We start from the raw sequence: 57,671 nt of genomic DNA on the forward strand, positions 1-57,671 counted from the left end.
ACGCATGCGGTGCCGTCGGGGTTCACGGGCACGGTTGTGTTGAGGCCGGCTCCGGTGAAGGTGACGGTTCCGGTGGGGGTGCCGCTGCCGGGTGCTACTGCGGTGACCGTGGCGCACACGGTGACGCTCTGGCCGCATACGGAGGGGTTGGGGTTGACGGACACGGTGGTGGTGCTGGCTGCCTGGTTGACGGTCACCGGTGCGGTGCCGGTCGATGAGGAGAAGCAGGAGTCCCCGTTGTAGACGGCGGTGACCGTGCCGCTGGCGAGGCTGGTGGTGGTGGCGCATGCGGTGCCGTCGAGGCCCACTGGCACCGTTTGGTTCAGTCCGCCGGGGCCGGTGAAGGTGACGGTTCCGGTGGGGGTGCCGCTGCCGGGTGCCACTGCGGTGACGGTGGCGCACACGGTGACGCTCTGGCCGCACGTCGAGGGGTTGGGGCTCACGGACACGGTGGTGTTGCTGGCCGCCTGGTTGACGGTCACCGGTGCGGTCCCGGTCGATTCCGTGAAGCAGGAGTCGCCGTTGTAGGTGGCCGTGACCGTGCCGCTGGTGAGGCTGCTGGTGGTCAGGCATACCGGGCCTTCGGGGTCCAGCGGCAGTGTCACGTTGAGTCCGCCGGGGCCGGTGAAGGTGACGGTTCCGGTGGGGGTGCCGTTGCTGGGTGCCAGTGCGGTGACGGTGGCGCACACGGTGACGCTCTGGCCGCATACCGAGGGGTTGGGGTTCACCGACACGGACGTGGTGCTGGCTGCCTGGTTGACGGTCACCGGTGCGGTGCCGGTCGACGAGGTGAAGCATCCGTCGCCGTTGTAGACGGCTGTGACCGTGCCGGTTTCCAGGCTGGTGGTGGTGAAGCATGCCGTGCCGTCGGGGTCCACTGGCACCGTCGTGTTCAGCCCGGCCCCGGTGAAGGTGACGCTTCCGGTGGGCGTGCCGCTGCCGGGTGCCACAGCGGTGACGGTGGCGCACACGGTCACGGACTCGCCGCACACCGAGGGGTTGGGGTTCACGGCCACGGTGGTGGTGCTGGCTGCCTGGTTGACGGTCACCAGCGCGGTGCCCGTCGATGAGGAGAGGCAGCTGTCGCCGTTGTAGACGGCCGTGACCGTGCCGGTTTCCAGGCTGGTGGTGGTGACGCATGCGGTGCCGTCGGGGTTCACTGGCACCGTTGTGTTGAGCCCGGCTCCGGTGAAGGTGACGGTTCCGGTGGGGGTGCCGCTGCCGGGTGCGACTGCGGTGACGGTGGCGCACACGGTGACGGTCTGGCCGCATACCGAGGGGTTGGGGTTCACCGACACCGACGTGGTGCTGGCCGCCTGGTTGACTGTCACATCGACGGTCCCGGTCGAGCCGGCGAAACACGTGTCCCCGCCGTAGGTGACCGTGACCATGCCGGTCTCCAGCACGGTCGTGGTGACGCATGCCTTGCCGAAGGAGTCCAGCGGCACCGTCTCGTTCAGTCCGCCGGGGCCGGTGAACGTGACGGTTCCGGTGGCGGTGCCGCTGCCAGGTGCCACTGCGACGACCGCGGCGCACACGGTCACGGACTCGCCGCACACCGAGGGGTTGGGGTCCACCCCCACGAACACCGTGCTCGACGCCTGGTTGACCGTCACGTCGAAGGTCCCGGTCGATTCCGCGAAGCAGGAGTCGCCGTTGTAGACGGCCGTGACCGTGCCGCTGGTGAGGCTGCTGGTGTTCAGGCATGCCGTGCCGTCGGGGTCCAGGGTCACGGTTTCGTTCAGTCCGCCGGGGCCGGTGAAGGTGACGGTTCCGGTGGGGGTGCCGCTGCCGGGTGCCACCGCGGTGACCGCGGCGCACACGGTCACGGTCTGGCCGCACACCGAGGGGTTGGGGTCGGCCGACACCGACACACTGCTGGCCGCCTGGTTGACCGTCACATCCAGTGAGCCGGTCGACGGCAGGAAGCAGGTGTCACCGCTGTAGGTGACGGTGACCGTGCCGGTTCCCAGCGCGGTTGCGAGGAAGCACACCGTGCCCTCGGGGCCCAGTGGCACCGTTTCGTTCAGTCCGCCGGGGCCGGTGAAGGTGACGGTTCCGGTGGGGGTGCCGCTGCCGGGCGCCAGTGCGGTGACCGCGGCGCACACGGTCACGGACTCGCCGCATACCGAGGGGTTGGGGTCCACCGACACTGACACCGTGCTCGACGCCTGGCCGACGGTCACGTCCGCGGTGCCGGTCGATGACAGGAAGCAGTCGTCTCCGGTGTAGGTGGCGGTGACCGTTCCGGTTTGCAGGCTGCTGGTGGTGACGCATGCTGTGCCGTCGGGTTCCAGTCCCACCGCTACGTTCAGTTCGCCGGGGCCGGTGAAGGTGACGGTTCCGGTGGGGGTGCCGCTGCCGGGTGCCAGTGCGGTGACGGTGGCGCACAGGGTGACGGTCTGGCCGCATACCGAGGGGTTGGGGTTCACCGACACCGACACCGCACTGTTTGCCGGGGTGACCGCCACATCCGCGGTGCCCGTCGACGGCAGGAAGCAGCCGTCGCCGTTGTAGACGGCCGTGACCGTGCCGGTTTCCAGGCTGGTGGTGGTGACGCACGCCGTGCCGTCGGGTTCCAGTGGCACCGTCGTGTTCAGCCCGGCCCCGGTGAAGGTGACGCTTCCGGTGGGCGTGCCGCTGCCGGGTCCCGCTGTGAAGACCGCGGCGCACACACTCACGGTCTGGCCGCATACCGAGGGGTTGGGGTCCACGGACACGGTGGTGGTGCTGGCCACCTGGTTGACGGTCACCGGCGCGGTGCGCGACGACCGCCGGAAGCATTCGTCGCCGCTGTAGACGGCGAAAACCGTGCCGGTTTGCAGCACGGTTGTGGTGATGCATGCCGTGCCGTCGGGGCCCAGTGGCGCCGTTTGGTTCAGTCCGCCGGGGCCGGTGAAGGTGACGGTTCCGGTGGGGGTGCCGCTGCTGGGTGCCACTGCGGTGACCGTGGTGCACAGGGTCACATCCTGGCCGCATACCGAGGGGTTGGGGTTCACCAACAGCGGCGACATCGTGCTGAGCGCCCGGTTGACCGTCACGTTGATGGTCCCGGTCGAGCCGGCGAAGCAGGCGTCCCCGCTGTAGGTGACCGTGACTGTGCCGGTTTCCAGCGTGTCTGTGATGAGGCATACCGTGCCGTCGGGGCCCAATGGCGCCGTCACGTTCAGTCCGCCGGGGCCGGTGAAGGTGACGGTTCCGGTGGGGATGCCGCTGGCTGGCCCCACCGCGGTGACATCGGCGCACACGGTCACGGTCTGGCCGCATACCGAGAACAGGGGGCTCGCCGACACCGCCACCGTGCTCGACGCCTGGTTGACCGTCACGTCCGCGGTGCCGGTCGACGACAGGAAGCAGGTGTCCCCGTTGTAGGTGACGGTGACTGCGCCGGTTTCCAGCACGGTTGTGATGACGCAGGCCTCGCCGATGGGGTCCAGTGTCACGGTCTCGTTCAGTCCGCCGGGGCCGGTGAAGGTGACGGTTCCGGTGGGGATGCCGCTGCCGGGTGACACTGCGATGACCTGGGCGCACACGGTGACGGTCTGGCCGCATACCGAGGGGTTGGGGTCCACCGACACCAGCACCGCGCTCGACGCCTGGCTGACCGTCACATCGAAGGTCCCGGTCCCGATGGCGTAGCACTCGTCGCCGCTGTAGGTGACGGTGACCGTGCCGGATTCCAACGTGGTCGTGGTGACGCAGGCCATGCCGCTCGCGTCCAGCGGCAGCGTCACGTCGAGCCCGCCGGGGCCGGTGAAGGTCACCGAGCCCGACGGGGTGCCGACGCCCGAGGAGACCGGCGTCACGGTGGCACAGAGCGTCGCGGCCTGGCCGCACACCGACGGGTTGGGGTCCGCCGAGACCGCGACCGAGACGGGCGCATGCTCGATGACGAGGAGCGTCAGGGGGGAGTTCGACCCGTCGAAGCTCGCGTCGCCGGTGTAGAAGGCGGCTGCCTGGTGGAAGCCGACGTCCAGGTTGCTGATGCTGACCTGTGCCTGCCCGCTCGCGTCCACGGGGGCGTTCAGCACCGGGCCGTCGTCGCTGACGATGAAGGACACGAACCCGGTGGGGGTTCCCGCGCCCGGCGGAACGGGGGTGACCTGGGCGGTGAAGGTCACCGTGTCGCCGCAGAAGGCGGGGTTGGGGTCGAAGGCCAGCGTGGTGGTGGTCTCCGCGAGGGTGACCTCCTGGGTGTCTGCCCCCGGGGACGGGTCGTACTCTGCGTCGCCCGAGTAGTTGGCCTCCACTGCGTGGAGACCGACCTCCAGACCGCTGGTCGTGTACTGTGCCTGGCCGCTCATGTCGAGCGACACCGTCGCGACGGACACGCTGTCGACGAGGAACTCGACGGTGCCGGTCGGGGTGGGGCCGCCGGGGGTTTCCGGCTGGACGGTGGCGGTGAAGGTGACCGCCTGGCCGAAGACGGATGGATCCGGTGCCGAGGTCACGGTGGTGATCGAACTGGCCATGGTATGGCTCCCTTTCGGATGACCCACGAAAGCAGGAGATTTCCTTCACCCGTATGGCCTAGTTCGGAACGTACGCGGAAGAACTGGTGCGGAGTTCCGGAAGGAGCCCTTGGTCCACGCGGAGTCGGGGCGCATCACCTGCTGATATCAGTAGTAGGCATTCCGAGTGGGGTGTTGGGCTAGACAGGTGAACGGAATACCACTCGTTCGGCTCAGCGCACCCGGGCGCGTGACAGGCGCATAATCCAGAATCGCGCGGCGCCGTGGTGCGCTCTTCCGAGAGGGAAAAATTTCCCTTTCCGCCGTCTTCCAGGGTGTTGCAATCTGGCGTGCCGGGGAGTATTCGCGCTCCCGGGACAGTCTGGTGGGCTCACGCGCGAAAGAAAGGATTCTCCACCGAGATGAACTGCGGGTATTCCTTCGCGGTATCCGCAATTTTCGGGGGTGTCACAGAACGCCGCAGCCACCTCGGCGCACCGGCTGTCCGGTACGTCGAGGGGCTGTCGGTGGGGGTATCACCTTTCCGGCGTCCGCCGGAGTGGGGGCGGGTGCTGGCAGGGGGCTTACGGGCGGACCGCTGTGATGGAACCGCCCCCACCTGCCCTCCTGTTGGCGGCGTCGGCCTCCTGCCGCGTGGGGTAGTCGCGCGTGACCCCGTTGGGGAGGGTCAGCCGGTAGACGAGTGTGGCCCGGCCGGCGCGTCCGCAGTTGCATGCCATGGTCTTCCTCCTTCTGTTCGGCCGCTCCGGCGGCCGGCCAAGGGGAAGGGCCGGGGGAACACCGAGGCAGGTCCGAGTCCCCGGCTCGTTCCCTTTACCTTTTATCCCCGCGCATCGCACGCTGACACTCACCACCATATAGTCATACTTATATGCGGCGGCGATATGGAAGATTCTCCCAATGTGGCTGTCAGTCAAGCCAGTTGGCGGCCAGGCCGGTGAGGTAGGAAAGGGTGAGTGCCATGGCGCCCGCCTGGAACCACGTTTCCCCGCCGACCCAGTGGGCGAGCGCGGTCACGGCGCCGGCAACCCAGATGCTGACGCACCATCCGCAGGTCATCAGGTAGGCCGGATGGGATTCTTCGCCGAAACGGTCGGCTACCCGGGAGCGAAAGCCCGCGGCGAGGGTGTCCTTGGTGATGAATCGTGTGACGCGACAGACTGTGCCGAGCGACAGGAAGAAGATCAGCGCACTCATGGAGTTCATCGTAGGGTTTCCGCTCCCCGCCCCTCTCGTGTTTCCTCGAATCCGATAGAAGGGCCGAAACGCCGGGGAATGCCGGGAACGCCGGGGTTTTTGACGGGCCGGGAAATGGGCGCCCCGCGGGGACGGCATCGCGGGGCGGCGCCGCCTGGTCACGGGTCCACCCGCGCTGCCGTTACCCGCGCCAGATCTTCTCGTACCCCGCCCGGTATCCGACCGGGTCCCAGGACGTGGCCCCGGCGCTGTTCTCGGCCGTGGCGATGTGGACCGGGGCGACGTAGCCGCTGGCCGGGCGGCCGGCGAAGGCGCGGTTGAACTCGTCGACGATCTGCCAGCCCTGCTGGGAGAGCGGCTCGGGGACGGTGGCCGACTGGAACCGGCGGCTGTTGATGCGCTGGAAGGCGGAGGGATCGCCGTCCCCCGCACCGATGTTGAAGGGCGGCCCGGCGCCCGGCTTCCCGGCGGCGCGCAGGGCCGGGGCGGCATCGGCGAAGTAGAGGTCGTTGATGGCGACGGAGTACGTCCAGTCGTCCCCGAAACGGGACAGCAGGGAAGAGACCTCCTGGGGGGTGCGCTGACTCGCGTCCGGGATCGGGATGTTCTGGTACGCCAGGAGCTTCACGCTGGCGCAGGTGGCGAGTCCGCGCTTGATCAGCTCGGCCTTGTTCCTGGCGAACGGGATCGAGTCGTCGGTGAAGAGGACCACTCCGGCGGCGCCCTCCGACCGGGCGATGACCCAGTCCGCACTGATCCGCGCCACGTCCTCCACGTTCGTGGTGACGTTGGTGAAGAGGCGGGGGTTCGTGCTGGGGCCGGGGGCGGGGACCGCGTGCCAGCCGATCAGCGGAATGCCCGCCGCCTGGGCCCGCGCCACCTGCCGCGAGGTGAGCTGTGGGTCGAAACCGCCGATGACGATCCCCGAGGGCTTGAGGGTGACGGCCTGGCTGAGGGCCGCCTGGATGCCGGCCGGGGTGCCCTCGCCGTCGATCACCCGGACGTTCCAGCCGATGGTCTTCGCCGCTTCCCGGAGGCCCTTCGCGACGCCGGCGACACCGGGGTTGGTCATGGTCTGCGCCACGTAGACGATGCTCTTGGCGGGGACCGCCGCGGGGCCGGTGGTGGGGCCGTCCCAGGACATATCGGTGTTCTGGGCGCGCTGTACGGCCGCCTTCGCCTTCGCCAGGGCGTCCGGACAGCCGGCGGCCGACGCCCCGGTGCCGTTCGACGGGCCACCCCCGCAGCCGGTGACGACGGTGACGGCTGCTGCCGCCGCCAGCAGGGCCGCGGCGGCGCGTACGGTCTTTCGGGTCCTGCGGTTCGGGTACACGGTGCTCCTGACGTGACGCTGGTGGCCGCTGCGCATTGCGTTAGGGGCTGCCCGTGCGCAGGCGGCGCCTGGACGTGTAGCCGGCCAGGCCGACCGCGACGAGCAGAGTGGCGCCGTTGAACAGCGGTGTCGCCCAGAACTGGGCGCCGAGCTGGCCGATGCCGGCCAGGCCCACGGCCAAGACGGCCACGGCCACCAGGGTGCCCAGGGCGTTGGCGCGGCCCGGTCTGACGGTGGTGGAGCCGAGCAGGGCCCCGACGAAGGCGGGCAGCAGGTAGTCCAGGCCCACGCTCGGGTTGCCGGTCTGCTGCTGTGCGGCGAGCAGGACCCCGGCGAAGCCGACGACCAGGCCCGATCCGGCGAAGGCGTAGACGATGTACCGGTGGGTGGGGATGCCGATGATGTCGGCGGTCCGGGGGCTGGAGCCGATCACGTACAGGTGGCGGCCGAGCGGCAGCCGTTCCAGCACCAGCCAGAGGGCGAGGGCGACAGCGAGGACGTAGAAGGCGGGCAGCGGCAGGCCTAGGAACCGGGAGTCGTACAGGCCGGTGAAGGCGGCCGGAAGGCCGTCCGGACCGGGGACGATCCTGCTTCCGTCGGTGATCCAGCCGGAGACGGCGTACATCATGCTGCCGGTGCCGAGGGTGGCGATGAAGGAGTCGATCCGGGCGAACTCGACGAGGACACCGTTCAGGGCGCCCGCCACCGCCCCTCCCACGACGACCACGAGGCAGGCCCACGGCCAGGGCCAGCCCCCGTTGACGATGAGCTGCATCACCAGGACGTGGGCCAGGCCGAGACCGTAACCGAGGGACAGGTCGAACTTGCGGGTGACGATGGGGATCGTGGCGCCGAGCGCGAGCAGGGCGGGGATCGACTGGTTGAAGAGGATCGAGGAGACGTTGTCCCGGGTGGGGAAGGTGTCCGGCAGGGCGACGGAGAAGACCAGGAAGAGCAGGACGGTGAGGGCCGTCAGGCCGTAGGTGCCGAGGAAGTGTCCGCGCAGGTGACTTAGCAGGTGACCCGGCCGGGATCGCGGCGAGGAGGAGGGGGGCATCAGCTCGTCGGGGGTCCGGTGATCGCGGGCATGGCAGAGGCGGTGCGGGTGAGCTCCGTGACCGTCAGGGCCGGAGGCGCCAGCTCGGCCGCCACCGCCCCGCGGACGAACACCAGCGCGCGGTCACAGATGTCGGCGACCTCCTCGAAATCGGTGGAGATGAGCAGGACGGCCAGGCCGGCGGCCACCGCCTCGTCGAGCAGGTCGTGGATGGCGGCCTTGGCGCCGACGTCCACACTGGCGGTCGGCTCCTCCAGGATCAGCAGGCGCAGCGGCAGCGGGAACCAGCGGCCGACCACCACCTTCTGCTGGTTGCCGCCGGATAGCGTGGCCATCGGGACCTCGCTGTTGCGGGGGTGTACGTGGAACCGCTCGATCAGGGCGGTGGCCTCGGCGCGTTCGCGCCGGGGACCGATCGGGCGCCAGGCCGGCACACCGGCCGCCCGGAGGTTGGCCAGGAAGTTCTCCCGCACCGTCAGATCGGCTGCGCTGCCCTCCTCCTGGCGGTTGCCGGCCACGAATCCGACACCGGAGGCGACGGCTGCGGCCACCGTGCGCGGGTGGTACGGGCGGCCGTCCAGCAGGGCCCGCCCGCCGAGCAGGGGCTGCGCGCCGGCAAGGGCGCGGCCCAGGTGCCGGTGGCCGGCGCCGGTCAGCCCCACCATGCCGAGGATCTCGCCGGTGCGCAGGTCCAGGCTGACCGGTCCGGTGCCGCTGGTGGTCACGCCGTCCAGGCTCAGGACGGGCGCGCCGGCGCCGGCGGTTGCCGCGCGGGGCACGGCGCGGCGGACGCCGGGGTGGGCCGGTTCGGGGCCGACGATGTCGCGTACCAGACGGGCAGGGCTGTACGGGGCGAGCGGACCCCGGCTGACGAGGCGGCCGTCGCGCAGGACCGCGAAGCGGTCGGCGACCTGGTACACCTCGTCGAGCCGGTGGCTGACGTAGAGGATGCCGTGCCCGCGGTCGCGCAGGGTGTGCAGGACGTCGAAGAGCCGGGCGCAGTCCGCCGCGGGGAGGGCGGCGGTGGGCTCGTCGAGGACGAAGAGCTCGGCCCGGCGGGCCAGGGCGCGGGCGATGGCGACCAGGGAGCGCTCGGCGGGGACGAGGTCGGCGACGCGGGTGTCGGCGTCCAGGTGTCCCGCGACGGTCCGCAGGGCCTCGGCGCACTGCTCCCGGGTCTGCCGCCAGGAGATCAGTCCGCGGCGGCGGGGATAGCCGGTGCCCAGGGCGATGTTCTCGGCGACCGTCATCCACCCGACGAGGCCGAGGTCCTGGTGGATGAAGGACATGCGCCGGGCGGCGGCGTGGGAGCCGAGCGGGTGCCCGGCCACCGACACCTCGCCCGCGTCGGCGTGGTGGACCCCGGCGAGCACCTTGATGAGGGTGGACTTCCCGGCACCGTTGGGGCCGAGCAGGGCGAGGACGCTGCCACCGGGAACGTCCAGGTCGACGGAGTCCAGCGCGACGGTGCCGCCGAACCGCTTGCCGAGACCGCGGATGCGGACCAGTGGTTCGCCACCGGGGCGGGAGGGCATGCTGGGGATGCTACTGGGCGTCACCATGATATGTCCGACATGTCAGCGCCCGCTGTGGCTCCAATGGGCGAGTCTGCCGCTGCCGGGTCACGCTGCGTCCAGGGCGCACTCGGCCCAGATCACCTTGCCGGTGCTGGTGTAGCGGGTGCCCCAGGCCTGCGAGAGCTGTGCGACGAGGAAGAGGCCGCGTCCGCCCTCGTCCGTCGTGGCCGCCCGCCGCAGGTGCGGGGCGGTGCTGCTGCCGTCGGAGACCTCGCAGATCAGGGTGCGGTCGCGGATGAGGCGTACCTGGATGGGCTCGCCGCCGTAGCGGACCGCGTTGGTGACCAGTTCGCTGAGCATCAGTTCGGCGGCGAACGCGAGCTCGTCCAGACCCCACTCGGCCAGGCGGCGGGTGGCGGCGGCGCGGATGTCGCCGACGAGGGCCGGATCGGCGGGCAGGTCCCAGCTGGCGATCCGGTCGGCGGGCAGGGCGCGGGTGCGGGCGACGAGGAGGGCGATGTCGTCGGCGGGGTGGGCGGGTGCCACGGCGTCGAGGACCGCTTCGCAGGTGTCCTCGGGAGTCCGGTCCGCGTCGGCCAGGACCTGGCGGAGCCGGTCGAGGGCGAGGTCGATGTCGCGGTGGCGGTCGTCGATGAGCCCGTCGGTGTAGAGGACCAGCCGGCTTCCTTCGGGCAGCTCGATTTCGGCCACCTCGAAGGGCAGGCCGCCCAGGCCGAGCGGGGGTCCGGCGGGCAGGTCCGGGAAGGTCACGGTGTGGTCGGGGTGGACGACCGCGGGCGGGGGGTGGCCGGCCCGGGCCATGGTGCACAGCCGCGAGGTGGGGTCGTAGATGGCGTACAGGCAGGTGGCGCCGACGATTCCGGTGCTGCCGGCGATGGCGTTCTCGTCGCCCTCCTCCCGGTCCAGGCGTACCAGGAGGTTGTCCAGGTGGGTGAGGAGTTCGTCGGGGGCGAGTTCCAGTTCGGCGAAGTTGCGGGCGGCGGTGCGCAGCCGGCCCATGGTGGCGGCGGCGTGCAGACCGTGTCCGACGACATCGCCCACGAGGAGGGCGACGCGGGTTCCGGCGAGCGGGATGACGTCGAACCAGTCGCCGCCCACTCCGGATTCGGCGGGCAGGTAGCGGTGGGCGACCTCGACGGCGTCCTGCTCGGGGAGGCCGCGCGGCAGCAGGCTGCGCTGGAGGGCAAGGGCCAGGGTGTGTTCGTGGGTGTAGCGGCGGGCGTTGTCGATGCAGAGGGCGGCGCGGGCGGCGAGCTCCTGGGCCAGCGAGCGGTCGTCGTCGCCGAAGGGGGCGGGATCCTCCGAGCGGTAGAAGGCGACGATGCCCAGCAGGACGCCGCGGGCGAGCAGGGGGACGGTGATCAGGGAGTGCACCCCCTGGGCGAAGATCCGCTCGGCGTGCCCGGGGTCCTGGGCGATCCAGCCGGCCGCGGACCTCAGCTCGGGTTCCAGGATCGCCTGCCCGTCGGCCAGGCACCGCATGTGCGGGGTGCCGGGACTGAGGTCCACCCGCCCGGCCGGGTAGAAGGGGCAGTCCTCGCGGATCCCGTGGACCACCGTGCGGTGCAGCTCGGCCGTGGGGTCGACGGACTCCTCGCCGCGCAGCACGGCCTCGGGCAGGTCGATGGTGACGTAGTCGGCCAGCCGCGGGACCGCCATCTCGGCGAGCTCCCGGGCGGTCCGGGCGACGTCCAGGGTGGTGCCGATACGGGTGCTCGCCTCGGCCAGCAGCTCCAGGCGGCGCCGCGCGGCGACGGCGAACTTCCCCACTTCCGGCTCGCCCACCAGCACCAGCCCCCGGGGGGCGGGGGGTGCCTCGGGAGGGTGGTCCGGGCCGTGCGGCCGGTGGCCGGCATGGGGCGTCGTGAGGGGGAGGTGGTGCTGCGACGGGTCGCCGGGCAGGACGGCCTCGACGACCACCCCCGCCACCCCGGAACGACTCGTGACCGGATGGCTCAGGAGCGTGACCTCCCGGCCGTGCGGCAGGGACACCTCGACGGCGGCGGGCAGGGCCGCGCCGATCAGTTCGGTGGCCTTCTCCTTGAGGATCAGCTGCTCGCGCTGGTCCAGCGGGAACCCGGCCGACTCGGCCAGGTCGACCAGCTGCCCGTTTCCCTCGCTGCTCCCGGTCCGGGCGCGGAGCCGCGCATCGAGGTACGTCCACAGCAGGTCGCGCTCGCGCTCCGAGTTCTGCTCCATCAGCCGCCGCTCGATGGTCGCGGCTGCCCGGCGGACCAGGACGGGCAGTGCCGGGTCCTCGTAGCTGCGCGGATAGCCGAAGCAGAGGACCCCCTCGATGTGTCCGCTGAGCTGGTTGCGGATGGGGATCGCCGAGCAGGCGTTCGACTGGGAGCGTTCGGCGAAGTGCTCGGCGCCGAAGACCTGGCAGAGCTGCCGGTCGGCCAGGGCGAGACCGATGCCGTTGGTTCCGGCGACCCGCTCGGCGAAGACGAACCCGGGGACGGTCTGGATCGGGGGCAGGGTCCGGGCCAGGGAGGGTTCGCCGAAGCGGCGCTGCAGCACCGTGCCGTTCCCGTCGGCGAGCGAGACGTTCATCTTGCTGCCCGCGAACCGGGACTGGAGCCGGTCGAGCACCGGTTCGGCCGCGCGGACGAGGCGGCTGTCCGGATCGAAGTCGTCGGTGTAGGGGAGCTCGGTCTGGTCCGGTGAGAGCCCCAGCAGCCGGCTGCGCTGCCACGAGGCCAGGATCGGATCCCGCACGCCGCCTTCGACCGACTCGCCCAACAGGAAGCGCTCACGGGAGCGTGCGGGGCCGGCCTGTTCTCCCGTGACCCCCATCTGCATCACTTCCCGATACCGGTGTACGCCTTTCGAGCGGAGCATTTTTGAGTATATTCCTCCCGGTTTACTCGCGGTTCGTCTCAGAGGATCGCGACCGGATTGACGGGCGAGCCCGTCCCGCCGGGCACGTTCAGCGGAGTCACGACGATCATGAACTCGTAACGCTCCGCCTCGGCGCAGGCAGCGGAGAGTGCCTCCAGCTCCAGGTTGTCCAGCAGGGGCACCCCCATGGCGGTGATCGCCAAGGCGTGCACGGGGGAGTGCAGGCCCTCGACCGGCGAGGGGCGTACGTCGCTGTCCCCGTCCCCGCCGAGCAGCGCGAGACCCCGCTCGGCCAGCAGCGGCACGGCGTCCACATGGAAGCCCGCGCTCGCCGTGCCGGGGTCCCACGGGCCCAGCTCCCGGCGCCGGCGGAAGCGCCCGGTGCGCAGCAGTACGGCGCAGCCCTCGTCCACCGTCACCGCGAGCGCCCGCTCCGCGGCGATCACGTCCGCCGCGTGCACCGCGCACCCCGGCTCCAGCCAGTCCACACCGAGGACGGCGGGCAGGTCGAGGAGGACGCCCTTGGCGACCAGGGGGCCCAGCGCCTGCACCGACCCGAAGCGGGCGCCGCCGGCGTCGACGGCTTCCCGGGCCGCCCGGCCCTCGTAGAGCTGCCCCCGGTAGGCGATGTGGGACAGCGCATCGAGATGGCTCACGGCCTTGCCGTGGTAGTCGACGGCGATGAAGTCCTTGTGGGCGGCCGGTTCCGGGGGCTCCACATCGCCGAGGTCGGACATGTAGTGCAGGGCGGGCCGGTCGTTGTCCGGCCCGGGCCGCGTGTTCCAGGGCAGGCCGAGGGCCACCGTCGTGCCGGTCCGGACCAGCGCGGCAGCCCGCTGGACGTGGTCCGGTGTGACCCGGTTCCAGGCTCCGCGGTCGGCCGCGGCCCAGCGGCCCCACGTACGTACCCTCTCGAAGAGGGCGTCGAATTCCCGACGGGAGACTGCGGGCCCGTTGGCCGGCCCGTTCGCCGCCCCGCCGGCCGTGCCGTTGTCCATGGGGAGGCGACTGCCCGCCGGCCGCGGAGCGCACGCCTGCGGGGGACGACGAGTGGGCGCAACGAGGCGCAAAGGGGCAGGCTGGACCCATGCGGTCGCTCTTCCGCCCGTCCCCCCGACCTGGAGAGGGCGGCCCTCGCCGGGTCCTCTACGCCCTCGCGGAGTGTCTGCCCTTCGCGATCGCACTGCTGGTGGTCGTCATCGAACTCACCCCGGCGCATTTTCTGTACACGGGCCCGCTCCTCACCGCGACCCCGGCCCTGGCCGCCGTGACCCTGGGGCCCGTCGGCACGCTCGCGGCAGCGGGGCTGGCCGTGGGCGTGAGCGTGACCACCGCCACCTACAACCAGGCGTGGGGCACCCAGCAGGTCTACGGCAACTTCCTGGCCCTGTTCCTGGTGTCGACGGCGAGCTTTATGACCAGCAGAGCCGTGCGCACCCGCCGGGAGAACGAGCTGAGGCAGGTCCGCCGGATCGCCGTGGCCGCGCAGGAGGTCCTGCTGCGGCCCGTGCCGGCCCGGCTGGGGCCCGTGCGTGCCGCCAGCATGTATCTGGCGGCCGAGACGGGGGCGCAGATCGGAGGCGATCTGTACGAGGCCGTGCAGACCCGGTACGGGGTCCGGATGATCGTCGGGGACGTCCGGGGGAAGGGGCTGCCCGCCGTCCGGGCGGTCGCCGTCATCCTGGGCGCCTTCCGGGAGGCCGTGCACTACGAGGACGACCTGGTGGAGGTCATCAACCACTGCGGGGAGGCCCTGCGGCGCGATGCCGCCGTGCCCGGGGCCTTCGACGCGGAAGCGCTCATGGAGGGTTTCGTCACCGCGCTGGTGGCCCAGGTGCCGGACGGCCGCGTGGTCGAGGTGGTCAACCGGGGCCATCCGCCCCCACTGCTGCTGCACCACGGCAAGGTCCGTGCCCTGACGCCCAGCTCCCCGGTGCCGCCCCTCGGCATGGACGAGCTCCTCAACGGCCCGCCCGGCACGACCGACAGCTATCCGTTCGTCCCTGGAGACCGGCTCCTGCTGATCACCGACGGCGTGATCGAGGCCCGCAACCGGAACAACGACTTCTTCGCGCTGCCCGAGGCCATGGAGGCGATGCACGACAGCACCCCGAGGGAGTTCCTGGACCGGATGCACCGGGAACTGCTCGACCACACCCACGGCCGGCTGGCCGACGACGTGGCGATGCTCCTCGTCGACCGGGTCGATGCCGGGCCCCCGCCGTGGCCGAATTCGGACGATCATGGGGGCGGCGGCTCCTAGAGTCGTACACATGACTGACACACACGGGCAAAGCGGTGAACCGACCGGTGGCCGCGGGCAGTTGAGGCGCGGTCTGCTCAAGGCGGCGGTGGCCGGGGCCGGGGCCGTCGCCGCGGTGGGGGCCGGGGCCTCCGTGGCGCAGGCGGACGGGCAGCGGCGCGGCGCCACCCCCACCTTCGTACTCGTGCACGGCTCGGGCAGCAATTCCTACGCCTGGTCGCCGCTGGTCGGGGAACTGGGCCTGCGGGGGTACCGCGCGGTCGCGGTCGATCTGCCCGGGCACGGGGCCGGCGCCTACCTCCCGCACTCCTATCAGGCACCACAGGATCTCGAACGCCTGCGCACCGAGCCCTCGCCCATCGCGGGGGTGACACTCGGGGACTGCGCCGAGCACGTGGCCGAGGTCGTGCGGCGCGCGCACCGCAACGGCCCGGTCGTGCTGGTCGGCCAGAGCCTGGGCGGGGCCACGGTCAACGCGGTCGCCAACCTGGTGCCGGAGCTGCTCGCGCACCTGGTGTACGTCTCCGCCTTCTGCCCCACCCGGCACCCCTCGGTGATGCAGCTGATGACGACCCCCGAGGCCGCCACCAGCATCCTGTTCACCCTCCCTGCCGTCCGGACGGCACCGGAGCTCGGAGTGAGCCGGGTCAACTGGCGCTCCGGCGATCCCGCCTTCTTCGCGGCGGCCAAGGATGCGCTGGCCGCCGACCGGCCGGACGCCGAGGTGTGGGCGCTGCTGAACATCCTGGAGCCCGACGAGTCCGCGGCGATCTCGATGGCCGATGCCCGCGGGCTGCCGGAGCGCTGGGGCCGGGTGCCGCGCACCTACGTGCGGTTCTCCGCGGACCGGGCGATTCCGCCGGCCCTGCAGGACCTGATGATCCGTGCGGCGGACGAGACGACCCCGCACAACCGTTTCCGCGTACGGTCGCTCCAGGCGCCGCACATCGGTCCGCGCGATCCCGCCGTGCTGGCGGACGAGCTCGGGCGCGTCGCCCGTCTGTGCCGCTGATGTGACGTGCAGAAGCCCGGTGCCGGTGGTCCCGGCACCGGGCTTCTTGCCCTCGGCTTCGGTCAGAACCGGACCGCCTGCTCTCCCGTGGCGGCGGTCGGTACCCGTACCTGTAGCCGGTCAGTCACCTGACTTGACGGAGGCCAAGGGGCGCGATGCTGCGGCGGCGGGCGCGGTGGCCTGCCGGGCCGCACGCGGTGTGCTGAACCGGCGCATCAGGGGCTGTTCCAGCCAGACGAACATGGCGTGGGACAGCGCCAGCGACACCGCGAACACGCCCAGGACGGCTGCTGCCCCGACGATGGGCGCCGGCTGGTACTCGGCGATGACCCATCGGTAGAAGTAGGCCACGACCAGGCCGTGCACCATGTAGAAGGCGAACGAGATGTCGCCGAGCCAGGTCATCACCCGTCCGCGGAACGGTGAGGCGGAGCCCTTCACGTCGGCGGACGCCGCGGCGGCGATCAGCGGCATGAGCCAGATGGCGGCCACGCCCGCAACGCCGAACAGGTAGGGAAGCTGCAGGTTGACCGCGTAGCCGGCGGCGGCGATCAGGAAGGCGGGCAGCAGGCCGATGCGGGGCCAGGCGCCGGCCATGACCAGCCGGGCGACCACCATGCCGAGGACGAACTCCAGGGCCCGGACCGGCGGGAAGAGGTAGACGAACCACATCTGCTCGTACGAGAGGGAACCGTCGGCGAAATAGGGCAGGGCGACCCCGCCGATCGCGGCCTCGCTCACCGCGGGCACGGCCAGGATCAGGGCGACGAGCACCCCGCCGACGGCCCACAGGCGGCGCACCGGCACCCGGTTGATCACGCGGAACAGCAGCGGGAAGCTCAGGTAGAAGAACAACTCGCAGGAGAGCGACCAGCTGACCTGGTTCATCGACCTGGAGATCTCGAGGTCGGGGGTCCAGGACTGCACGAGGAAGAGGTTGGCGACTATCCCCTTGGCCGTGAACACGTCGGCCGCGAACAGCATCAGGACGGCGGCGAGGGCCATGGTGGCCAGGTGGTTGGGGTAGATCTTCACCAGCCGGCGCCGCCAGGTACTGGTCGCCCGGTCATCGGCACGCGCCGACCAGGTCAGCACGAAGCCGCTCAGGACGAAGAAGAAACTCACCCCGTAGAAGCCGGAACGAGCGAATACGTCCTGGAGCGTTTTACCGGCCGAGCCGCTGATGTAGGTGTTCTGGTATGTCACATGGAGCGCGAAAACCATGAGAGCGGCGATGAAACGTAAGCCGGTCAATGATGGCAGGCGGGATTGCATGACGGGCATCCTCCGTTTTGTGCGGGATTGACTTTGCGAAGCTATCCGGGAATTCGCCGGATTCGTAGCTTCCGCAAGATATTGCGCAAAGTCCGTGAAAGTCCGCGGAGGATTCGGGGGGCCGGGGCGGCGCCTCGGGCCGGCCGGGTGAGGCGCCGCCCCGCGCTCACCGGCGGGTGAGCAGCGGCAGGGTCCTGGCGCCCGTCATGTGGTCGGCCTGCATGAAGGTCGGCGGCGTCGCGGGGTCCGTGCGCAGCACCGGGAACCGGTCGAGGAGGATGTCCAGGACGATCCGGCCCTCCATCCGGGCCAGCGGCGCCCCGAGGCAGTGGTGGATACCGCGGCCGAAGCCGAGGTGCGAGTGGGATGCGCGCGACGGGTCGAACACCTCGGGGCGCTCGAACTGCCGCGGGTCGCGGTTGGCCGCCGAGAGCCAGACGTAGATCATCTGACCCGACGGGATCCGCCGGCCCCCGAGCTCCACCTCGGTGGTGGTGGCGCGCAGGGCGAGCGAGAACGGGGTGAGGAACCGCAGCGTTTCCTCGAGGACGCCCGGAATCCGCGAGCGGTCGGCGCGCACCAGCGCGTCCTCCTCGGGGTGGGCGTCGAGGAGGAGCGCGGCATTGCCGATCAGCAGCGTGGTGGTGATGTGCCCGGCGACCAGCAGGATGTAGGCGAAGTTCACCACCTCGCGCTCGCTGAGCCGCTCTCCGTCGACCCGGGCCTCGACGAGTTTCGTCAGCAGGTCCTCGCGCGGGTGCTTGCGGCGTTCGATCACGTGCCCGCGCAGGTATTCGCGGAGCTTCGCGATGCTGTCCATCTGCTCCTTGTAGGCGCGCTCCTGCTCCTCGCTGGACACGGCCTTCAGGAGCTCGATGGAGGTCTCCATCATCCGCTCCGCCCAGCCCCGGAAGAGGTCCCGGTCGGAGGCCGGCACGCCGAGCAGCTCGGCGATGACAATGACGGGCAGCGGGTAGGCGAGGTCGCCGACCAGCTCGATCCGGTCCTGTCCCTGCACCTTGTCGAGCAGCTCATGGGTGAGCTTGGCGATCTTCGGTTCGAGGTCGGCGACCACTTTCGGGGTGAAGGCGCTGCTGACCAGATTGCGCAGCTTCCGGTGGTCCGGCGGGTCCATCTGGAGGATGTTCCCCTCCATTATCTCCGGGTCGACTTCGACGGCCAGGAGCTCCGCGGTTCCGGACGAGAATGTCTTCGGGTTTGCGAGGATCTTCTGTACCTCGTCGAATCCGTAGACGTTCCATGTCGAGGTCTGCTCGTCGAACACGACGGGATTCTCGGGCTGCTTGCCGCGAAGCCAGAAGTGGTGGGGATGGATGCTCCACTGGTCGAAGAGGGTGGTCATCGGGAATTTCCTTTCGTACGAGCAGCGCAAGATTGATCGAAGTCGTACGAGACGGTAACTCCCGCGCACGTCTGGCAGTAAGGGCTAAAGGCCGCGTACGTGTCCCGTCGGCAGGACGGGCGGTCTGCGAGGACACGTAAGACTTTCGTCATGTCGATGCCCCTGGTAATGGGGGTGCCCAGCGGCTTGAATCAAGTGGCACGGAAGAACGGCCCGGACGAACGGCCCGGACGAGAGGATCTTGTGGTGGCACGGAGTGGAAGGCGGCGCTGGGCGCTGCCGTTGACCGGCGCGCTGATCGTGGGGGCGCTGCTGCTGGGTGCCGGTCTGTACTGGTTCGAGCCCTGGAAGCTGTGGCAGGACGAAACGGTCAAGGAGACCCTTCCTGTTTCAGCGCCCGCTGCGGGTGCGCCTGCCGCGGGTGCGCCTGCCGATCCGCAGACGGTCGCCCAGGGCAACTTGATCAGCCACGAGCACTCCACCACGGGCACGGCGAAGGTCGTCCGGCTGCCCGACGGCTCGCGCACCCTGCGGCTGGAGAACCTCGTCACCAGCAACGGCCCGGATCTGCGGGTCTGGCTGACCGATGCCCCGGTGAAGGAGGGCGTGGCCGGCTGGCGCGTGTTCGACGACGGCAAGTACGTCAGCCTGGGCAAGCTCAAGGGAAACAAGGGCGACCAGAACTACGCGATCCCGGCGGACCTGAAGCTGGACGACTACACCAGCGTCACCATCTGGTGCGACCGCTTCGACGTCTCCTTCGGTGCCGCGGAGCTCGGCCGGGCCTGAGGCCCGGTGCTCAGAGGCCCGGTGTCCAGCGGCCCGGTGACCGCCTGAGGGGCAGGCGGTTCAGGTGAGGTGGCGCAGCAGGACCACGCCGTTGCCGAAGGTGTGGGTGCCGGCCGTGCGCAGCAGGGTGCGGGTGTCCGCGGCCGGGAAGAGCCGCTTGCCGGCACCGAGCAGCACCGGATGGACGTAGAGCCGGTACTCGTCGATCAGGCCGTGCCGCATGAAGGAGGCCGCCAGATCGGCGCCGCCGAGGGCCAGGTCGCCGCCGGGGGCCGCCTTGAGCGCCTCGATCTCCGCCGGGTCCACCCGGCGGACCACCGTGGTGTTCCAGGCGGTGTGCTCGGCCGGTTCCAGGGTCCGGGAGAACACGTACTTCGGCATGTCCCGCCAGATCGCCGCGAACTCCGCGGTCGGGCCGCTCGCGGCCGGGTCCTCGTCGGCGGTCGGCCAGTACGCCGCCATCAGCTCGTGGGTGACCCGGCCGGTGAGGAAGGCCCCCATCGGGGCCAGCTGTTCGTTGAAGTGGGTGTGCAGTTCGTCGTCGACCAGGTGCCAGTCGAGCTCACGGCCGGGTCCCTCGATGAAACCGTCGAGGGACACCGACACCGGCAGGATGATCCGTCCCATGGTGGACGAGCATAGGCGCGGACGGGCCGACGGTCGGGGACCCGGCGCCCGCGGCCCGTCGGCCGGCCCGGCGCGCCCGGCGAGCCTGGCCCGAGCCGGGTCAGCTCGTGCCGAACCAGCTCTCGGCCAGAGCGTCGAGGGTGGGTTCGGCCGGGGTGGGCAGCTCCCTCAGGTACCACGGCAGGTTGCTGTACACGTGGAGCAGGGTGTGGGCGAGGAGCTCACGCGGCTCGAACGTACGGCCGTACGCCTTGGTGAAGCGGCCGAGCAGGCCGGTGTCCCCGCGGGTGACGAACAGGCCGACCGCGACGAAGTCGTAGGCCGGGTCTCCGATCATCGCCGGTTCGAAGTCGAAGAGGCCGGTGAGGCGGGACGCGTCCGGAGCCACCATCAGGTGTTGGCTCATGAACTCGGTGTGCAGCAGGGCGGGCCGCGCCGGGGCCGCCAGCGGGACGCCGGCCAGGAAGTCCGGTATCTGTTCCAGCCAGCCGGGCGGCAGTCCGCGCCCGCGCTGCTGCTCCACCGCGCCGGCGCGCTGACGGGCGAGGAACGCCTCCCAGTCGCCGGGCCCCAGCAGGCCGGCCAGCGGGCTCGGGTCCAGGGCGTGCAGTGCGGCCAGGGCCTCGCCCGCCTCGGTGACCAGGCGCTCCCGGGCGTCCTGCGGGAGGCGCGGCCAGGCGGCTGCGAGCCCCTCGCCGGGGAGCCGGGACATCAGGACGTACTGCCAGCCGGCCTCGTACGGCCCGAAGCTCCGCACCTGCGGGGTCGGGACCGGCAGCCGGTCCTGGAGGAAGGTCAGCACCCGGCCCTCGGTGATGCCGTCCTCGGCGGCGGCGCCGGGGAAGAGCTTCAGTACGTGCTCTTCCCCGACCGCGTAGACGGGCTGCGAGCCTTCGGTGAAGCGGACGAGCGGGGCGCCGGCGAGCCCGAGCCGTCCGCAGAGGTGCTCGACGCCCGGGCGCATCACGTTCTCGTCGGGGACGATCTCGTCCCACTCTTCGTCGGTTTCCACGGAAGGCAGCATGGACGGCACCGTAGCCAGGCCCTGAGCAGGGCCGCAACGCCATTACGCGCGGGCGGGGTTCACCCGGTCCGGCCGTGGTCCGGCGGCTAGGAGCCGACGTACTCCCGGAGGTGGCGGGCCGTCAGGGTGTCGGACGTTGCCACCAGGGTGGCCGGGGTGCCCTCGAAGACCACCCGGCCGCCGTCGTGGCCGCCGCCCGGGCCGATGTCGATCAGCCAGTCCGCATGGGCCATCACCGCCTGGTGGTGCTCGATGACGATCACCGAGTTGCCGCCCTCGACGAGCCGGTCCAGCAGGGCCAGCAGCTTGTCCACATCGGCCAGGTGCAGGCCGGTGGTCGGCTCGTCCAGGATGTAGGTCGAGGCCTTCTCGGCCATGTTGATCGCCAGCTTGAGGCGCTGCCGTTCGCCTCCCGAGAGGGTGTTGAGGGGCTGGCCCAGGCGCAGGTAGGGCAGGCCGACGTCGAGCAGCCGGCCCAGGATCGTCCGCGCCTGGCCGGTCGGGAAGAAGGCGTGCGCCTCCTCCACCGGCATGTCGAGCACCTCGCTGATGTTCTTGCCGCGGAGTCCGTACGCCAGGACCTCCGGGGTGAACCGCTTGCCCTCGCACTCCTCGCACACCGAGGCCACCCCGGCCATCATCGCCAGGTCCGTGTACACCAGGCCGAGGCCGTTGCAGTTCGGGCAGGCCCCCTCCGAATTGGCGCTGAACAGGGCCGCCTTGACCCCGTTGGCCTTCGCGAAGGCGGTCCGGACCGGGTTCAGCAGACCGGTGTACGTCGCCGGGTTCGACCGGCGCGAGCCGCGGATGGGGGACTGGTCGGCCACCACCACCCCGTCCCGGCCGGCCAGGTACCCGTGGATCAGTGAGCTCTTGCCCGAGCCCGCCACGCCGGTGACCACGGCCAGCACCCCGAGTGGCACGTCCACGCTGACGTCCTTGAGGTTGTGCAGGTCCGCACCCTTGATGGAGAGGGTTCCGCGCGGCTGCCGGACCTGCTCGCGCAGCCGGGCCCGGTGCCCGAGGTGACGGCCGGTCAGGGTGTCCGAGGCGCGCAGCCCGGCCACGTCCCCGCTGTAGCAGAGGTGCCCGCCGGCGGTGCCCGCGCCCGGACCCAGGTCCACCACGTGGTCGGCGATCGCTATGACCTCCGGCTTGTGCTCGACGACCAGCACCGTGTTGCCCTTGTCGCGCAGCCGCAGCAGCAGGTCGTTCATCCGCCGGATGTCGTGCGGGTGCAGACCGGTGGTGGGTTCGTCGAAGACGTAGGTGACATCGGTGAGCGAGGAGCCGAGGTGGCGGACCATCTTGACCCGCTGGGCCTCGCCGCCGGAGAGGGTGCCCGCCGGCCGGTCCAGGCTGAGGTAGCCCAGGCCGATCTCCACCAGGGAATCGAGCAGGCCGCGGAGGTTCGCCAGCAGCGGGGCGACCCCGGGGTCCTCGATCTTTGCGACGAATGCGGCGAGGTCGCTGATCTGCATCGCCGAGCACTCGGCGATGTTCAGCCCGTGGATGCGGGAGGAGAGTGCGGCCGGGCCGAGCCGGGTGCCGCCGCAGTCCGGGCAGTCGGCGAAGACCACCGCCCGGTCCACGAAGGCCCGGATGTGGGACTGCATGGACTCGCGGTCCTTGGACAGGTACGTCCGCTGGATCTTGGTGATCAGCCCCTCGTAGGTCTGGTTGCCGGACCCCACCTTCACCTTCAGTGCGGGCTTGTGCAGGAAGTCCGCCCACTCCTGCTCGCTGAAGTCCTTCAGCTTCCGGTCCGGGTCGTAGAAGCCGGAGTTGGCCATGATCTGCCAGTACCAGGAGTCCACGGCGAACCCGGGAACGGTGATCGCGCCCTCGTTCAGCGAGAGTTCGCGGTCCACCAGCTGGTCCACATCGATGTCGGACACCCGGCCGATGCCCTCGCAGCGCGGGCACATGCCGTCCGGGGTGTTGAAGCTGAAGGCCGTGGAGGTGCCGATGTGCGGGGTGCCGAGGCGGCTGAAGACGATCCGCAGCATGGTGGAGGCGTCGGTGGCGGTGCCCACGGTGGAACGGGAGTTGGCGCCCATCCGCTCCTGGTCCACAACGATCGCGGCGCTCAGATTGTGCAGGGCGTCCACGTCGGGCCGGCCCTGGCTCGGCATGAAGGACTGGATGAACGCGGTGTAGGTCTCGTTGATCATCCGCTGTGATTCGGCGGCGATGGTGCCGAAGACCAGCGAGGACTTGCCGGATCCGGAGACGCCGGTGAAGACCGTCAGCCGGCGCTTGGGGATGTCGACCGAGACGTCCACGAGGTTGTTCTCGCGGGCGCCTCGGACCTGGATGACCTGATGTCCGTCGGCGGCGGCGGTCGGCGATGTGGTGGTGATCTGCACGGAACTCCTCACGGCGGGGGTGTTTCGGGCTTACTCTCTACACTGTACTGTATACGGTGTAGAGAGTAAGTCGGAGAGAGCCTGAGAGAGGGAGAGGGAGAGCTCATGAGCAAGGACCGGAGTGGTACGGAAGACCCCGCCCGCACGCTGGAGCTGCTGTGGCGCGAGCCCGCGCAGGAGCCGGCCGGACGGCGCGGACCGCGGCAGGGGCTCAGCGTGGACACGGTGGTCGACGCAGCCGTCGAACTGGCCGACCGGGAGGGGCTGTCCGCCCTGACCATGCGTTCCCTGGCCACCGCCCTGGGCGTCACCCCGATGTCCCTGTACACCTATGTCCCGGGCAAGGCCGAGCTGCTCGACCTCATGCTCGACCAGGTCTGGGGGCGGATGGAGTGCCGGCCGGTCCCCGCGGACGCCGACTGGCGGACCCGGCTGACGGCCGTCGCCGACGACAACCGCGACCTGCTGTTCCGGCACCCCTGGGTCGCCGACCTCGCCGCCACCCGCCCGCCCATGGGCCCCGGCGTGATCGGGAAGTACGAGCGTGAGCTCGCCGCCTTCGAGGGCATCGGCCTGCCCGACGTGGAGATGGACGCCGGGCTCACCCACCTCCTCGCCTTCGTGCACGCGACCGTCCGGGCCGCCCTCGACGCGGCCGAGCACAACCGGCGGCAGAGCGACGACGAGTGGTGGGACACCACCGCGCCCCTGCTGGAACGGGTCATGGACAACGACGCCTACCCGCTGGCCTTCCGGGTCGGCAGCAACGTCGGCGCCTACAGCCCGGAAACCGCCTGGGCCTTCGGCCTCCGCTGCGTCCTGGACGGCATCGCGGCCCGCCTGCCCCGCAACTAGGCTCCGCCGTCACAGGTCACCCCTCGCAGCCGCCGGACGGGGGCTGCGAGGGGTGACGGGCCCTACCCGCTACAGGTACACATCGGAGACCTCGAACGTCTGCACGGTACGGGCGTTGAAGTAGGACCAGAACCGGTTGCCGCGCACCAGGGTGTCCGTGTGGTGCTGGTAGCGCTCGCCGCCGGTGTCCGTGCCGGTGGCCCAGCGGTCGACGACGGCGCCTTCCTGACCGGGCTTGGTGAACCGGGACAGGTCGAAGTCGATCCACTGTCCGTCGCCGTGGTTCACGGCGACGATGACGAGCTTGTGGTTGACGCTGTCGTAGGCCGCGACGGCGTCGGGATGGCCGGCGTCGATGATCCGCATGCCGGGGCGGATGTGGCGCATGTAGTGGGCCAGGACGAAGTACTTCGGGTTGACGGCGCCGATCACCCCGTTGGTGAGGGTGATCGCCCCGTAGTTCTCCCAGTCGAGGATCTGCCAGATGACCCAGGCCGTCGGGTGGAGCCGGCGCAGATCGAGATTGAGGTTCCCGGCGAGGCGCAGGCCGCTGGTGTCCCCGTCGCCGTACTCGGACATCCAGATGTTCTTGCCGTCCGCGGCCACGGCGTTGTACAGCGCGGCGCGGTCACCGTTCTCTTCGTATCCGTGGACGTTCACCCGGCCCACGGCCGCGCGGGTGGCGGCGTTGAAGTCGGAGTTGTTCTTCCAGTGGTACACGGCGCTGCCCACGCCCCAGTCGTCAAGACCGGCCACCGTCATCCGCTGCAGGCCCCGGGCGTCCAGCTGGGAGCGGGTCTGCCGGATGATCTCGGCCAGCTGGGCCCGGTCGTAGTGGCAGCCCTCCTGTCCGCCGATGAAGCCCGCCGGATATCCGCCCCACCGGGCCCCCGGCTCGTTGACCGGCTGGACGGAGGTGAAGTCGATGCCCCAGTGATCGTGGGCGTACCGCGCCACCGTCGCCAGATAGGCCGCGTGGCGGCCGAAGTTCCCGGACTGCAGGTTGCAGGTCAGCGGGTCCGCCGCCCCGCGCGGATCGTCGTTCTTCAGCATCCACCACATCGGCGAATTGCTGAAGAGTTCGAATGTGTCGGCGCCCCGGTCCCTGGCCAGCCACATCATGTCGCGCTGGTTCGCGTCGGCGTTCCAGTTCCAGCTCGCCGACCGGGGGTCGGCCGAGTACCAGTCGAGCTGGTAGCCCTCGATCTGCTTGAAGCCGTCCAGTGTCGGCGAGGGCTGCATCGTCCTGCCATTGATGCTGTTCGTCCCCGAGGCGCCGGCGTTGTAGCGGACCACGTTCATCCCCAGGCCGGGCAGTTCCTGCCCGCGGAACCGGACGGTCTTCCGGCTGAACAGCACATCGGCCAGATCCTCCTGGGGGCCCAGCTGATTGGCCCACCAGGCCAACGACGTGCCCCACCCCTCCCAAGTCCCCCAGCTGACCGACGGATTCACCGTGGTGGAGAAGTCCGCCCGGGCGGGCTGGGCGGCGGAGACCACAGCCATCGCCCCCACCGGCAGACCCGCCAGCCCGCGTAGGACCGTACGACGTTCCATGAGACCCCCCAAACAAGTCCGCGCGCCCCGGATCTCGATGCGCACGCACTTCATCGTGCACTATCAAGATCACTTGGTCAGCGGTATCCGGTGGTGTCCGCCGGACGGCCCGGGTCCTGCACCTCCACCAGGTACCGCCAGGCATCCGGCCGGCTGCCGTCCAGATCGGTGAAGCCGTACTCCCGGGCCAGCTGCCCGCTGGACAGCGACCGGCCGTTCCAGCGGGCCACATCCGGGTCGGCGGCCAGCGCCGCCACCGCCCGCCCCACGTACGACGGGGTCTCCGAGATCGCGAAGTGCGGGACGCGGTCCGTCGCGTCCCGCCAGTTCGCCTCCGTCACCCCGAAGTTCTCCAGCATCATCTCCGAACGCAGCCAGCCCGGAGTCAGCGCCACCGCCGTCGCCCCGCGCGGGCCCAGCTCGTGCCCCAGCGCGAACGCCATCCGCAGCACCGAGGACTTGGCGATGTCGTAGAAGAACGACACCCGGTACGTGGACCGGTTGTACTCCTCGGTCCCGTCCGTCATCTCCACCACCAGCCCGCCCGGCGTGCGCAGCAGCAGCGGCACCGCGAAATGACTGGTGATCGCATGGGTCTCGACCGCGAGCCGCAGCAGCCGCAGCCCGTTGTCCAGATCGTGCTCCCAGACCGTGCTCTCCCACTCGAAGAGCAGCTCACCGCCCCAGATGTCGTTCACCAGCACGTCCAGCCGGCCCTGCTCGGCGTCGATCCGGCCCACCAGCGCCTCGACCTGCTCCGGCACCAGGTGGTCGCACACCACCGGGATGCCCAGCCCGCCCGCCTCCGTCACCAGTGCCGCGCTCTGCTCCACCGTCTCCGGCCGGTCGTACTCCGAGCGCTTGCCCCGGGTGCTGCGCCCGGTGACGTACACCGTCGCGCCCGCCGCGCCCAGCTGCACGGCGATCCCGCGGCCCGCCCCGCGGGTGCCGCCGGCGACCAGGGCGACCTTGCCTTCCAGAGCTTTGGACATACGCCGAGCCTAGGGTGTGTCGGCCTGATCGGGCGTGACCTCGGCCGTCGGTTCCGGGAGGGTCAGGAAGCGGTCGGCTTTGAGGGCGAGCTGCCGGGCGAAGTAGGCCGGGGCGTCATCGGGCCGCATCCGGGTCAGGGACACCATCGCGGTGATGATGGTGTCTGCCACCTCGTCGTGCACGTCCTCCCAGCTGTGCGAGGTGCCCTTGCGGGGGTTGGTGCCGCGCACTCCGATGACGGCCTGCGCCGCCTCGCCGAACTCCTCCCCGATCTTCAGTACCTGCAGGGTCCACTGCTCCTCGGGTGCCACCCCCCGCCCGGTGTCCCGGACCTCGAAGGTCTCGGCCAGGGCAGAGATCGTCTTCCAGACATCGGCGTCGTGCATGGGTCTCCGATCGACTCCGGTCAACTCCGGTGCGTGATCCGGAGCTTACCGGCCGAGGCGAGCAGGCTGAGCGTGATCAGGACGGCGGCCAGCCCCGCTGCGGCGACCGCCAGCGCCGAGTGCGGGCCCCACAGGGTCCAGGCGGCGCCGAACAGCAGGGACCCGGCGAAGCGGGCCAGTGCCTGGACGGTCTGCAGACAGGCCAGGCCGGTGCTGCGCAGCTCCTCGGGCAGCAGCGGACCGGCCGCGGCCATCAGCACCCCGTCGGTTGCGGCGTAGAACACCCCGAGCAGGGCCGGCACCCCCACGGCGACGGCCGGACCGGCCGGCACCGGGCCGAGCAGCAGCAGGCAGGCGAGCAGCAGCAGGGCGTGGCCGCCGAGGAACACCCGCTGCCGGCCGATCCGGTCGGCGAGCCGGCCGGCCGGCAGCGCACACAGCAGGAAGGCCGCCGCCGTGCCCACCGGCAGCAGCGGGAACCAGGCGGCCGGCAGCTCCAGCCGCCGCTGCACCAGCAGGAAGAGGAAGGCGTCGCTGACCGTGACCAGCCCCAGCAGGGCGGCGGCCAGGCACAGCCGGCGCAGACCCGGCAGGGCGGCCAGGGTCCGCAGCGGCGGGAGCGGGGAGCTGCGCACGGCCGCGGGCGCAGGGGCCTCCCGTACGAACAGCCCGAGCAGGACCACGCCGAGCACCGCGAAGCAGAAGCTGACCGTGAACACGGCGTCATAGCCGTCCACCGCCACCCACAGCACCCCGAACGCGGCCAACGGGCCCAGCAGCGCACCGGCCGTGTCCATCGCCCGGTGCACACCGAAGGCCCGGCCCTGCTCCTCGGGCGGCGCGGACAGCGAGATCAGCGCATCGCGCGGGGCGGTGCGCAGCCCCTTGCCGGTGCGGTCGGCGGCCAGCACCGCCGCCACCGACCAGGGCGTGGCGACGGCCAGCAGGCCGGCCTTGCAGGCGGCGGACAGCCCGTAGCCCACCCCGGCGACCAGTTTGCGGCGCCGGGTGCGGTCCGCGACCCGCCCGCCGGCCAGCCGGAACAGCGCGGTGGCGCCCTGGTGAAGCCCGTCCAGGGCGCCGAACGCGAGCGGAGACATGCCGAGGCCTGCCATCAGGTACAGCGGCAGCACCGCGGTGACCATCTCCGCGGAGATGTCCGTGACCAGGCTGACCAGGCCGAGCGCGAGGACGGTACCGGGGACCGCGCGGCGCCCGGTGGCGGTCGCGGGGATGTCCTTGGCGGCGTCCGCCGCCCGGCTGGCAGACAGGTACACGGCTCTCCCTAGAACCAGTTGATGGTGAGCGGGAAGGTGGCGTTCGCGGTGGCACCGGCCGAGTCGGTCGCGGTGACGGCGATCTGGATGGTGCCGCTGCCCCATGGCTTGCCGCTGATCCGGCCAGAGTTGGCGTCCATCGTCAGGCCCCAGGGCAGACCGGTGGCCGCATACCGGATCGGCGCCTTGCCACCGGTCGCGGTGACCTGGATCGTGCAGGACTGGTTGAACTTGCAGGTCTGCGGCCCCGGGTCGGTGACCTTCAGATCACCGGGGGTCGGGGTGGGGGTGGGCGTCGGGGTCGGGGTCGGGTCGGGGCCGCCCGTGCCGAACACCTCCGCGATCGGCTGGACGTTCGCGGCGTTCCCCGCGTGCGTGGTGCCGAACAGGTCCTCGAAGGTGCGCAGCAGGTTGTAGTGGTTGAAGGCGGTGCTGTACTTGCCCGTCTTCACGTGCGCGCCGTAGAACACGGTCGCGATCTGGTTGGAGCCGAGGAAGTTGTCCTCGTCCCAGGTCAGCACCAGCAGGCTGTTGTTGGCCTTCGCCCACTGCGCGTATGCGTCGATGTTGTTCTTCGTCCAGGTGTCGCCCGTGGACACCGGGCAGGAGTGCATGTCGTTGCACTGGTCCGGCACGATGAACGAGAAGTCCGGCAGCGCCGCGAAGTTGCCCTGCGGGAACTGCGTCCAGGTCTTCCCGGTGTTCAGCGGCACGTTCTTGAAGGCAAACCAGGGGTTGTGCTTCTGTGCATACTGGCCGTTGGTGCAGGCCGTCGAACCCTCGCTCGGCAGACCCTGGTTGTACGTGGCGAAGGTCTTGCCCGCCGCGATCAGCTCCTGGCCGAGGTTGGCCGCGGTCATCGACTGCGGGGTGTAGCAGCCGTCGCCCGTGATGCCCTGGGTGGAGCCCGAGAACAGGTTGAAGTAGTTCGGCTGACTGGGGTGGGTGAGGGCCTTCATGGCGGTCAGGCTGGCGCCGTTGTTGGCCAGCTGGTTGATGTACGGGGCGTTGGCGCTGCCGATGATCTCGCCGTACTGCTTGTTCTCGTAGACGACGACCACCACGTGGTCGTACGCCGGGAGGGCCGCCGCGGCGGCGGGTGCCGCATGTGAACCGCTGTCGGCCGCTTGGGAGTTGGCGACCGTGAACGCACCCAGCAGGCCGAAGGCGCCCACCGCGGCGATCAGTGCGGACCAGCGGGCCCGCTTCGGTGTTCTTGAGGACATGACAGAGGTACTCCTCGTGGTGAAGGGTGGTTGTGGGTTGTTCTGGGTTCTTCTGGGTGGTACGGGGTTATTCCGCGCGCCGGGCCGCACCGGCCACGGCGATGTTCAGGAACCGCGGCACCGGCCGGCCGCGGTCGCGGAAATCCGCCGCGACCCCGGCCCGAACCGCCGGCACCCGGTCCTGCGGGAGCAGCACCAGTGCACTGCGCCCGGGCCGTTCCCCGGGAGGCCAGGCGCTCAGCGCCCCGGCCCGCCGGGCACACTCCAGGGCCCGCCCCAGCTCCCCGGCCCACTCCGAGGGCTCCCCGCGTACGGCCATCAGCACCAGCCGTGCGCCGGAGGCGGGCGGGTCGAACGCGACGGACCGGGCCGGCCCGGCGGGGTCGAGCAGCAGCGCCCGGCCGGGGCGGGCGAACAGCACGGCCCGGCGCAGCGCACGGTCCCCGCCGGGGAGGGCCGCGTCGATCAGCCGGGCCAGCTCCTCGCGGGCCTCGTCGGCGTGGGCTCCGTCCGCGTAGGCCCCGTGGACGTCGGCCACGGCCAGCGCGATCGCGCAGTCCGCCGGCTCCTCGGTGGCCAGCCCGGCGGCCGGGGTGAGTGAGCCCTGCACGTGCAGGTCCGTGCCGCCGGTCCCGTACCCCGCCCGCGCCAGCGCCCGCAGCAGCCGGTACGGACGGGCGGCCCAGTCCGGGACCGCGTCCGGCAGCCCCGAGCCCCCGCCGCCCGCCGGTTCGAGAGGCAGATCGCAGCTGTGCGCGGGATGGCTCAGCGAGCTCAGGCGTACCAGGCCGTCCGTCCGGGGCGCCGCCGCGGCGGCCACCGGCCAGCCGGCCGCCGCCACCAGCCCGGGCCCCAGGTGGAAGGCGTGTGGGGCGCTCCACACCGCCGCGGGCGGCCGGCCGTGCGCCGCCTCCAGGGCGTAGGCGGCCAGCCGGAACAACGGGTCGGCGGTGGCCCGGCGGGCGAGGTCCTGTGCGTCCCCGGCCACCGCGCTCACCCCTCGTCCTTGCGGGCCAGCATCCGGTAGGCGTTCCCGCCGTCGGTGAGCCGGGCGACCACCGAGCGGAGGGTGTCGAGCCCGGCCGCGGCCACGAAGCAGGGGAGGGACGCGGCCCGCACCGCATGCCGCAGCGCACGGCGCCCCGGCGTGGTGCCGGCGGCCCACGGGCTGTGCGGATCGGGGGCCAGCCGGGTCACGGTCAGGGCGACCGCGCCGAAGAAGTCGTTGCCCTGGTGCGCCGGGCCGTGTTCCTCGGCCAGCACCGTGAACCCGCGGTCGGCGAGCGCCTCGCGCAGGTTGGCGGCCGGCATCAGGTGCTGGTGCTGCGGCTGGAACCAGGGCAGCCAGGCCGGTCCGAGGAGCCGGGCCATCCGAGATTCCGGATCGGGCAGTTCGATCACCAGATGGCCGCCGGGGGCGAGCACCGTCGCCGCCGTGTCGAGTTCGGTCAGCGGGTCGCGGGTGTGCTCCAGGTAGTGGAACATGCTGACCACCTCGTACTGGCCGGCCAGTTTCGCCGCGAACTCCGGGAACTGGCCCTGGTATCCGGTGTCGGCCCAGCCGCGCAGCTCCGCCGCCCGCACGCCCTCGCCCATGTCCAGCCCGTCGAACCGGGTGTCCGGCCACACGGCACGCGCGGCATTGCAGAAGTGCCCGTGTCCGGTGCCGACGTCGAGCCAGGACGCGGGTCCGGCGGGCGGGGCGTAGGGCCGGACCATCTCGGCCCGGAGCCGGTACGACTCGCCGAGCCGGCCGAAGACCGTGCCCGCGCCCTCGCCGCCGCGCCCGTCGTAGAAGTCCCGGTAGTAGAAATCCAGACCCTCCGGGGTCAGCCGGGGGTTCTGGAAGACGTGGCCGCAGTCGCCGCACCGTTCGAGGACGAACAGGCCGGGCTTGCCCTGGAGCAGGTCCGGCACCCGGACGCGGACGGCGAGCTGCTCGGAGCCGCACCAGGGGCAGTCGCAGCGGCGGGCCTCGAGGAACCGGTCGGTGCCGGCGGCCAGTTCGGCCCGGTATGCGGCGGCAGGGTCCGGGGCGGGGGCCGTGCCGCCGTTCGGGCGTGGGTCGGCGGTGGTGGTGTCGGTCGAGGTGGCGGTACGGAGGGCCGTGCGGAGGGAGTGCCAGGGCCGGCCCGCGGTGGCCCGGCCCAGATCGGCCGGCCGCAGCGGCCCGCGCCGCCCGCCGAGCACGGCGTAGGGCTGGAGCCAGTACAGGAGCGCGGCCGGCGCACCCCAGCGGCCCTGCCGTACGCATCCGGCCGCGAGCGCGGCCAGTCCGGCGAGTTGCGCACCGGCCAGCGGCCCCGGCGGCAGCCCCTGGGCGCGGAGCTCGCCGGCCCGGTCCGTCGGCCGGCCGGCCGGGCCGGAGCGCAGCCCGGGGGCGACGGCCAGTCCGGTGGCGGCCGGGGCGAACTCCTTCAACCGCCGGACCAGAGCCAGCAGTTCGGACCGGGTCCGCGGTGCCGTTGCCGCCCAGTCGCCCGAGCCGGCGCGGTCCAGGACGGCCTCGGCGACCAGCACGGCGTACCCGGCGCCCCGGCCCTCCGCCAGCCGGTCCTGCGGATAGCCGGCGGGGTCCACCAGGCGCAGCAGCCCGAGGGCCTGCTCGGCGGGGAGGTCCGCCGGGATCAGGTCGAGCACCTGGAGGCCCTGCCGGTCGGCGTACGCGCAGGCGGCCAGGAAGGTGGCCGCGTCGGCCTCCACCCCCGGCGCGGTGATCAGGTACCAGCCGGCGGGTCGCGGCAGCAGGGTGGCGCCGGTGGCGGCGGGCAGCACCGGCAGGGCGCGCAGCCGCCGCCGGGCCCGTACGGTTCCGGCGCCGAGCGCGGTGATCAGCGCCAGCGACACCCACGGAACGGAACCGGTAGGCCCGGTCGGCGTGGTCGGCCTGGTCGGGCGGAAGGGCGGCGTCATATCAGCTTCTCCACATGGTCGGCCGCAGCGGCGGCACCGCCCGCGGCGGCGAAGGAGGCCTGGATGCGCCGGGCGGCCCGGCGCGGGCCGGGCTCGTCCAGCACGGAGGTGAGCGCGTCCCGCAGCTCCTCGGCACGGGTCCGGCCGAACCGCACCCGGACCCCCGCCCCCGCGTCGACGACCTGCTGGGCCACGATCGGCTGGTCGTCCCGGATGGGTGCGAGGACCAGCGGCAGCCCGTGGGCGAGGGTCTCGCACACCGTGTTGTGGCCGGCGTGGCTGACGACCGCGTCGAGGTGCGGCAGCAGCTCCAGCTGCGGCACGGTCTCCCGGAGCAGTACGCCGTCCGGCAGCGGGCCGCCGGCCAGGCTGTGGACCAGGGCGGCGGGCGCGGCCAGGATCAGCTGGATTCCGGATCCGGCCAGCCGCTCGGCCGCGCCGAGCACGGCGGCGTAGAATCGGCCGCCGGCCTCCCGGTTGAGCGTGCCCAGGGAGACCAGCACCCGGCGGCGGTCCGGATCGAGCTGCCGCCAGGGGAAGCCGGGGGAGGGCGGACGCGAGCCGAAGGCGGGGCCGACGAAGGCGTAGTGGTCGGGGAACTGCCGCTCCCGGCCGACCAGTTCGGGCGTGGAGAACACCAGCACCAGTCGCTCCGAGAACCGCGGGTCCCAGCCGGCGTCCCCGTCCCCGCTCCCGTCGTTGAACTCGGCGAGCAGCCCGGCGATCCGATCCGCCACCCACTCCCCGACCTTGGGGAACCCCTCGAAAGGCCCGGTCAGTTCCGCCGAGGTGCTCGCGGAGGTCGCCCACGGGACCCCGAGCCGGCGCGCCACGACCGGCCCGGCCAGCGCCTGCTGGTCGGCGACCAGCACGTCCGGGCGGAACGCGCGCACGGCCTCGGTGACCCCCGGCACCATGGTCCGGGCCAGCGGCACCAGCGCCTCCTCCCAGAGGAACTGCACCGCCCGCACCCCGCGCAGGTCCCGCCACCGCTCGTGCAGGGAGAGGTACGAGCCGCCGGCCAGGTCGCCGGCCGGTAGGATCCGGGCGTGGCCGGGCAGCAGCTCCGACAGCACCCCCGCCGGACCGGTCCAGGCCACCTCGTGGCCCCGGGCGGCGAGTTCGGAGCCTACGGCCACGGTCGGGTTGACGTGCCCGGCCAGCGGCGGGACGACGAAGAGGACCTTCACGGCACCAGAGCCCCCGTCCGGCGGCCGTCGTCGGCCGCCACCTCGTCGAGATGGGCGAGCACGGCCTTGCGCAGGGCGCCGCTGCTCTCCTTCAGTACGTCGTGCCCGAGCCCGGGCAGGACCTCCACCGCGCAGCGGTCCGCGTGCCGCTCCAACTCCAGTGCTCCCGGTACCAGTTCGGAGTGTTCCCCGCACACGATCAGCACCGGGCAGCGCAGCCGCCGGTAATCGGCCGCGGTGAAGGTCCGGCCGGCCGCGATGTCGTCGATGAGCGTGGTGCGGTTGAGGAGCTCATCGGCGACGGCGGTCAGATTGGCGGCCTTGCGCAACCGCAGCGAGCGCAACTCGCCCGGGACCGCGCTGTCTTCGAGGCTGAGAGCGGCGGCCGACAGGGTGTCGACCATGTTCTCCACCCAGGCCCCGCTGAGCGGGGGTTCGAGCAGGGTGAGACCGGCGACGAGGTCCGGCCGGGTGAGCGCGGCGTGCACGGCGAGGGTGCCGCCGTAGCTGTTGCCGACCAGGTGCACCGGCCGGTGTGCCAGACCGAGTGCGGTGAGGAGGGCGAGGAGGTCCCGGACGGCGGTCGCGCTGTCGTACCCGGCGGCGGGCCGCTCGGTGCGGCCGTGTCCGCGCAGGTCGTAGAGGACCACCTCGTGGCCGGACCGGGCGACCGGGACGGCGAGCGGGCAGTAGAAGGAGGACAGGTTGTCGACGACCAGCCCGTGCAGGAAGACCACCACGGGCCGGCCGGAGCCGGCGTCCTCGGGGGCGGGCAGCCGCTGTACGTGGAAGCGGAGCCCGTTGGCGGATACCTCGGCCATGGCGGGCTCAGCCGGCCGCGGCGGGGGAGGGGGTGGGGAGATCCGTGTGCCGTGCGCGGGACAGCGCGGCATGGGTGACCCGGCCGATGTGCTCGACCAGTTCCCCGACCGACATGGCCAGAATCGCCTCCATGTCCTTCTCGGCGAGGAAGCCCATCAGGTCGACCTGCTGTCCGTAGCGTTGGTGGAGCAGCTCGGCGAGGGCCACGAACTCGATGCTTTCCAGCGCCAGGTCCTCGTTGAAGGTGGTCTTCATGGTGACCTCCTCGGCCAGCAGGAACTCGTCGCCGACGATCTCCACGAGCATGGCGGTGATCTCGGCGAGGATCTCGGCGGTGTGCGGGGGAGTGGAACGGTCAGATTCCATGGCTGGTCTCCGTGACGGGTAAGCGGTCGATGGGGGAAGGGGCCGGTGCTGGGGCCGGGGCCGGGACGCGGGCCTCCGTCCAGGCGACGATGTGCTCGGTGGCCGGCTGCCCGGGCAGCGGGTACAGGACCGAGGTCCGTACGAGGTGCTGCCGCCCGCCGGGGGAGACCACCAGCAGGCTGTCCGGGGCCGGGACGTCCACGACGGTCCAGTCGCGCGGCCGGCCGCCGATCCCGGAACCCTCCGCTTTCGCGGCGGCCTCCTTCGCGCACCACAGGGCGGTGAGGGCCGCCGCCGGCCCGGTGCCGGACAGCACGGCGACCCGCTCGGCCAGCCGCAGCTCGCCCGGGCCGAGGGCCACCCGGACCAGGGCCGCCGGGTCGGCGGTGACGGCTTCCACGTCGATGCCCACGGCGTGGGTGCGGTGCGCGAGGGCCACGGCGACCCGGTCCTTGTGCGCCAGCGACAGCCGGACCCCGTGGACCAGCGGTCCCTGCGGGACGGGCCGGCCCTCCGGATCGTTCCCGACGGGCACCTCGGCCGGGAACACCGGTCCCGCCCCGCCCTCCCACAGCAGCTGCCGCAGCGCGTCCTTGGCGGCGATCCGGCCGAGCAGCCAGGCGGGCCGGGCGCGGGGCGACAGCCGCTCGTACGCCGTGCGCTCGGCGGCGCCCAGGTAGCGACGCATCACCAGCTCCTGCGAGGCGGGATCGGTCCACCGGCGGCGTGCCGCGCACCAGCCGCCGGGCTGCGGCTCGCCGATGCCGCACACCTCCGGGGTGAACTTCATCGGCCAGACCCGCTCGTCGGCGGCGAACCGCCGGTACGTCCAGCCGTCGATCCGGGCCCAGACGGCTCCGCCGTTGCCGATGTCGGTGAGCTCGACATCGCCGCGCACGGTGAGATCGCGGACCTCCCGGATCCGGGCGGTGGCGTGGACGAGGCTGCCGGGGGCCGGCGGCGGGGCGTGGAACCGGATCCGGTCGACGGAGGCCGGGAAGACCAACCGGTCCACGGGCAGCCGGAGTTGCATCCAGTGCCCGAAGAGCTGGCCGGCGGCGTCGAGCAGCGCGCCGGGGGCGGGGAGGGCGCGCAGTACCCCGCGGATGCCGTCCGCGCCGACCGCCGACACCTCGTGCACGCCGGCGAAGCCCGGACCGTGGAACATCCACCGGTCCCGGTACAGCGCCTCGGCGGAGACGGGGGCGGGGCCGGGGTCGCGCAGGCCGGTGCGGTCGGGCGGCGGCGGTGCGTCGTGCCGCTCCGCGAACAGCACCACCACGACGGCGCAGTCCCCGAGCGCGACCCGCACCCGCCCGGGGCCGTCGGGGCGCGCGGTCACCTCGATCTCGGTGGCGGGTTCCACGGCGAGCCAGCGCAGGGCGCGGACGTCGTCGAAGCCGACGAGGGTGCCGCCGGGGTGCAGCCGGCGGGCGGCATCGGCGGCCAGCTCCAGCATGGTGGTCATGGGCACGACCGGAAACCGATCCGAGTCCTCGGGCCAGTCCTCGGGCTGCTGATACACGCAGTGATCGCGTACGTAGGGCAACTCCCGGAGGGACAACCGCAGCCGGCTCCGGTCGGTCCATGCGGCGTGGCCGCCCGGACCGGGGCCGGAGCCGGGCTCGGCCCGGCGCGAGCCGCCCGGACCGGCCAGCTGCCCGGAGCCGGTGTCGGCAGGGCCCGCGGCGCCGGCCGACGGCCCGGCCGGCCCGGCCGGGCCGGCGGCGTCGGCCGGGCGGCCGGGTCCGAGTCCGGGGATAGCCCGGCGTGGGAGGCCTACCGGGCGTGGGTCGCCCGGACCGGCCGGACGCTGAGAGCCGGGGTCCGCCGGGGCCGCGGCGCCGGCCGACGGCTCGGCCGAGCCTGCCGGGCCGCCGGGGCTGGGGTGCGCTGGGCCTGTGGTGCCGGCTGGCGGCTCGGAGCCGAGGTCCACCGTGGACAGCACCACCGGAGCGCGGGTTGCGCATGGCACCCCCGCCTTGCCCGGCAGGGCCGGCCTAGCCGGCGTGCCCGCACTCTCCGGCCACCCGGCCCTGACCGGCGTGCGCGTCGCGCCGCTGGGCGCACGTGGCGTGTCAGGCGCGCCTGCCTTGCCTGGTACCCCCGCGGCGCCGGGCATGCCCGGCGCGCCCGGTACGGCCGCCGGGCCCGCCGGGCCCGCAGCGCCCGGTGTGCCCGCTTGGCCCGGAACCCCCGCGTGGCCCGGCACGCGCGTTGCGCTCGCTGTACCCGGCACGTCCGGCGCGCCCGCAGCGCCCGGCCCCGCGGACCCTACGGACGGCCGCGGGCCGGGCTGGGCGTCGCCCAGTCGGACCAGGGGCGAGCCGAGGTCCAACGGCACTGGCACACCGGCCCGCCGCCGGGCCTGCTCGGCCGGGGCCGGGGCCGGGCCGGGGGCGGTGGCCCGGGGCCCGGGGGCCGGCGGAGCGGGGGTGAGGAGGGGCCAGTGGGGGGAGAGGCCCTCTGTCCAGAGGGCTGCCGCCGTGCGGCGCAGGGATGCCAGGCCGGAGTGCCGTGGGCCGGACGTGGCTACCGCGACGTGCTCGCGGCCACGTAGGGTGTCCTCCACGAAACCCGGCAGGCTGCCCGGGCCCGCCGCCACGAAGGCCCGTACGCCCGCCTCCTCGTACAGCCGCAGCGTCAGCCCCCGGAAGTCCACCGGCTCCAGCAGGTGCCGTACCACCAGCGCCCGCACCTCCTCCGGCGCGGCCGGATACGCCGCCCCCGTGGTCGCAGACCACACCGGCACCGAGGGCGGCAACCGCAACGGCAACCGCCCGAACGCGCCCCGCACCTGCCCCAGATACGGCTCCCACATCGGCGTGTGGAACCCGGACCGGAACGGCATCTCCTGCCCCAGCACCCCCTCGCCGCGCAGCCGCTCCAGCACCTGCCGCACCTGCTCCGGCGCGCCGCACACCACCGACTGGTGCGGACAGTTGTCGTGGCTGAGCACCACCCCGTCCAGCCCGTGCAGCGCCGCCTCCGCCTGCCGGGACCCGCAGCCGAGAGCCGCGTACACCAGGTCGGGAACCTCCAGCGAATCGGGGCGCAGCGAGCCGAGGAAGCGGTCGACGGCCTCCTCCGGGTACATGCCGGCGACCACCATGGCCGCCCATTCGCCCAGGCTGTGGCCGGCCAGCAGATCCGCCTCGATGCCGATGAGGCCGAGGACCCGTGCCGAGAACCGGCCGACCGCGATCGCGTCCAGGGCCCGTTCCACCAGCTCGCCGCCACCCGTGAGCCGGGGCCGCGGCAGCCCGAAGCGGTCCGCCACATCGTCCAGCGCGGGAGCGAACTCCGGTTCCAGGCCCGGGAACAGCACGGCCACCCGGCCGCCGCCGCCCCGCGGACCCAGCAGGGGTTCCGCCGTGAACCACACCTCGCCGCGGCCCCGCCAGGGCCGGCCGCGCGCCACCGCCTTCGCGGCCAGCGCCAGCCGCTGCGGGGTCGGCCCGATCACCGCCAGCCGGCACGGCCCCCCGCCGGACGGGTCCACCCCCGCCCCGAGGCCCTCGCCCGCGCTGCGCGCCGCCAGCCGTTCGGCCAGCTCCTGCGGAGTGTCCGCGGCCAGCAGCAGTACGTCGTCCCGCGCGCCCGGCCCCGGCGCCGCCGCCCGCGCCCCGCCCAGCGGCAGGAAGCGCCGCACGGGCGCGGCGGTGACCGCCCGGGCCCCCGGCGCCTCCTCCAATACCGCGTGCGCGTTGATCCCGCCGAAGCCGAACGCATTGACCCCGGCCCGGCGGGGCGCCGCGCCCCGCCCCCGCTCCCACGGCTCGGTCGACGTCACCAGCCGCATCCGGGTCAGCGCCAACTCCTCGTGCGGCTCCTCCACATGCAGGGTCGGCAGCAGCACCCCCGTATGCACGGCCAGCGCCGCCTTGATCAGCCCGGCCATGCCGGAGGCCTGCATGGTGTGCCCGAGCATGGACTTCACGGAGCCCAGCCCCACCCGCGGCCCGCCGGCCTGGCCGGGGTCGCCGAACACCCGGGCCAGCGTTTCCAGTTCGGCCGCGTCCCCGACCGGGGTCCCCGTACCGTGCGCCTCCAGCAGGCCCAGCGCGTCCGGTGCCCCCGGATCCAGCCCGGCCACCCGCCAGGCCCGCTCCAGCGCCCGGACCTGGCCGTCCACCAGCGGGCTCATCAGGCTGGCCGCCCGGCCGTCGCCGGCCACGCCGGTGCCCCGGACGACCGCGTAAATCCGGTCGCCGTCCCGCTCCGCGTCCGCGAGCCGTTTGAGCAGCACCACCCCCGTGCCCTCGGACAGCAGCGTGCCGTCCGCGCGCCGGTCGAACGGCCGGATCCGCTCGCTCGGGCTGAGGGCCCGCAGCTGGGTGAACACGCTCCACAGCGTGGCGATGTGGCAGTGGTGCACGGCGCCGGCCACCACCACGTCGCACTGCCGGCCGGCCAGCAGCCCCACCGCCTGATCCACCGCGAGCAGCGAGGACGCGCAGGCCGCGTCCAGGGTGTAGGCGGGTCCGCGGAAATCCAGCCGGTTGGCAGTACGGGCCGCGGTGAAACTCGGCACCAGACCGATCGAGGCGTCCGGCCGCTCCGGCCCCAGCGCCGTCTGGAAGGCCGCCCGGATGCCGGCGATCCGGTCCTCGCCCAGCTCGGGTGCCACCTCCCGCAGGGTCTGCGCCAACTGGTGGGCGGTTCGCACCCGTTGGTCCAGTCGGGCGGTGGCCACCCCCATAAAGCCGCCGCGTCCCAGCACCACACCGATCCGGGAGCGGTCGGCGGGCAGCCGCTCCTCGCCGCCGGCGTCCGCGACGGCTTCCGCCGTCGCGTGCAGGGCGAGCATCTGGTCGGGCTCGGCGCCCTCCACCGCGGTCGGCATGATCCCGAACCGGGTCGGCTCGAAGGCGGTCAGCCCGTCGACGAAACCGCCGCGCCGACAGTAGAACCGGTCGCTGCGGGCCGGACCAGCCGCGCCCTGCGGGTCGTAGTACACCTCCGGATCCCAGCGCCCGGGCGGCACTTCACCGATCGCGTCGGTGCCGGCGAGGAGATTGCGCCGGTAGGCGGCCAGGTCGGCGGCGCCCGGGAAGACGGCGCCCATGCCGATGATCGCGGCGTCCGTGGGCCGGGGACCCCGGCGCAGCTCAGCCACGGCCGTCCCCCTCCGCCCCGGCCCCGTCGGCTGCCTCCGCCATCAGGACCACCTGTACGTCCCGGCCGCCGGCCAGCTCGGCGAGGAACGCGGCCACTCCGGCCGCCGGCTCGATCAGCGGGATGCCGCGCCGGGCGTAGGCGCGCTCCAGTTCCGGCGTGACCATTCCGCCGGCCTCCGCCGCCCACGGCCCCCAGTCCACGGCCAGCACCCGGCCGGGGAAGGACTCGGACCAGGCGTGGGCGAGGGTGTCCAGCGCGTCGTTGGCGGCTGCGTAGTCGGTCTGGCCGCGGTTGCCGTAGACGCCGGCCACACTGCCGAAGAGGGCGAGGAAGCCGGGCGCCGGCGCGGTGCCGTGTTCGGCCGCCGCCGTCGCCAGATGGCGGGCGCCGGCCACCTTGGCGGCGAACACCTCGGCGAACGCGGCCGGTTCCTTGTCCCGGAGCAGGGCGTCCCGCAGGGTTCCGGCGCCGTGCACGATCCCGTCGAGCCGGCCGTGCCGCTCGCGTACGTCGGCCACGACCGCCCGTACCGCCGCCTCGTCGGTCACGTCCGCGCAGTGGTAGCGCACGGAGGCGGCCGGTCCGGCCAGCGCGGCCAGGGTCGCCCGTACCTCGCGGTCGGCGAGGATGCGGGAGGCAGCCGCCTCGATCTCGGCCGGCGCGCGCAGGCCGTCGGCGATCAGGGCCGCTCGCAGCGTGACCCGGTCGGTCGCGTGCGGGAACCGGTCCGGCGCGGGGGAGGGGTGCGGCGTACGGCCGATCAGCTCGACGTGGCAACCGGTGCTGTGGGCCAGCGCGAGCGCGGTCCGGGCGGTGATCCCGCGGGCCCCTCCGGTCAGCAGGACCACCGCGTCGGGGGTGAGCGGCGGTGGGGCGGACGGCTGCTGCTGCGCGAGCGGGGCGGTGACACCGTGCAGCCCGAGGCGCTGCCCGTCGGCGGGGTAGCCCACCGACACCGGGCCGTCGGCCGCGCAGAGTTCGGCCAGCAGCCGGGCGGCGATCCGCTCCGGCTGGTCCTTCGGGTCGACGTCGACGGCCCGGACGAGTGCGGCCGGGTACTCGAGCGCGGCGCTGCGGGCGAAGCCGTGGAGTCCGGCGCCGGGGGTGGGGTCGGGGCCGTCACCGGGCCCCGGGGTGGGGGTCCGGTGTCCGAAGGCGCCGCCGGATCCGGTGACGAGCAGGAGCCGGCCGGTGCCGGAGGTGAGTGCGTGCCGGAGGGCGGGGAACCGGTCGGGGAGCACCGGGTGCGGGCCGGGGCGCAGGGCGGTCAGGTCCACGAGGCCATCGAGGCCGTCGGCTGTGTCGGTGGCCCGCGGCGGGTCCTCCTGACCGTCGCCGCCGGCCGTCGACACCTCGGCGCCATGCGCGCGCAGCAGCCCGGCGAGCGCGGGCGCCACTCCGCACCCGTCCTCGACGATGCCGAACCGACGGCCGTGCAGCACCGTTGCCGGGTCTGCGCCCTCCGCGGGCCCGAGCGGGACGAGCTCGACCCGCAGCCGGGTGAGCGGCGGCGGGCCGGTCACCGCTGCCGGGTTGTCCTCGGCGGCTGCTGCTGCTGCGCCGCCGCCGGGTGCCCGGGCGGTGATCCAGTCGACGATGCCGCGCAGGGTCTTGATCCGGGCGAGCTCCTCCACGGCGGTCTCGCCGGAGGCGTCCTCGCCGCGGGGCAGTCCGATGCGGTCGGCCAGTGCGCCGATGATCTCGACGCGCTTGATGGAGTCGATGGAGAGGTCGGCCTCCAGGTCGAGGCCGGGCTCCAGCATGTCGAGCGGGTACCCGGTCCGGGCGTGCACGATGTCGAGCACGACGTCCATGACCGCCCCGGGGTCCATGAGCGGAGCGCCCGACTCCGCCTCGCCGGCCGGGCCCCCGGGGGCGAACTGATCGCCCCCGCCCGAGCCCGCCCCCGGCGGCACGCCGCCCGACTCCCCGGCCCTTGCGGGCCCGGCTCGTAGCCCGGCCCAAACGTCGCCGTCCGGCTGTGCCCCGGCCGCGGGGGCGACCCGGCCGACCCCGTCCGAGCCCGCTTCCGGCCGCACGCCGCCCGACTCCCCGGCCCCTGCGGGCCCGGCCCGGAGCCCGGCCCAGTCGTCGCCGGCCGGGTGCGTCCCCGGCTGCGTCCCGGCCCCTGGCTCTGCGGCCCCGGCCCGGAGCCCGGCCCAGACGTCACCGTCCGGCTGCGCCCCGGCCGCGGGGGCGAGGTGGCCGACCCCGTCCGAGTGTGGTCCCGGCCGCACGCCGCCCGACTCCCCGGCCCTTGCGGGCTCGGCCCAGATGTCACCGTCCGGCTGCGCCCCGGCCGCGGGGACGAGGTGGCCGACCCCATCCGAGTGCACCCCTGGCTCCGCCGTGGCGGCATGCCAGAGCCCGTCCTGGGCCGGCCCGGTCAGCCGGCCGTCAAGCGGCCCGGGCTGTTGCCCGGCAGCCACACCGAGCAGCCCGAGCAGCACGTCCCGCTGCGCGGCCACCAACTCCCGCGCCCCGCGCAGGAACTCGAGCGCGATCTCCTCCCGCCGCCCGGCGCCGTACGGGTCCGGACCGGCCTGCGGACCCGTTCCGGCGGAACTCCTGGCCGGGCCCCCACTGCCGTTCAGCTGCGCCGAAGGCGCGACCCCGCCCGGCTGCCGGGCCCAGGCGGGGCCGGGCGCGGGCGCCGGGGTTCCGTTCGGCGGGCCGGCGTACGGATACGCGCCGCCCGAGCCCGGCGCGCCGTATGGCGCCCCGGCCCAGGCGGGGCCGGGTTGTCCCGGTGCGGGTGCGGTGGCTCCGTTGGCGGGGGCGGCGTACGGGGGCGCCCCCGCCGGCCCGGCACCGCCCGCCTGCCCGGCGGGCGCGCCCGCGCCTTGCGCGTTGTAGGGGGCTGCGCCCGGGTATCCGGCCCGGCCGGAGCCGGGTTGTCCCGGTGCGGGCACCGTGGCCCCGTTGGCCGGGGCGGCGTACGGGTACGGCCCCGCCGGCGCGGCCCCGCCCGCCTGTGCGCCGGGCGCCCCCGCGCCTTGCACGTTGTAGGGGGCTGCGCCTGGGTGCCCGGCCCAGGCGGGGCCGGGTTGTCCCGGTGTGGGCGGCGTGGCCCCGTTGGCCGAGCCGGCGTACGGGTGCGGCCCCGCCGCCCCGGCCCCGCCCGCCTGCCCGGCGGGCGCACCCGCGCCCAAAGCGTCGGGCGGCTGCGCCGATGCCGCGCTCGCGCCGGCGGTGGCGTACTGCCCGGCCGCGCCGGGGCTCGGGCTCGCCGTGACGCGGGTGGCCGGGCGGAGGCCGCCTGGGACTGGGGTGCCTGCGGAGGTGCGGGTCAGGTGGCCGTTCACCAGCCAGCCCGGGCGGCGCGGCGCCCGCTCCGGCAGCGGCACGGCCCGTCCGCGGAACAGCACGTCCGAAGCCACCGGCACTCCCGCCGCCGCGAGTTCCGCGAGGGCGCTCAGCAGCCGGACCAGGCCGTGCTCGCCCGGCACGTCCAGCGGGACCACCGTGTGCGGCCGGTCGCCCAGGATCTTCCCCACGAGCCCGCTCAGCACCCGCCCCGGCCCCGCCTCCACGAACGTCCGCACCCCGTCCGCGTACATCGCCTCGATCTGTTCCACGAACCGCACCGGCTCCGCCACCTGGGACGCCAGCAGCCGCCGGACCCCGGCCGGATCGGCCGGGTACCGGCCCGCCGTCGTGTTCGACCAGACCGGAACGGCGGCGTCGGCAACCGCGGTCCCGGCCAGCTCCTCGGCGAGGGCCGTCGCCGCCCCCGCCACCACCGCGCTGTGGAACGCGCAGGCCACCGGCAGGGGTTCCGCGGACCGGCCCGCCGCCCGCAGCTCCGCCACCGCCGCGGCCACCGCCTCCGTCGGCCCCGACAGCACGCTCTGCCGCGGCGCATTGTGGTTCGCCACCCCGCACCCGGCCCGCTCGGCGAGCGCCCGCAGTTCCTCCGGCGCCGCCGCCACCGCGGCCATCGCGCCCGGATCCGCCCCCGCCGCCGCGAGGATCGCCTCCGCCCGCCGCGCGCTGAGCCGCAGCAGGCTCTCCGTGTCGTAGACCCCGGCCGCCCACAGCGCGGTCAGCTCGCCGTACGAATGCCCGGCCGTGCAGTCCGGCCGTACGCCCAGCGCCCCCAGCAGCAGGTGCGCGGCGGCTCCCGCCAGCCCCAGGGCCGGCTGGGCCACCCGGGTGTCGGTGACCGCCGTCCGCCGGGCCGCCCGGTCCTCCGGCGTGAACGCGGCCGGCGGGAACATCGCCGCACCGACCGCCGCCGGAGCCCGGTCCAGCAGCTCCCGCCGCAGCCAGGGGAAGGCCAGGAACAACTCCCGCAACATGCCCGGCCGTTGACTGCCCTGCCCCGGGAAGAGGAACGCGACCCGGCCCGGATCGGCGGACTCCGCCCGTACGTGGACCCCGTCGCCCGCGGTGAACGCCCGGGCCCGCTCCAGCCGGGCCGCCAGCTCGTCGAGCCCGGACGCCACCAGCGCCACCTGCACCGGGCGTCCCGGCTGCTCCGCACCGGCGGCCAGCGCGGCCTCCCCGGCCAGGTCCCGCAGCGCCCACGGCCGCCCGGCCGCGTCGTTCTCCTCGAGCCGGGCCGCCAGCCGGGCCATCGCCCGGCCCGCCGCCCGCCGGTCCTCGCCGCGGAAGCAGAACAGTTCGGCCGGCCAGGCCTCCTGCCCGTGCCGCGGCTCCGGCTCGGCCGCCCCTCCGTAACCCGCCAGCACCGCATGGTAGTTGGTGCCGCCGAAGCCGAAGGCGCTCACTCCGGCGAACCGCCGTTCCACCGGCACCGGCCACGGCCGGGCCTCGGTGTCGAAGCAGAACGGGCTGGTGTCCGCCCGCCACGCCGGGTTCGGCCGCTCCAGGTGCACGGTCGGCGGCCGGACCCCCGCATGCACCGCCCGCGCGGCCTTGATCAGCCCGGCCAGCCCCGCCGCGCACTTGGTGTGCCCGATCTGCGATTTCACCGAGCCCAACGTGCAGGACCCGGCTGCCGCCCCCGACTCGGTGAACAGCTCGGTCAGCACGGCCAGTTCGGTGCTGTCGCCGACCACCGTGCCGGTCCCGTGCGCCTCCACCAGACCCACCTCGCCCGGGCTCACCCCGGCCCGCCGGTAGGCCCGCTCGAGCGCCCGCCGCTGGCCCTCCGGCCGCGGCGCGGTCAGGCCCAGCGAACGCCCGTCGCTCGACGCGCCCACCGCCTTGACCACCGCGTACACCCGGTCGCCGTCCCGCTCCGCATCGGCCAGCCGCTTCAGCACCAGCGCCCCCACCCCCTCGCCGAGCGCGATCCCGTCCGCGCTCGCGTCGAAGGGCCGGCAGCGCCCGGTCGGCGAGAGCGCCCGTACCGAGGCGAACATCAGGTAGTCGTTGATCCCGTTGTGTACGTCGGCACCTCCGCACAGCACCATGTCGGTGTCACCGTCGCGCAGTTGCCGGCACGCCAGGTCGAGGGCGGCCAGCGAGGAGGCGCAGGCGGCGTCCACGGTGCAGTTCGCTCCGCCGAGGTCCAGCCGGTTGGCGACCCGGCCGGCGATCACATTGGCGAGGATGCCGGGGAAGGAGTCCTCGGTGAGCCGCGGCAGCTGCTCCTCCAGCCCGGGCGGCAGTTCGCCGAGGTAGGCGGGGTGCAGGGCGCGCAGCCCGTACGCCCCCGCCAGCTCGGTGCCGGCCTCCGCGCCGAACACCACCGAGGTCCGGGAGCGGTCGAACTCGCGCCCCTTGCCGTACCCGGCGTCGGACAGGGCCCGCGCGGAGATCTCCAGTGCCAGCAGCTGGACGGGCTCGATGCCGGCGAGCGAGGCCGGGGGAATGCCGTGGGCGAGCGCGTCGAACGGCAGCGGGGCCAGGAAGCCGCCCCAGCGGGACGGGGTCCGCTCGCCGGCGCGGGCCGGGTCCGGGTCGTAGTACACGGCCGGATCCCAGCGCTCGACCGGCACCTCGGTCACCGCGTCCGTCCCGGCGAGCACGGCCGACCAGTACGCGGCCAGGTCGGGCGCCCCCGGGTACGCACAGGCCATGCCAACAATCGCGACATCCAGCGGCCCGCCCGCCCCCGCACCATCGCCGACGCAGCCGACCCCCAGCCCAGCCCCGAGCCTGGCCCCCAGCCCGGCCGGACCGGCCGCCGACCCGTCCGTGCCGGCCGACAGACCGGCCGTGCCGGCCGTCAAGCGGTCCGGACCGTCGGCCGAGCTGTCCGTGCCGGTTGCCGAGCTGCCCGTACCGGCAGCCAGACGGCCCGTGCCGACCGTCAAGCCGTTCGGACCGCTGGCCGAGCCGCCCGAGCTGCCGGCCGAGCCGTCCGTTCGGCCGGCCGGGGTGCCCGTGCCGGCCGCCGAGGCGCCCGCGCCGGCTGCCAATCCGCCCGTACCCGCAGCCAGCCCGCCCGGTCCCCCCGCCAGTTCCGCGGCCCGCCGCTCCAGCAGTTCCGTGGCACCCTCGGTGACCTCCGTGTGCAGCGCGGCCACGGTGGTCGGTTTCGTGCGCAGCGCCGCCGCCTGGCCCAGCATGAACAGGCCCTCCGCCCGCTGGACTTCCTCCGGCACCGGCACCGGCCGGCCGTCGGTGCCGCCGTGTCGCAGGCCCTTGCTGGCGATCCGTAGCCGCCCCAGGTTCAGCCGCTCCAGTTCCTCCCACACCTCGCGCGGCTCGGCACCGCCCTCCTCGAGCCGGCGCCGGGTGGCCTCGAAGGTCTCCGCGTACGGGGTCGCCGCGCAGCGCGTGGCATGGCCCGGCGCGGTGTGCAGCAGCACGGTGTCCGTGCAGTCCAGGGCCGCCTGCCGGAAGCCCGGCAGCACCGCCCCGGCGGCCACCGCCTCCTCGGTGAACAGGTACGCCGTGCCCATCAGGACCCCGACCCGGGCGCCCGCCTCGGCCAGCGGGCCGGCGGCTGCGGCGGCCATCGCCGCCGAGCGCGCGTCGTGGATCCCGCCCGCGAACAGCACGTCCAGCGCCGCCGGATCAGCATCAGCGCAGCCGAGCAGGCGCTCGATCTGCTCCTCCCACAGCGGGAAGGAGGCCCGCGGCCCCACATGGCCGCCGCACTCCAGCCCCTCGAAGACGAACCGCCGGGCCCCGTCGGCGAGATAGCGCTCCAGCAGCCCGGGCGATGGCACGTGCAGATGGGTCCGGATGCCGGCCGCCTCCAGCGGAGCCGCCTGCGCCGGGGTGCCGCCCGCGATGATCGCGTACGGGGGCCGGGCGTCGGCCACCGCGGCCAGCTGCTCGCGCCGCAGCTCGGCCGGCGCGAACCCGAGCAGCCCCACCCCCCAGGGGCGGCCGGCCAGCCGCTCGGCGGTCTCGGCCAGCAGCCGCCGTACGTCCGGGCCCTCCATCACCGCCAGCGCCAGGTATGGCACCCCGCCGCCGTCGGCCACGGCCGCCGCGAACCCGGCCTGATCGCTGACCCGGGTCATCGGCCCCTGCGCGACGGGCAGCTGACCTCCGGTCAGGGGCGGGCGCAGCGGTGCGCTCCGTACCGCCGCCGCCAGATGCTGCGCCGCGGCCTCGCGGACGGCGCGGAGCACCCCGCCGGTGGTGCGGTACCGGGCGGCCAGCCGGGCCGCAGCCGCCCCGTCCTGCCCCACCGGCAGCAGCTGCTCCCGCAGCCCCCGGGCACCCAGTAGCGCCGTCACCGGCCCGTCCGGCCCGCCGAGGCCGGGCCGGGTGTACACCCGGTGGCCGTCCAGCAGCCGGGTCTCGCTGCCGTCCATGGCCCGCAGGGCGGCGGCCACCTCGGCCGGCAGCCCGGGCTCCACCTCGGCGGTCAGGGCGAGTTGTACGTCGAGCAGTACGCCGGCGGCTCCGCCCGCGAGGGCCGCGGCTGCCGTGTGCGGGCCGATCCCGCCCAGGGCGAACACCGGGACGGTGACCACGGGGTCCGCGAGCAGCTGCTGGAGCAGGACGAAGGTGGTGGCCCCGCCGACCCGGCCGCCCGCCTCGTGCCCCTTGGCGACCACGGCGTCCGCCCCGGCGGCGACCGCCTCGGCGGCTTCCCCGGGACTGGTGGTCTCGGCCCAGACCCGGCGCAGCCCGCCCGCCGACCACGCCCCGGCCCGGGCGAACAGGTCCGGGTCGGCCAGCAGCACGGTGTCCACGGCCGCCGGCAGCTCCGCCGGGCCGACCGGGCAGCCGGCCGGAACCCGGACCCCGTACCTCCCGGCCGGCAGGCAGCGGGCCAGATCGGCCAGGGCACGGTGCGCGGCGGCCGGGTCCCGGCCGAGGTCGAGGAGCCCCAGGGAACCGGCGCGTTCGGCGGTGATCACCAGCCCCGGTCCTGGCTCGGTGAAGGGGCTCAGCGCGATGACTCGGTCGCGCGCCGGTGTCGTGGGGGCGGCTGCGGCGGACTGGGCGGGCTGAGGGATCACGAATGCTCCTCTGCTGTGTCACATGTGGCAGTGCCACGTCGCATGTCATGGGCTGTTCGGGGGGCCATGGACGTGGACGCCGCCGCGGGGACGCGGTACGCGGTGTGCGGTGCGGTACACGGTGCGCGGTACGCGGTGCGCAATGCAGTACGCGGTGCGGTATGCGGGAAGCGGCATCGAGGCGCGGGTGCGAGCGGGGCCCGTGCCAGGTACCGGAGTTGAGCAGCGGTCAAGTTCCCTGATACCGCGATGCATCGTGCGGGGGCCGCCCTGCACTGTCAACGGGCATGCGGAGGCAGTGGCTTCGCTCCGCTGCCGCCGCCGACGGCCCGGCCGGACCCGCCGCGCCACCCCGCCCGCGCCCCCTGACCTGCACGGATGCCGGTGGAGCGGTGATGCCCCGGCGCGCGCCCCGGCGTACCCGGCAAGCGGCGCTCATGCCGGAGCGGCATATCTTGTCGCCGACATTGCATCACGCGTGCACCGGAAGCGGTCAGTTGTTCACCTGCTGACCCTTACACCTGCAAGGTCCCGCCGTTACCTTCCGGGCATGACCCCCACACTCGCGCAGCTTCGTTATCTCGTCGCCGTCGCGGACTGCCGTTCCATCACCGGCGCGGCAGCCTCGGTCTTCGTTGCCCAGTCCGCCCTGTCCAGGGCCGTCCAGGCCATGGAGCGTGACCTGGGTGTGGACCTGCTCGCCCGCCGCGGCAGAGGGGTGGAACTCACCCCCGAGGGAACCCGCGTGGTCCGGCTGGCCCGGACCGTGCTGAACGCGGTGGAGGCCATCGACGACATCGGGACAGCCCACGGGAGCACCGCACGCACCACCCTCAACCTGGTCACCACCCCCACCCTGGCGCTGGACCTGGCCGCCGACCTGGTCCCGGCCTACACCGCCCGCCACCCCGGCGTGGACGTCCACCTGCAGCAATACGACGGACGGGAGGCCCTGGTCCAGTCGGTCACCGATGGTCGGGCAGAGCTTGCACTTGTCGACCTGCCGGTGGACAAGGAACTCTCCACCCACTACATCCAGGAGCGGGAAGTCGTCCTGATTTCCCCCCTCGGCTGCGGGCTGCCCGATCCGATGCCGCTGCGCGCCCTCGACGGCCTCCCGATGGTGCTCCCCACCCCGGGGACCGGGCGGCGCACCGAGATGGAGGCCATGTTCAGCTGCCTCGGCGTGCGGCCGGTGCCCAGTCTGGAGGTGGACGAGCGGCTGGCCTGGGTGACCGGGGTGACGGACGGCCGCGGTTCCCTGATCTGGTACCGGGACGTGGTGTTACGGGCCTTCGGCGACCGGGCGGAGGTCCGCTCCTTCACCCCGCCGCTGCTGCGCCCGGTGGGCCTCGCGCACGCCCGGCGCCCGCTCAGCCGGGCGGCCCGGGCCTTCATCGCCCACGCCCGGCACAACGCGCCGGTCCGGGAGCCCGCGCGCTGAGCCATGCCACCCCGGCGCAACGCGCCGGTCCGAGAGTCACGCGCTGAGCCATGCCACCCCGGCATCGAACGATGCTCAAGCGGCGGGGAACGGCTCTGGCACTCACCCTGGCGTCTCGTCACATTGGCTGCATGTCCCGACTCCTCACGCCCCCGCGGGCCGCCGTCCTCGCCACGGCGGCCTTCGCGTTGATCCTGTGGCCGCTGCCGGCGGTCGCCTGGATGAACACCGGCCCCACCGGCCCCACCGGTGCGCCGGCCTCCCCGGCCCCGGCGGCGGCACTCGCCCCCGAGAAGAAGTGCACCCTGCCACCCAGCATGACCGAGATCAGCGGTCTCGCCATGAGCCGCAAGCACCCCAACGTCTTCTACGCCGTGAACGACAGCGGCAACACCAACCAGGTCTTCGCCGTGGACTGTTCCGCGCCGACCGGCACCCTCAAGGCCACCTACACCCTCGCCGGCACCACCAACAGCGACTGGGAGGGGCTGGCCCTCGGCAAGGACACGGCCGGTCGCGCGGTGATCCTGGTGGGCGACATCGGGGACAACTTCAGTGCCCGCGCCGAGATCCAGGTCCACAGCTTCCCCGAGCCCGACCAGCTCGCCAGCGCCACCGTGACCCCGGTCTCGTACCGCTTCACCTACGCGGACAGCCGGCACGACGCGGAATCCCTGCTCGCCGACCCGGTCACCGGACAGTTGTACGTGGCGAGCAAACTGATCGGCGCGGCCGGCCAGTTGTACAAGGCCCCGCTTCCCCCGCAGCCCGGCCAGGTCAACACCCTCACCCCGGTCCGCCCGGGCCCGGTCTTCGCCACCGACGGCGCGTTCTCGCCCTCCGGCGCCTCCTACGTCATCCGCAGCGGCGGCCCGGTCGGCGCCAACACGGCCTCCGTGTACGACACCTCGGGCGCCAAGCTCGCGGACGTGCCACTGCCCGCCCAGCCGCAGGGCGAGATCGTCACATACGCCGACTGCACCACCCTGCTGGCCGGTTCGGAGAACGACACCCAGATCTGGCGCATCCCCCTCCCACCGGAGGCCACCCCGGGCTGTGGCACCACCCCGACCCCCACCCCCACCCCGACACCAGGGGACCTGAAGCTGACCCACCCCGGCCCCCAGACCTGCATCTTCAACCAGACCTGCACCATCCGCCTCACCGCCACCGGCGGCAAACCCCCGGTCCGCTACGCCGCCACCGGCCTCCCCTGGGGCCTGAGCATCGACGCCGCCACCGGCCGCATCACCGGCAAGCCCTGGGGCAGTGGCACCCTCCAGATCACCGCCACGGCCACCGACAGCACCGGAGCCGCCGCCACCGTCACCTTCCCCCTCACCCTCAACTGGTTCTGACCCGGATGTGCGGATACGGACTTGTCCAATTCGCCGCCCACCCTGCACTGTTGGCCGAATGACGGATGAATCAGTGCCGCACCGGATCGACCCGGCGGGCGGCTGCCCCCACGCCCTCAACGCGGAGCTGCTGGCCCGCGGCGCAGTGGCGGAGGTGGTCCTGCCGGGCGGAGTACCGGGCGCCGTGGTCCTCGGGCACGAAGCACTCAGGGAGTTCCTCGCCCACCCCGATGTAGCCAAGGACGCCCGGCACTTCACCGGACTCCAGGACGGCACCGTCCCCGCGCAGTGGCCGCTGCGGGTCTTCGCCAACGCCCAGGGCATGCACACCGCGGACGGCGCGGACCACCGGCGGCTCCGCGCCCTGGCAGGCAACGCCTTCACCGCCCGCCAGGTGGAGCAGCTCCGCCCGCGTATCGAATCCCTGACGGCCGAGCTCCTCGACGACCTCGCCGAAGCCGCCGCCACCGGCGACGGCACGGCGGACCTCCGCCGCCATTTCGCCCTCCCGCTCCCGATGAGCGTGATCTGCGAACTCCTCGGCGTGGACCCCGAACACCGCGGGCGGCTCCACGAACTGTCCAACAAGGTCATCATCGCCACCGACACCACCCCGGCCGAGGCCATGGCCGCGGTCCGCGAGCTCGTCGAACTGATGGGCACGATCGCCGCGGCCCGCACCGCCGACCCCGGCGACGACCTCACCAGCGCGCTGATCGCCGCCCGGGAGAGCGACGGCGACCGCCTCAGCGAGGCCGAGCTGATCGGGACCATGCGCCTGATGCTGGTGGCCGGCCACGAGACCACCCTCAACCTGATCACCAATGCGGTCCGCGCCCTGTGCACCCACCCCGACCAGCTGGCCCTGGTCCGGTCCGGCAAGGCGAGCTGGAACGACGTGGTCGACGAGACCCTCCGCTGGGACGGCCCGGTCAGCTGGTTCCCGTTCCGCTACCCCACCCGCGACCTCGACCTGGCCGGCACCGTCATCCCGCAGGGCACCCCGGTCCTGGCCGGCTACACCGCGGCCGGCCGCGACCCCGAGGCCTACGGCCCGGACGCCGCCCGCTTCGACCTGACCCGCCCCACCACGGCCCGCAACCTCTCCTTCGGCCACGGCGCCCACTACTGCCTCGGCGCCCCCCTGGCCCGCCTGGAGGCCACCATCGCCCTGGAACACCTCTTCGCCCGCTTCCCGGACCTCACCCTCGCCACCCCGGAACCCACCCTCCCCCACCAGCCCAGCTTCATCGGCAACAGCGTCGAATCCCTCCCGGTCCGCCTGCGCTAGGCCCCGCCCCGCTCCGCCACGCGGACCGTCACCGTGTGCCAGCCCGTCGCCCCATCCGGGACCGTGCCGGCCCGCTCGCCGGTCTGCGGGGCGCCGGTGCCGTCCGTGGCGCGGGCCTCCAGGGTGTGGCTGCCCGGTTCCGCGTCCCACTCCCACACCCACTGCCGCCAGGTGTCGACGCCGTCCGGGGCCGCCAGCCGGGCCTGCTGCCAGGGGCCGCCGTCCACCCGTACCTCCACCCGGTCGATGCCCCGGTGCTGGGCCCAGGCCACCCCGGCCACCGCCACCCGCCCCGCCGCCGGTTTCGCGAAGGGGCGGGGGGTGTCGATCCGCGACTGGGTCTTTACGGGGGCCTGCTCTGCCCAGCCCCGCCTAATCCAGTACGCGTCGTACTCCGCGAAGGTGGTCAGCCGCAGCTCGCGCAGCCACTTGCAGGCGGACACGTACCCGTACAGCCCCGGGACCACCATCCGCACCGGGAAGCCGTGGTCGAAGGGGAGCGGCTCGCCGTTCATGCCGATGGCGAGCAGGGCGTCCCGGCCGTCCATCACGGCCTCGACCGGGGTGCCCAGGGTCATCCCGTCGACCGAGCGCGCCACCAGCTGATCGGCCGGCCCGCCCCGGGACGGCGGGCGCACCCCGGCCTCACGCAGCAGATCGGCCAGCGGTACGCCGAGCCAGCGCGCGTTCCCCACGTACGGGCCGCCGACCTCGTTGGACACGCAGGCCAGGGTGATGTCCCGTTCGACCAGCGGGCGGGCGAGGAGGTCGGCGAAGGTCAGGGTCAGCGGGCGGGTCACGCCGGTGCCGTGGATCCGCAGGGACCAGGTGTCCGCGTCGACCCGGGGCACCACCAGTGCCGTGTCCACCCGGTAGAAGTCCCTGTTCGGGGTCAGGAACGGGGACAGGCCGGGTACGCGGAGCTCGACGCCGGCAGGTAGCGGCGGGGCCGGGGAGGCCGGCGGTGGCAGCCGCACCCCGGCCCGGGACGCGGTGGCCCCGGCCGAGCCGAAGGCTCCCAGCCGTCGCCCGGCCAGCCCGGCCCCGGCGGACACCGCAAGGGCTGCCGTGAGCAGCCGGCCGAAGCCGCGCCGGTCCAGGGCCCACGCCCCGCCGGCACCGGGCTGCCACCAGGCGGGCCGGGGCCGGCTCAGGGCCGTGGCCAGCAGCAGGAGCACCCCGGCCGCGGCCACCCCGCCGGCCAGGGAGGGCAGCGCATCCCGGGCACCCGCCTCGGGGCGGCTCAGTGCCGTCGCCGCTCCCAGAACCCCGAAGGCGCCGGCCACGGCCACCCCGGCCGCGCGCCGCCGGACGGCCAGCATCCCGGCCGCGGCGGCCACACAGGCCAGCAGGACCACGACCCCGGCCAGCAGCACCACCTTGTCGGCGGTGCCGAACTGTCGGATCGCCCAGTCCTTCACGAAGGCCGGCGTACGGTCCACCACGGCACCGCCCACCGCGGTGACGGGGCTCGACTCCGGCCGGACGGCCGCGGCGGCCAGTTCCGCGGTGCACAGCCCGGCGAACCCGGCCGCCAGCCCGGCGACCGCACCCAGCCACAGCTTCGGCTCGGCTGTCGGCTCCGCCGGCGTCTCCGCTTCGGTGTCCACGCCTGATTCTACGGCCGGTGGTCAGACCAGCGTCCGGGCGATGTCCCGGGCCAGGGTGTACGGGTCCCCGGCCGGTTCGGTGGCGTGCCGGGTGGTCTGCCGCGCCCAGGACTCCTCGTACGCGTGCCAGTCGATCTCCCGCGGCGTTGTCCCTTCGGTCAGCGCCTCCTCCAGCGAGGCGAAGTACACCGCCCAGCGGGGGGCGTACAGCTCCGCGATCAGGCCCGCCCATTCACGGTTGGCATAGTCGTGCAGGAAGCCGCCCTCGCTCGTGCTGTGCCGGCCCCACACGCTCAGGAGCGCGCGGGCGTCGTACTCGTACCGGTCCTGCTCGGCCTTGTCGGCGCCCCAGGACCGGGCCGCCGTCAGCCAGCCGCCCAGCAGGAAGCTCGGATCGGATCCGGTGAGCGCGTTCAACTGACGCTCCCGCTCCGCCCATTCGGCCGTGAGGGTACGGAACCGGGCCAGGTCCTCCTCCTCGTACGCCGTCTTGATCTGCGGCAGCAGCACCCGCGAGTGGTTGGCGAGGGCCTGCCGTGCCGTGTCCACCAGGTCGAAGCGGTACGCACTGGAATCCCGCAACTCCGGTGCCACCGCCAGCAGATGGTCCAGAGCCCGGCGGACATGGGCGGCCGGGTAGCGCATCGCCTTGGGGCTCCAGTGGGCCGCGCCCACCGCCGTCAGGCTCGGCCGGGCGGTGAACAGGCTGTCCTGGGACTCCGACCACAACCCCGAGGAAGTGCTGTACGGGCCGAGTCGCAGCTCCTCCCAGGCCGCTGCGGCCTGCGCATCCGGCCGACCGTACCGGCGGGCCGCGAAGTCCGCGAACCACCGCTTCTGGTCCACCGGCCCCGGCTCCCACGCCAGATCGGTGAACAGGTCGAAAGCCGCCGGATTGGTCCCGGTCGCCTCCGGCATGTACGCCGTCCCGCGCAGCGCGCTGTCCGCCTTCCCCCGCCAGGCCTCGAACCGGTCGATCCACACCGAGGTGTTGGCGCCGATGGTGGTGTGCCCGCCGAAGTTGTAGATGGTGCCGATGGCGTACGGTACGCCGCCCCAACGGGCCTCCCGGTCCAGCCGGTTGTACCGGTCGGACAGCCCGTCCAGGATCAGCAGCTTCGAGGTGTCCACCCCGGCCAGCAGCTCCGAGGTCGGATCGTCCTGCCAGCCCAGCACGGCCCACAGGGCCCCCGGATGCGCCGCGTGGAGCGCCGCCTGTACCGCTCCCGCGGCGGCCCGCACGTCCACCGTCCCGGTCTGCCCGCCCTCGTGCAGCGGGCTCATCCGGTACATGGCCGAGTCCCCGAACGCGGCCCGCTGCTCGGCGTAGTAGGCGGCGGCGAGCCGGGCGAACACCGGTTCCGTCGGGTCCAGCCAGTCGGGCCGCTCGAAGCCGGCCCAGTCGCCCTGCGGGATCACCGAAGCCGAGCCGTTGCGGGCGGAGAAGCCCGGCGGGACGGTGCCGAAGAAGCCGGGCAGGACCGGGGTCATGCCCAGACCGCGGACCTGGTCGGCGATCTGCCGGCCGAGCGCGACCCGCGCGGTCAGCAGCTGCTCGCTGACCGGGCCGCCGAACCCGGTCAGGTTCTGCAACAGCCACCAGCTCTGGTGCGCGGGCCCGGGGATCCACTCGAGGAGCTCCCCGGCCGTGTAGCCGAAGCCTTGCAGCGCCCGGTAGTACGGGTATTCGGCCCCTGCTTGGACCAGCACCTCGTTGACGCCGTGCAAGGCCAGCAGGTCGATCTGCCGCTGGTGCTGCGCGAAGGAGCGGTACGCGCCCGAGTAGCCGTCGTCGGTGTCGTTGAGCGCGTACCGGTGCGGTACGAGTGCGCTGCGGGTCACCGGCTCCGGTACCGCCGGCAGCACCTCGGGGAGCTCGCCGAGGCTGTCGCCGGGCCAGCCGATGTCGGCGCCGGCCACGTGCTGGAGGTACCAGCCGACGCCGGTGAGCTGGGTGGCCGGGGTGTTGCCATGGATGGTGATCCGGCCGGCTGTGCCGGACACCGTGAAGGTGTCCTGGCCGGCCGGGCCTGCGGCGCCGGGCTCCAGGGTGAACTGGCCGGCCTGGCGGGGGAGCAGCCGCTTGAGCGCGGCTTGCGCGGGGGTGTCGGCGAATGCGGGTGCGGCGGGCGTGGGTACGGGTGCGGCGGCTGCGCCTAGGCACAGCGCTGCCAGTGCGGCCAGCGCTGCGGGGAGGACACGCTGCGCGGCCGGTGCGCGCCGTCGTGCCGTGTGCCCACCCTCCCCCAAGCTCTCGGCTTCGCTCGAGCAGGGGGGACCCCCATCGCCCTGCGGCACGCCTGCCCACACGGCCGGGATCGTCGTTCGCCTGCGCATCAGACGGGCAGTGCCCAGGCCTGGTTGACTGCGTGGTCGCCGCAGGGCCGCAGGGTCAGGCGGGGCAGGGTGGCGTCCGGGAGGGCCGGGGTGGGCGGGGCGTCCAGGCAGAGGCCGGCGCCGTCCTCGACCATGGCGCCGTCGCGGCGGTGCGTCCAGCGCTGTCCGGCCCCGTTCCCGGTGCAGTCCGCCAGGGCCACCGCGCCGTCCGGGCCGGCCGTCAGGCAGTGCCCCATGAGCCGGACCGTCCGGTCGTGGCCGAGCACCCACCGCTGGTCGGGGCCGCCGGTGCAGGCGGACATCACCACCGCGCCCACCCCGGTGGTGTTCTCCCCGTCCGCGCACTTCATGCCCTCACCGGTGATCTGCCCGGTGGGCGCCGCTTCGGCGCAGCCGCGCGGGTTCAGCCGCCAGACGGCCGTGCCGTGCGCGGGGACCCGCGCGGTCAGCGTCCTGGAGGCCTCCGCCGTGTCACCGGTCCACAGGTCGGTGGCGTCCACCGTGCAGGAGTACAGGCCGATGCCGGTGAGCGGCACCGACACCTCCCGGGCGGTGCCGGACCGGTTGAGCACGGCGACGGCGCGGTCGCCGTCCGCGAGCGGCCGGGCGAGCACGTCGAACGTGCCGTCGGTGGAGACCACCGCGCCCTGGCGGCCCATCGGGTCCTGGTCGAGGGCGATCAGGCGGTCGTTCTTGAGGGCGGCCAGGCCCGCCTCGCCGATCTTCCCGACCTCGGAGGACAGGATGAACGGGGCCGCCATCATCGCCCACAGGGCGACCTGGCTGCGGCTCTCCTCGTCGGTGAGCCCGGGCGCGCCCGCGATCAGGAAGTCCGGGTCGTTCCAGTTGCCGGGGCTCGCGTAGCGGCCGAGCCACCGGTTGTAGCCGTAGTTGCCGAGCACCGAGGACCAGCGCGAGGTGGCGGGCGCGGCCGGGTTGTAGACCTTGATGTCCCGGCCCTCCCGCCACAGCTGCCCGGTCTCGCCGACCCAGCCGATCACCTTGTGCCAGTCCGGGCCGCCCCATTCGCCCTGCTGGAAGTAGGCGGGTGCGGAGGCCGAGAGGACCATGTCGCGCCCGCTCGCGCGCAGGGCCCGGGCGACCGAGTTGTAGGCGTCGCGGTAGGCCTGTTCCTTGGTCTTCCCGGGCGGCACCCACATGTTGCAGCCGTCCATCTTGACGTAGTCCACCTTCCAGGAGGCGAACAGCCGTGCGTCCTGGTCGAAGTGGTCGGCGCCGCCGCCGTCGGGGATGCCGCTGCCGGGGTAGCGCTCGCACGTGAGGAACCCGGCGTCCTCGTAGATCCCGAACTTAAGCCCCCGCTCGTGCAGGTACTCGCCGAGCCAGGCCATCCCGCGGGGGAACTTCACCGGGTCGACCACCAGGTTGCCCTCCGCGTCCCGGCTCTTGGTCATCCAGCAGT

General features: G+C 73.4%; 35 protein-coding genes (1 of these 35 running past the window's edge). 7 read left to right on the plus strand and 28 right to left on the minus strand.

Annotated features, from left to right (window positions below):
• From ABT123_RS32250 to ABT123_RS32285, 8 genes are all read right to left on the minus strand, one after another.
• A partial coding sequence (locus ABT123_RS32250) for a beta strand repeat-containing protein (RefSeq protein WP_351321191.1) occupies window positions 1-4,472 on the minus strand: 4,472 nt, incomplete at its 3' end.
• Window positions 4,473-5,035: 563 nt separating this feature from the next.
• Window positions 5,036-5,191: a DUF7196 family protein gene (locus tag ABT123_RS32255; protein ID WP_351321193.1), complete on the minus strand. Its 156-nt coding sequence runs from the start codon at window positions 5,189-5,191 to the stop codon at window positions 5,036-5,038.
• Between the two features lie 190 nt (window positions 5,192-5,381).
• Window positions 5,382-5,669 carry a hypothetical protein gene (locus ABT123_RS32260; protein ID WP_351321195.1) on the minus strand — a complete coding sequence of 96 codons (288 nt, stop codon included), beginning with the start codon at window positions 5,667-5,669 and terminating at the stop codon, window positions 5,382-5,384.
• A gap of 181 nt (window positions 5,670-5,850) precedes the next feature.
• Window positions 5,851-7,002: a substrate-binding domain-containing protein gene (locus ABT123_RS32265; protein ID WP_502971115.1), complete on the minus strand. Its 1,152-nt coding sequence runs from the start codon at window positions 7,000-7,002 to the stop codon at window positions 5,851-5,853.
• 40 nt (window positions 7,003-7,042) lie between these two features.
• On the minus strand, window positions 7,043-8,059 hold the full coding sequence (locus tag ABT123_RS32270) for an ABC transporter permease (RefSeq protein WP_351321197.1): 1,017 nt from the start codon (window positions 8,057-8,059) through the stop codon (window positions 7,043-7,045).
• Entirely contained in the window at window positions 8,059-9,594 is a 1,536-nt protein-coding gene (locus ABT123_RS32275) for a sugar ABC transporter ATP-binding protein (RefSeq protein WP_351321199.1), read from the minus strand. Before ABT123_RS32275 ends, ABT123_RS32270 begins: the two co-directional genes overlap by 1 nt.
• Before the next feature lie 87 nt (window positions 9,595-9,681).
• Window positions 9,682-12,396, minus strand: a complete 2,715-nt coding sequence (locus ABT123_RS32280) for a SpoIIE family protein phosphatase (protein WP_351321201.1) — start codon at window positions 12,394-12,396, stop codon at window positions 9,682-9,684.
• A gap of 83 nt (window positions 12,397-12,479) precedes the next feature.
• Window positions 12,480-13,439 carry a cyclase family protein gene (locus ABT123_RS32285; protein ID WP_351321203.1) on the minus strand — a complete coding sequence of 320 codons (960 nt, stop codon included), beginning with the start codon at window positions 13,437-13,439 and terminating at the stop codon, window positions 12,480-12,482.
• A gap of 89 nt (window positions 13,440-13,528) precedes the next feature.
• Here ABT123_RS32285 and ABT123_RS32290 point away from each other — a divergent pair, with 89 nt between their 5' ends.
• Together ABT123_RS32290 and ABT123_RS32295 are read left to right on the plus strand one after the other, a co-directional pair.
• Window positions 13,529-14,704 carry a PP2C family protein-serine/threonine phosphatase gene (locus ABT123_RS32290; protein ID WP_351321205.1) on the plus strand — a complete coding sequence of 392 codons (1,176 nt, stop codon included), beginning with the start codon at window positions 13,529-13,531 and terminating at the stop codon, window positions 14,702-14,704.
• A gap of 10 nt (window positions 14,705-14,714) precedes the next feature.
• On the plus strand, window positions 14,715-15,716 hold the full coding sequence (locus tag ABT123_RS32295) for an alpha/beta fold hydrolase (protein ID WP_351321207.1): 1,002 nt from the start codon (window positions 14,715-14,717) through the stop codon (window positions 15,714-15,716).
• A 120-nt stretch (window positions 15,717-15,836) separates the two neighbouring features.
• Here the strand turns inward: ABT123_RS32295 and ABT123_RS32300 are convergent, their stop codons facing one another.
• Both ABT123_RS32300 and ABT123_RS32305 read right to left on the minus strand, forming a co-directional pair.
• On the minus strand, window positions 15,837-17,000 hold the full coding sequence (locus tag ABT123_RS32300; protein ID WP_351321209.1) for an acyltransferase family protein: 1,164 nt from the start codon (window positions 16,998-17,000) through the stop codon (window positions 15,837-15,839).
• A 157-nt stretch (window positions 17,001-17,157) separates the two neighbouring features.
• On the minus strand, window positions 17,158-18,354 hold the full coding sequence (locus tag ABT123_RS32305; protein WP_351321211.1) for a cytochrome P450: 1,197 nt from the start codon (window positions 18,352-18,354) through the stop codon (window positions 17,158-17,160).
• 246 nt (window positions 18,355-18,600) lie between these two features.
• On the opposite strand from ABT123_RS32305, the gene ABT123_RS32310 reads away from it, so the two are divergent.
• The gene (locus tag ABT123_RS32310; RefSeq protein ID WP_502971118.1) at window positions 18,601-19,143 is read left to right on the plus strand and encodes a DM13 domain-containing protein; all 543 of its coding nucleotides are present in this window, start codon (window positions 18,601-18,603) and stop codon (window positions 19,141-19,143) included.
• A 60-nt stretch (window positions 19,144-19,203) separates the two neighbouring features.
• On the opposite strand, the gene ABT123_RS32315 is transcribed toward ABT123_RS32310, so the two are convergent.
• The 3 genes from ABT123_RS32315 to ABT123_RS32325 form a co-directional block, all read right to left on the minus strand.
• The gene (locus ABT123_RS32315) at window positions 19,204-19,770 is read right to left on the minus strand and encodes a dihydrofolate reductase family protein (RefSeq protein WP_351321213.1); all 567 of its coding nucleotides are present in this window, start codon (window positions 19,768-19,770) and stop codon (window positions 19,204-19,206) included.
• Between the two features lie 100 nt (window positions 19,771-19,870).
• Window positions 19,871-20,794: a phosphotransferase family protein gene (locus tag ABT123_RS32320; RefSeq protein WP_351321215.1), complete on the minus strand. Its 924-nt coding sequence runs from the start codon at window positions 20,792-20,794 to the stop codon at window positions 19,871-19,873.
• Between the two features lie 86 nt (window positions 20,795-20,880).
• Window positions 20,881-23,163: an ATP-binding cassette domain-containing protein gene (locus ABT123_RS32325; RefSeq protein ID WP_351321217.1), complete on the minus strand. Its 2,283-nt coding sequence runs from the start codon at window positions 23,161-23,163 to the stop codon at window positions 20,881-20,883.
• Window positions 23,164-23,268: 105 nt separating this feature from the next.
• Between ABT123_RS32325 and ABT123_RS32330 the strand changes: the two genes are divergently transcribed.
• Window positions 23,269-24,018 carry a TetR/AcrR family transcriptional regulator gene (locus ABT123_RS32330; RefSeq protein ID WP_351321219.1) on the plus strand — a complete coding sequence of 250 codons (750 nt, stop codon included), beginning with the start codon at window positions 23,269-23,271 and terminating at the stop codon, window positions 24,016-24,018.
• Window positions 24,019-24,087: 69 nt separating this feature from the next.
• Here the strand turns inward: ABT123_RS32330 and ABT123_RS32335 are convergent, their stop codons facing one another.
• From ABT123_RS32335 to ABT123_RS32390, 12 genes are all read right to left on the minus strand, one after another.
• Window positions 24,088-25,575 carry a glycoside hydrolase gene (locus ABT123_RS32335; protein WP_351321221.1) on the minus strand — a complete coding sequence of 496 codons (1,488 nt, stop codon included), beginning with the start codon at window positions 25,573-25,575 and terminating at the stop codon, window positions 24,088-24,090.
• A gap of 77 nt (window positions 25,576-25,652) precedes the next feature.
• Window positions 25,653-26,567 carry an SDR family oxidoreductase gene (locus ABT123_RS32340; RefSeq protein ID WP_351321223.1) on the minus strand — a complete coding sequence of 305 codons (915 nt, stop codon included), beginning with the start codon at window positions 26,565-26,567 and terminating at the stop codon, window positions 25,653-25,655.
• Window positions 26,568-26,576: 9 nt separating this feature from the next.
• Window positions 26,577-26,954 carry a MazG-like family protein gene (locus tag ABT123_RS32345; protein WP_351321225.1) on the minus strand — a complete coding sequence of 126 codons (378 nt, stop codon included), beginning with the start codon at window positions 26,952-26,954 and terminating at the stop codon, window positions 26,577-26,579.
• Between the two features lie 20 nt (window positions 26,955-26,974).
• Window positions 26,975-28,231: an MFS transporter gene (locus tag ABT123_RS32350; protein ID WP_351321227.1), complete on the minus strand. Its 1,257-nt coding sequence runs from the start codon at window positions 28,229-28,231 to the stop codon at window positions 26,975-26,977.
• Window positions 28,232-28,239: 8 nt separating this feature from the next.
• Window positions 28,240-29,457 (minus strand): alkaline phosphatase family protein, encoded by a 1,218-nt coding sequence (locus tag ABT123_RS32355; protein ID WP_351321229.1) that lies wholly within the window; start codon window positions 29,455-29,457, stop codon window positions 28,240-28,242.
• 67 nt (window positions 29,458-29,524) lie between these two features.
• The gene (locus tag ABT123_RS32360) at window positions 29,525-30,454 is read right to left on the minus strand and encodes a galactokinase (protein WP_351321231.1); all 930 of its coding nucleotides are present in this window, start codon (window positions 30,452-30,454) and stop codon (window positions 29,525-29,527) included.
• A complete protein-coding gene (locus ABT123_RS32365; protein WP_351321233.1) occupies window positions 30,451-32,304 on the minus strand; it encodes a class I SAM-dependent methyltransferase in 1,854 nt (617 codons plus the stop codon). Before ABT123_RS32365 ends, ABT123_RS32360 begins: the two co-directional genes overlap by 4 nt.
• A gap of 62 nt (window positions 32,305-32,366) precedes the next feature.
• Window positions 32,367-33,560 (minus strand): glycosyltransferase, encoded by a 1,194-nt coding sequence (locus ABT123_RS32370; protein ID WP_351321235.1) that lies wholly within the window; start codon window positions 33,558-33,560, stop codon window positions 32,367-32,369.
• A complete protein-coding gene (locus ABT123_RS32375; protein ID WP_351321237.1) occupies window positions 33,557-34,381 on the minus strand; it encodes an alpha/beta fold hydrolase in 825 nt (274 codons plus the stop codon). The genes ABT123_RS32370 and ABT123_RS32375 overlap by 4 nt, the downstream gene beginning before the upstream one ends.
• Before the next feature lie 7 nt (window positions 34,382-34,388).
• Window positions 34,389-34,748 (minus strand): acyl carrier protein, encoded by a 360-nt coding sequence (locus tag ABT123_RS32380; RefSeq protein ID WP_351321239.1) that lies wholly within the window; start codon window positions 34,746-34,748, stop codon window positions 34,389-34,391.
• Window positions 34,738-39,867: a type I polyketide synthase gene (locus tag ABT123_RS32385; protein ID WP_351321241.1), complete on the minus strand. Its 5,130-nt coding sequence runs from the start codon at window positions 39,865-39,867 to the stop codon at window positions 34,738-34,740. The genes ABT123_RS32380 and ABT123_RS32385 overlap by 11 nt, the downstream gene beginning before the upstream one ends.
• Entirely contained in the window at window positions 39,860-48,205 is an 8,346-nt protein-coding gene (locus ABT123_RS32390) for an SDR family NAD(P)-dependent oxidoreductase (RefSeq protein ID WP_351321263.1), read from the minus strand. Before ABT123_RS32390 ends, ABT123_RS32385 begins: the two co-directional genes overlap by 8 nt.
• A gap of 553 nt (window positions 48,206-48,758) precedes the next feature.
• On the opposite strand from ABT123_RS32390, the gene ABT123_RS32395 reads away from it, so the two are divergent.
• The 3 genes from ABT123_RS32395 to ABT123_RS32405 all read left to right on the plus strand — a co-directional run bounded on the left by ABT123_RS32395 (window position 48,759) and on the right by ABT123_RS32405 (window position 52,301).
• On the plus strand, window positions 48,759-49,652 hold the full coding sequence (locus ABT123_RS32395; RefSeq protein ID WP_351321243.1) for a LysR family transcriptional regulator: 894 nt from the start codon (window positions 48,759-48,761) through the stop codon (window positions 49,650-49,652).
• 131 nt (window positions 49,653-49,783) lie between these two features.
• Complete coding sequence (locus ABT123_RS32400) at window positions 49,784-51,010, plus strand: Ig domain-containing protein (protein ID WP_351321245.1); 1,227 nt, start codon at window positions 49,784-49,786, stop codon at window positions 51,008-51,010.
• Between the two features lie 58 nt (window positions 51,011-51,068).
• Window positions 51,069-52,301 carry a cytochrome P450 family protein gene (locus tag ABT123_RS32405; protein WP_351321247.1) on the plus strand — a complete coding sequence of 411 codons (1,233 nt, stop codon included), beginning with the start codon at window positions 51,069-51,071 and terminating at the stop codon, window positions 52,299-52,301.
• Here the strand turns inward: ABT123_RS32405 and ABT123_RS32410 are convergent.
• The 3 genes from ABT123_RS32410 to ABT123_RS32420 form a co-directional block, all read right to left on the minus strand.
• The gene (locus tag ABT123_RS32410) at window positions 52,298-53,911 is read right to left on the minus strand and encodes a molybdopterin-dependent oxidoreductase (RefSeq protein WP_351321249.1); all 1,614 of its coding nucleotides are present in this window, start codon (window positions 53,909-53,911) and stop codon (window positions 52,298-52,300) included. The two genes, ABT123_RS32405 and ABT123_RS32410, sit on opposite strands and share 4 nt — an antisense overlap.
• Window positions 53,912-53,932: 21 nt before the next feature.
• A complete protein-coding gene (locus tag ABT123_RS32415; protein ID WP_351321251.1) occupies window positions 53,933-56,161 on the minus strand; it encodes an alpha-N-acetylglucosaminidase in 2,229 nt (742 codons plus the stop codon).
• Window positions 56,162-56,247: 86 nt separating this feature from the next.
• Window positions 56,248-57,671, minus strand: partial view of a ricin-type beta-trefoil lectin domain protein gene (locus ABT123_RS32420; protein ID WP_351321253.1) — the 3' portion only. The gene runs 256 nt beyond the window's last position; only the last 1,424 of its 1,680 coding nucleotides appear in the window; its start codon lies beyond the right edge, outside the window; its stop codon occupies window positions 56,248-56,250.

Source organism: Streptomyces sp. NPDC002054 (genome assembly GCF_040296685.1).
Lineage (GTDB): Bacteria > Actinomycetota > Actinomycetes > Streptomycetales > Streptomycetaceae > Streptomyces.

Bases quoted from the DNA above. Each gene is read 5' to 3' on its own strand.
- ABT123_RS32255 (WP_351321193.1), bottom strand. From the start codon at position 5,191: ATGGCATGCAACTGCGGACGCGCCGGCCGGGCCACACTCGTCTACCGG.
- ABT123_RS32260 (WP_351321195.1), bottom strand. From the start codon at position 5,669: ATGAGTGCGCTGATCTTCTTCCTGTCGCTCGGCACAGTCTGTCGCGTC.
- ABT123_RS32270 (WP_351321197.1), bottom strand. From the start codon at position 8,059: ATGCCCCCCTCCTCCTCGCCGCGATCCCGGCCGGGTCACCTGCTAAGT.
- ABT123_RS32275 (WP_351321199.1), bottom strand. From the start codon at position 9,594: ATGCCCTCCCGCCCCGGTGGCGAACCACTGGTCCGCATCCGCGGTCTC.
- ABT123_RS32280 (WP_351321201.1), bottom strand. From the start codon at position 12,396: ATGGGGGTCACGGGAGAACAGGCCGGCCCCGCACGCTCCCGTGAGCGC.
- ABT123_RS32285 (WP_351321203.1), bottom strand. From the start codon at position 13,439: ATGGACAACGGCACGGCCGGCGGGGCGGCGAACGGGCCGGCCAACGGG.
- ABT123_RS32290 (WP_351321205.1), top strand. From the start codon at position 13,529: ATGCGGTCGCTCTTCCGCCCGTCCCCCCGACCTGGAGAGGGCGGCCCT.
- ABT123_RS32295 (WP_351321207.1), top strand. From the start codon at position 14,715: ATGACTGACACACACGGGCAAAGCGGTGAACCGACCGGTGGCCGCGGG.
- ABT123_RS32300 (WP_351321209.1), bottom strand. From the start codon at position 17,000: ATGCCCGTCATGCAATCCCGCCTGCCATCATTGACCGGCTTACGTTTC.
- ABT123_RS32305 (WP_351321211.1), bottom strand. From the start codon at position 18,354: ATGACCACCCTCTTCGACCAGTGGAGCATCCATCCCCACCACTTCTGG.
- ABT123_RS32315 (WP_351321213.1), bottom strand. From the start codon at position 19,770: ATGGGACGGATCATCCTGCCGGTGTCGGTGTCCCTCGACGGTTTCATC.
- ABT123_RS32320 (WP_351321215.1), bottom strand. From the start codon at position 20,794: ATGCTGCCTTCCGTGGAAACCGACGAAGAGTGGGACGAGATCGTCCCC.
- ABT123_RS32330 (WP_351321219.1), top strand. From the start codon at position 23,269: ATGAGCAAGGACCGGAGTGGTACGGAAGACCCCGCCCGCACGCTGGAG.
- ABT123_RS32335 (WP_351321221.1), bottom strand. From the start codon at position 25,575: ATGGAACGTCGTACGGTCCTACGCGGGCTGGCGGGTCTGCCGGTGGGG.
- ABT123_RS32340 (WP_351321223.1), bottom strand. From the start codon at position 26,567: ATGTCCAAAGCTCTGGAAGGCAAGGTCGCCCTGGTCGCCGGCGGCACC.
- ABT123_RS32345 (WP_351321225.1), bottom strand. From the start codon at position 26,954: ATGCACGACGCCGATGTCTGGAAGACGATCTCTGCCCTGGCCGAGACC.
- ABT123_RS32355 (WP_351321229.1), bottom strand. From the start codon at position 29,457: ATGTCCTCAAGAACACCGAAGCGGGCCCGCTGGTCCGCACTGATCGCC.
- ABT123_RS32375 (WP_351321237.1), bottom strand. From the start codon at position 34,381: ATGGCCGAGGTATCCGCCAACGGGCTCCGCTTCCACGTACAGCGGCTG.
- ABT123_RS32380 (WP_351321239.1), bottom strand. From the start codon at position 34,748: ATGGAATCTGACCGTTCCACTCCCCCGCACACCGCCGAGATCCTCGCC.
- ABT123_RS32395 (WP_351321243.1), top strand. From the start codon at position 48,759: ATGACCCCCACACTCGCGCAGCTTCGTTATCTCGTCGCCGTCGCGGAC.
- ABT123_RS32400 (WP_351321245.1), top strand. From the start codon at position 49,784: ATGTCCCGACTCCTCACGCCCCCGCGGGCCGCCGTCCTCGCCACGGCG.
- ABT123_RS32405 (WP_351321247.1), top strand. From the start codon at position 51,069: ATGACGGATGAATCAGTGCCGCACCGGATCGACCCGGCGGGCGGCTGC.